Source organism: Streptomyces sp. NPDC001544 (assembly GCF_042894285.1).
Lineage (GTDB): Bacteria > Actinomycetota > Actinomycetes > Streptomycetales > Streptomycetaceae > Streptomyces.
In genome coordinates this window covers 114,852-172,522 of sequence record NZ_JBIAVN010000015.1, presented here as the reverse complement: position 1 = coordinate 172,522, position 57,671 = coordinate 114,852, and the positions used below count along the sequence as shown (strand labels likewise).

The following is a 57,671-nucleotide window of genomic DNA, read 5'->3' as shown; positions in this document are numbered from 1 at the left end:
ACCACCGTCGTCAACCTGCTGTCCAGCCCGGGCAGCGGCAAGACCGCCCTGCTCGAACAGGAACTCACCCTGGCCCGGGAGCGGTCCGTGCCGGTCGCGGCCCTGACCGCCGACCTCGCCACCGAGAACGACGCCGCACGCCTGGCGCGTTCGGGCGTCCCCGTCAAGCAGATCCTCACCGACGGTCTGTGCCACCTGGAGGCCGCGATGCTGGCCCGGCACCTCCAGGGCTGGCTGCCGGAACCCACCCGGCTGCTGTTCGTGGAGAACGTCGGCAATCTCGTCTGCCCGGCCTCCTACGACCTCGGGGAGACGCTCCGGGTCGTCCTGGCCTCGGTGACGGAGGGCGAGGACAAGCCGCTGAAGTACCCCACCGCCTTCGGTCTCGCCCACCTGGTGGTCGTCACCAAGACCGACATCGCCGAGGCCGTCGGTTTCGACGAGGCGGAGTTCCGCGCCAACGTCGAACGGGTGAACCCCGGCGTGGAGGTGCTGCTCACCTCGGTGCGCGGTGCTCAGGGACCCGGCGCCCTGCTCGACCGGGCGCTGGCGGCGGCGGACGGCGCCCTGCTGCACACCCCCGTCATGGGCCGCCCCCCGCACGAACACGCCCTCCCCACCGACGTCACCGCCGGTGCCCCGTCCCGCTCGTGAGCGTCCTGCCCCCGCCCGCCGACGCCGGCCGCCGCGCCGCCCTGCGCCGCCGGATCATCGTGCGGGGTGTGGTGCAGGGCGTCGGCTTCCGGCCCTACGTGCACAGCCTCGCCACCTCCCTGGAGCTGACCGGGCACGTGACCAACACCCCCGAGGGCGTGGTCGCGGAGGTCGAGGGGGCGCCGGACGCCGTGGCCCGGTTCTGCGAGCGGATCGCGCGGGACGCGCCGCCCCTGGCCCGCGTCGACGCGGTCGACCACCAGGAGGTGCCCGCCGCCGGCTCCGCCGCGTTCACCATCCTCGCCTCCCGCGGCGGCGGCCCGGCCCGCACCCTGGTCCCGCCGGACACCGCGACCTGCACGGCGTGTCTGAGTGAACTGGCGAACCCCGCGGACCGCCGCCACCGCCACCCGTTCGTGAACTGCACCCACTGCGGCCCTAGGTTCACCATCGTCACCGGTCTGCCCTACGACCGGGCGCACACCACCATGGCCGGCTTCCCCATGTGCCCCGACTGCGCCCGTGAGTACGCCGACCCCGCCGACCGGCGCTTCCACGCCCAGCCGGTCGCCTGCCCGAACTGCGGCCCGCGCCTGCGCCTGCTCACCGCCCCCGCGCACCCGGGCGCGGCACCGGCGGAGACCGGCACGGCGGACCCGGTCGCCGCCGCCCGCGCTCTGCTGGCCGACGGTGCGATCCTCGCCGTCAAGGGGCTCGGCGGCTACCACCTGGCCTGCGACGGCACTGCCCCCGACGCCGTCGCCCTTCTTCGCCGACGCAAAGCCCGCGGGGACAAGCCGTTCGCCCTCATGGCCAGGTCGGCCGATGACATCGAGCACCTGGTGCACCTCGGCCCCGAGGAGCGCGCCCTGCTCGACGGCCCCGCGCGGCCGATCGTGCTGCTGCGCCGCCGCGCGGACGCCTCGCATCCGCCCGGCCGGCCCCGCCCGGCCCCGGCCGTCGCCCCCGGCAGCCCCGACCTCGGCGTCATGCTGCCCTACACCCCGGTCCACCACCTCCTGCTCGGCCTGCCGGGGGACGTCGAAGGACCCGGCCTGCTGGTCATGACGAGCGGCAACGTCTCCGGCGAGCCGATCGTCACCGACGACGCCGAAGCCCTGGAGCGGCTGGCGCACCTGGCCGACGCCTGGCTCACCCACGACCGGCCGATCCACGTGCCGTGCGACGACTCCGTGGTTCGCGTGTGCGACGGTGAACCGCTCGTGGTGCGCCGGGCCCGTGGTCACGCACCCCTGCCACTGGACCTGCCGGTGCCGGTGCGCCCGGCGCTGGCCGTCGGCGGTGACCTGAAGAACACCTTCTGCCTGGGCGAGGACCGCCGCGCCTGGCTGTCGGCGCACATCGGCGACATGGACGACCTCGCCACCCAGCGGGCCTTCGCCCGTGCCGTGACCCAGCTGGAGTCCCTCACCCCGGTCCGGCCCGCGCTGCTGGCGGCCGACCGGCATCCCGGCTACCGCTCCGCCGGGTGGGCCGAGCGGAACGCGGCGGGCCGTCCCGTCGTGCGCGTCCAGCACCACCACGCCCATGTCGCCGCCGCGATGGCCGAGAACGGCCTGGACGGCACCCGGCCGGTGCTCGGGGTCGCCTTCGACGGCACCGGGTACGGAGACGACGGGGCGGTGTGGGGCGGGGAGTTCCTGCTCGCCGACTACGACGGCTTCACCCGCTTCGCCCACCTCGCCTACGTGCCCCTGCCCGGGGGCGACTCGGCGGTCCGCCGGCCCTACCGCATGGCCCTGGCCCATCTGCGCGCGGCCGGACTCGACTGGTCCGCCGACCTGCCCTGCGTGCGGGCCTGCCCGCGCGACGAGATGGCCGTACTGGCACGGCAACTGGAGCGTGACCTCAACTGCGTGCCCACCTCCAGCATGGGACGGCTGTTCGACGCCGTCTCCTCGCTCGCCGGGGTGTGCCACAGGGCCGGCTACGAGGCACAGGCGGCCATGGAGCTGGAGGCCGCCGCGCTGGACGACCGCACGGAGGACGGCGGCGCCTACACCTTCGCCCTGCCGGCGCGGCCCGGCGAAGGCCCCGTGCCGGCGGATCCGGCACCCGTCCTCGCGGCCATCGTGGCCGACCTGAGGGCGGGCGCAGCGGCGGCGACCGTCGCGGCCCGGTTCCACCGGGGCGTCGCCGACCTGGTCCACCGGCTCTGCGTACACGCCCGGGAACGGCACGGGGTGAACACCGTCGCCCTCACCGGCGGCGTGTTCCTCAACTCCCTGCTGTCCTCGGCCTGCGCCGCGGCCCTGGACGGCGACGGCTTCACGGTGCTGCGCCACCACCTGGTCCCGCCGGGCGACGGCGGCCTGGCCCTCGGCCAGCTCGTGGTGGCCGCCCGCGCCGGACTTCCCGATTGACCCACAGCGAGGAGAGGCCCATGTGCCTGGCGGTACCCGGCAGAGTGCTGCGGATCCAGGAACGCGACGGCACCCGGATGGCCGACGTCGACTTCGGCGGCGTGGTCAAGGAGGTGTGCCTGGAATACCTGCCCGACCTCCAGGTCGGCGAGTACGCCATCGTGCACGTCGGATTCGCGCTGCAGCGCCTCGACGAGGAGTCGGCGCGGCAGACACTCGAACTCTTCTCCGAACTCGGCATGCTCGAGGAGGAGTTCGGAGACCCCTGGAAGGCGGCCGCGGGCGAGGAGGCGCAGCTGTGAAGTACATCGACGAGTTCCAGGACCCGCAGCTGGCCCGTCGGCTGCTGGACGAGATCCACGCCACGGTGACCCGGCCCTGGGCCCTCATGGAGGTCTGCGGCGGGCAGACGCACTCCATCATCCGCCACGGGATCGACCAGCTCCTCCCGGAGCAGGTCGAGCTGATCCACGGCCCGGGCTGCCCGGTGTGCGTCACCCCGCTGGAGGTCATCGACAAGGCGCTGGAGATCGCCTCCCGGCCCGAGGTGATCTTCTGTTCCTTCGGCGACATGCTCCGGGTGCCGGGCACCGGACGCGACCTGTTCCAGGTCCGCAGCGAGGGCGGGGACGTCCGGGTGGTCTACTCTCCGCTGGACGCCCTGCGGATCGCCCGGCAGAACCCGGAACGCCAGGTGGTGTTCTTCGGCATCGGTTTCGAGACGACCGCGCCGCCGAACGCCATGACCGTCCACCAGGCCCGCAGGCTCGGCATCCGCAACTTCAGCCTGCTGGTCTCGCATGTGCGCGTCCCCCCGGCCATCGAGGCGATCATGCGCTCCCCGGACTGCCGGGTGCAGGGCTTCCTGGCCGCCGGGCACGTGTGCACCGTGATGGGCGTCGACGAGTATCCGGAGCTGGCCGAGCGGCACCGCGTCCCGATCGTGGTGACCGGCTTCGAACCCCTCGACATCCTCGAAGGGGTCCGCCGCACCGTGACCCAGCTGGAACGCGGCGAACACCGCGTCGACAACGCCTACGCCCGGGCCGTCCAGGCCGGCGGCAACCCGGCCGCCCGCGCCATGCTCCAGGACGTCTTCGAGGTCACCGACCGGTCCTGGCGGGGCATCGGGGTGATCCCGGACAGCGGCTGGCGGCTGTCCGCCGGATACCGGGAGTACGACGCCGAGCTCCGGTTCTCCGTCGAGGACATCCGGACCCGCGAACCCGCCGAGTGCCGCAGCGGCGAGGTCCTGCAGGGGCTGATCAAGCCGTACGAGTGCGAGGCGTTCGGCAGCCGCTGCACACCGCGCACCCCGCTCGGCGCCACCATGGTCTCCAGCGAGGGCGCCTGCGCCGCGTACTACCTCTACCGGCGTCTGGAGACCACCCCCGCCGCCCGGGAGGCGAGCCCCGTTGCCTGACACCACCGACACCCTGGACCTGGCCGGCTGGACCTGCCCGGCCCCGCTGCGCGACCAGCCCCGGATCGTCATGGGCCACGGCGGGGGCGGCACCCTCTCCGCCGAACTGGTCGAGCACGTCTTCGCCCCCGCCTTCGGTTCGCAGACCCTGGCGCAGCTGGGCGACGCCGCCACCGTGACCCTGGGCGGGGCCCGGCTGGCCTTCTCCACCGACTCCTACGTCGTACGGCCGCTGTTCTTCCCGGGCGGCAGCATCGGTGACCTCGCCGTCAACGGCACCGTCAACGACCTCGCCATGAGCGGCGCCCGGGCCGCCTATCTGTCCTGCGGTTTCATCCTCGAGGAAGGGGTGGAACTGCCGACCGTCTCACGCGTGGCCGAGGCGCTCGGGGCCGCCGCGCGGACGGCGGGGGTCGAGGTGGCCACCGGCGACACCAAGGTGGTCGAGGCCGGGCACGGCGACGGGATCTACGTCAACACCGCCGGTATCGGTCTGGTACCCGACGGGGTCGACCTGCGCCCGCAGCGGGTGGCGCCCGGCGACGTGGTGATCGTCAGCGGCCCGGTCGGGGTGCACGGCGTCGCCATCATGAGCGTGCGCGAGGGCCTGGAATTCGGCGTGGAGATCGTCAGCGACTGCGCACCGCTGGGCACCCTGGTGGAGGCCATGCTCGCCGTCACCCCGGACCTGCACGTGCTGCGCGACCCCACCCGGGGCGGTATCGCGGCCTCCCTCAACGAGATCGCGGCCGCCGCCGGCACCGGCGTCGTGATCACCGAGCGGGAGGTGCCGGTCCCCCCGGCCGTCGCGAACGCCTGCGCGATCCTGGGCCTGGACCCGTTCTACGTCGCCAACGAGGGCAAGCTGATCGCCTTCGTGCCGCGCGAGCACGCCGACGCCGTCCTGGCCGCCATGCGTGCCCATCCGCTGGGCGCGGAGGCCAGGATCATCGGGGAGGCGGTGGCCGACCACCCCGGGATGGTCGTGGCCCGCACCGGGCTGGGCGGCACCCGGGTGGTCGACATGCCGATCGGGGAGCAGCTGCCGCGGATCTGCTGACCCCCTGCGGTCAGCCCTCGCACACCGGAGCGAGGACGGCGAGGGTGCCGTTGGCCTGGCGGAGCGCCAGTTCCAGGGTGGCGGGGGAGTGCAGCGCGCCGGTGCCGTCGGGCGGGATCAGCCATTCCAGGAAGCGGGCGGCACGGTAGGGAGGGGGCACGGCGACCCACGCGCCCTTCGTGGTGTAGCGCAAACCGGCGCCGATCCACCGGCCGGCCGGGTCGGGCGGCAGGAAGAAACCGACCCGGCGGGCCGCGGTGTCGACGAGCGTGGGCCCCGGGACGGGCAGCGAGGGCTGCCACAGCAGGTCGAGGGTGAGCAGACCCAGCCGCTCGGGCACGCTGAGCACGTCCCAGAACCGGCCCGCCTCGAGCAGCACGATGCCGTCGCCGTGGTCCCACTGCCGTTTGCAGGCCCGGGGGTCCGGCGCGGCGGCGGCGAGCCACTCCACGCCCTGCGTCCACATCGTGTTCGTCATGCGCTGCTCCGGAGGGATGTCTGGCACTCGGGGCGACTGCCCACCAAGTCGGGATATGCATGCTGATAGATATTTCTATGGGACGGAAGGGGTGGCGCAGCGTGGCGTTTGTGTGACCTTCGTGGCCGGAGTGACGGGAGATGGCACAGTGATCGGCTGGGGTCACCGTGGGTGATCGCCGCTCGGTGTCAGCAGCAGCATGGTCGCGTCGTCCATGACGGTGCCGCACTGCCGTACGAGATCCGCCCACACCCGGCCGGGCAGGCCGTCGCCGTCGCCGTCGGCGAGCGCGGCGAGCCGGTCGGCCAGCGGGTAGAACGCGCCGTCCGAGTCCCTCGCCTCCCAGACGCCGTCCGAGGCGAGGAACAGCCTGTCGCCCACCCGCAGTTCCACCGTCGCCTCCTTCGGCGGGTCCAGGTCGGTCAGCCCGAGCCCGAGCGGAGCCCCCGGCACGACCTCGACCTCGCGGGCCCGCCCCACGTGCAGCAGCAGCGGCGGCGGGTGACCGCAGGCCACCAGCCGCACCGACCGGGCGTCGGGGGAGAACTCCAGCAGAACCGCGGTGGCGAACAGTTCGGCGTGCGGGACGGCCGCCGAGTCCACCCTGAGCCTGCGGTCCAGGCGCGCGGCGACGGACTCCAGGTCGGGCTCGTCCAGCACCGCCTCGCGGAACGCCCCGAGCAGGGACACCACGGTCGGAACCGACACCAGCCCGTGCCCCTGCACGTCCACCATCACCGCCCGCACCCCGTGCGGACTCTCCCGTACGTCGATGAAGTCCCCGCCGACCAGCGTGCCCCGCTGCGCCGCCCGGTACAGGCCCACGCACCCCACCGCCCCCACCCGCTCCGGCAGCGGGGGCACCACGGCCCGCTGCACGGCCTCGGCCACTGTCCGCTCGGTGACCAGCTGGGCGTCGCGGCGGCTGCGCGCGTAGGACATGAACACGCTCAGCAAGGAGACGAAGCAGATGGTGAGCAGGTCGGTGTTGCCCGGCCGGTCCAGGCCGGAAGCCGGGATGTTCAGCAGCGCGACGGCCAGTCCGCCCAGCACCGCGGTCGCCAGAGGCCCGTACGACAACACGGCCAGCGGAGGGATGGCGCCCAGCAGAAACCCGATGTCGAGCGGGTGCGGACTGGCCAGCGTCGCCGCCGACACGCCCACGAGCAGCGCGACCGGCAGTGCACGCACCCAGCCTGGCGGGGGCGCGCCCCGCAGCCAGCCGGGGCGCTCCTCGACCTGGTACGACGACCGGACGGCCAGCCTGCCCACACGCCCACGCTACGCCCGGCACGTCAGCCGGCACTTCACCTTTCCACGATTCCGAGGTTTGCCGGGAGCGTCTCGGCACATCCGTAAGGTGCACGGATTCCCGATGGATTGTGGAGGACAAGTGGGCATCATCGCCTGGATCCTGATCGGTCTGCTGGCCGGCGCCATCGCCAAGCTGCTGCTGCCGGGCAAGGACCCCGGAGGCATCATCATCACCATGCTGATCGGTATCGCCGGTGGCCTGCTGGGCGGCTGGCTGGGCAAGGTGATCTTCGGAGTCGACTCCATCGACGGATTCTTCGACCTCTCGACGTGGATCGCCGCGATCGTCGGCTCGCTGATCCTGCTGGTGCTGTACCGACTCGTCACGGGCGACCGGCACTCTCACCGGCACGCATGACACCGGCGGTGGGGCAGGGCTCTGGACGTGGGCCCTGCGCACCCGCCCCGACAAGCCGCGCTCAGCCGGTCCGGTCGGGCAGCAGGGCGTGGGCAGCGGCGAGTATCTCGGTCAGACGCAGACCGAAACCGGCGTCGCACGCATGGGGGCTTCCCGTGCGGGCGGCGCCGATCAGTGCGTCCACGGCCCGGCCGAATGCGGCGAGGGCTCCCTCGGAACTCTCCGGCAACTCGGCCACCCCGGCCGCCCCCCGCAGCTCGACGGTGACCCCGGCCGCCCCCGGCGGGGCGGTCAGGCTCAGCGTCAACGTGCTGGAGGCACCGCCGACATGCTCCAGGACCACATGAGTGGTGTCCCCGGGGCCGTGCGCCGCGGCCGTCACGCGCCGTACGTCGCCCAGGACGGGCAGCAACACGGACAGGGCGTGCGGGCCGACGTCCCACAGGCCGCCCTTCTCCCGGCGCCACGGTGAGGCCGCGAACGGACTGTCCGTCGTGAACACCGCGCCCAGCCAGTCCGCCCGAGCGGTGAACCAGTCGTCCCGGCCCGCCTGTTCGGCCAGCCAGGCCTCGGTCTCGGGCTGGAAACGCAGGGTGAGGAAGACCACCGAGGCGACCCCGGCGTCCCGTACGGCGTCGACGACCGCCCGGCCCTGCGCCACCGTAGCGGCGAGGGGCTTGTCGAGCAGCAGATGGCATCCCGCGCGGGCCGCGCGTGCGGCGAGCGGGGCCTGTACTTCCGGTGGCAGGGCGACGGCGACGGCGTCCACCTCGGCGAACAGGGTGTCCACGTCGTCGTAGGCTCTGACGCCGTGACGCTCCGCCAGCTCCACGGCAGCCTGCGCGCGCCGGCCCCACACGCCGACGAACTCCGCCTTGTCGTGCCCGCTCAGGGCGGGTGCGTGCACCATGCGGGCCCAGGGGCCGGTGCCGAGCAGTCCGATGCGCATCGCGCCAGCGTTTCACACGGCGGGCGCGGTCGGGGAGGGGCGGTGGCCCGCCCTGCCGAACTCGTGCGTCAGGCCGCCTGCCGCTCCGTCGAGGCCCCCGCGTCGTCCATCGCCACGCGCGCGTGCTCCGCGGGCCCGCTGCGGCGCTCGCCGCGGACCAGACGCAGATGCCTGCGACGGCCGGCATGCCGGGGCCGGGCCGGCTCGGAGGTGAGCAGGCGCTCCTCCACCCGGTCCATGACCACCAGCAGGGTGGCCAGCAGCGGCAGCAGCAGTACGGCGACGATGATCACGACATCCCCTTGGCCAGGTAACGCCCTTCGGGTGCTCGCATCGGGGAACCGGATGCCTGTGATGAAGGTGAAGAACTCGTGACGATCACCGGCCGGGCCGCCCGCCCGGCCCCGGGGGCTCACTCCGCGCCCGGGATCTCCGCCATCGCGCGCTCCCGCCCGGGCGCCATGGCCCAGCGGATGACCGAGGTCACGGCGCTGCCCAGCGGCCGCACGAGGATCCCCTCCGCCAACGGCAGGCGCGGCAGCCACAGGGACCGGGACGCCCAAGGGGGCAGCAGCGACACCGCGTTCGCGGCGATCACGCCGTACGGAAGCCGGGCGGCGAGCGGCACGGGCGGACGCAGCAACAGGAAGCGGGCGGTGTCGCGGGCCTCGGGTGTCGCCTGCAGCTCCGGCCGGTAGGCGGCGAGCCGGTCGGCCAGCTCGGCCCGGGTGCGCGGCGGGTCGGGGACGCCGAGCGCGGTGGCCACCCGCGCCGCGTCCGCGACGTAACCGTCGTATCCCGCGTCGTCCAGGGGCCGCGCCCCGAAGCGCTGGTGGGCCCGCAGGAAGCTGTCCACCTCCGCGACGTGCACCCAGGCCAGCAGGTGCGGGTCGGCGGCGTGGTAGGGGCGGCCGTCGGGAGCTGTGCCACGCACCCGCGCGTGGACGCCCCGCACCCGGTCACAGGCTTCCCGCGCGCTGTCGGCGGTGCCGTACGTCGTCACGGCGAGGAAGGTGCTGGTGCGCTGCAGTCGCCCCCAAGGGTCGCCCCGGAACCCCGAGTGCGCGGCCACGGCCGCCATCGCCAGCGGATGCAGCGACTGCAGCAGCAGTGCCGACAACCCGCCGATGAACATCGAGGCGTCGCCGTGCACCCGGCGGATCGGCCGGTCGGGACCGAACCAGCGCGGACCGGGAGTGCCGTGGATGCGGGCCCGGTTGCGCGGCCCGTCCGGGCCCGCGACCCGGGTGAAGATCTCACCGCCCAGACGGTCCCGCAGGACCGAGCCGTCGGCGGGGATGCCGAGTCTCATCGCCGATCCCTCCTCCCACAGGTCCCAGCACACTCCTGCCCGGGTTCGTCCGCAACGACACGATCGCGTCATCTCCCCGGCGTGGCGCGCGAGACAGGCATGATCCACGGTCTTGCGGGCATACGGTGCACAAAACTCTAGAGAGGGGCACCTAGTGCTGGTCCCGGACCCGAAGGTCGTCAGGAAGCTGCTGACCCGCTACGCATCGCTGCGGATCGCTCAGGCCGAGCAGAGCACACCGGCGCTGACACGGGAACTCGAGGACGTGAGTTACACACTCTGCGTGATGACGGCGACCATGGACATCGGCGAGGCCATCGCCCGGGCGGACGCCCTGCTGGTCGCCAAGGAGCCGCAGGCCGGGACGGACGCGGAAGGGGACAGCGGGCTGCCGCTGGCCGTGTGATGAACACGGTGTGATGAAGATCGCGCGACGAAGGCCGTATCGTGAAGTCCGCGTGACGGTGAACTCGTACGCCCGCTCTCCCGCATCCTTACACTCGTCAACCGTGCCCATGCCCATGGGCCGTTGTCCGAAAGGCATGTTGACGGGTGTTCCAGGATTCCCCCATTTACGACCGGCTTGTCGCGGAACGCGGCGACGTACCCGATGGCGTGCGCAGAGAGGCCGACCGCCTGCGCAGGGAGCTGGAGGTCGCCATGATGCCGTGGCGGCCCAACGGGCCCGCACCCGGCGTCGGCGGCCTGCCGCCCGCGGCACCGACCCCTGCGTGGGAGCGGGTGCCGCAACTGCCGGGTCCCGGATCGCCCTGAGCACCCGGACGCCGCGCGCGGCCCGGCCGCGACGCCGCGTCCGGTACGGGGCGGGATCAGCGGGCGGATCTCCTCGTTCCGTTCGCCGGTGAGCACGGCTGGTCGGTGCCGGTCGCCAGCCACTCGGCGATGCTGTGGGCGATCGGCTGGCCGGTGTCCATCTCGACGAAGCCGAACTGGCCCGACTGGTTGCACTCCAGGAACCACCAGATCCCGTCGGCGTCCTCAGCGAAGTCGAAGGCCCCGTAGGCCAGTTCCGCGTCCTTCATATACCTGTGCACGGCCTCCGCGACCCGCGGCGGCACGTCCACCGGCGCCCATGGACCGGCCGACGGGGCGAAGCGCACGTCCACGTCGTCGGGGTCCGCGTCCGGGGCGACCGGCTTGCGAGCGGCCAGCAGCCGCTCCCCGACGACGGTGAGCCGGATGTCCGCCCGCTTGGCCACCCGGCGCTGCAGCAGCGTCGGCCCGAAGGCGACGGCCGCGAAGTCGGCGTCCGGGGCGACCCGGCTGGTCGGCACCGCGCGGGGCGGTTCCTGGGGATGCGCACCCGAGACCGGCTTGACCACCAGGTCCGGGAACCGCTCGGCGAAATCCCGGGCGGCCTGCGGGAACGTGGTGATCACGGTGGCCGGCACGGCCAGCCCGCTGCGCTGGGCCAGCCGTAGCTGCCACGGCTTGTGGCGGGCCCGGTGGGCGGCGTCGGGGTGGTTCATCCAACGGGCGTCGGTGGAGCGCAGCATGCCGTACAGGGCCTGGGAGGACTCCTCCGTCAGCCAGTCGGACGGCTGCGCGGCGCGGGCGGCCGCGGCTCCCGGCCTGCGCACCCAGATGGAACGCAGGCCGTTCATGCTGACCAGCCGGCCTGCGACGGACAGGTGCCCGCGGCAGCCGCCGTGGACGAACTCGCCCGACAGGGCGACGCCGCGGGTCAGGTCGGCCGGATCGAAACGGACCACCGGGACGCCCGACTCGTTGAGCCGGAGGACCACCATGTCGGCGGTCACGTCCTCTTCGGTGGTCAGGATGAGCACGGTCATCTTGCGGTAGCCCGGCTCAGTCGTCGAAGTGCGTCTTGGAACCGGCGGTTGAGGTCGTTGTCCCCAGCGCTCTGAGCGTCGCGTGGTCGGTGGCGGCGATCCGTCCGTCGGGGAAGACGTTCAACTGCAGTCCGGAGTCATACGCGTACGGAGTGGTGACGTCCAACTGCACAGCGGGGCGCGCGTAGTTGAGCGTGAACGGTTGCATGGTCTCTCCCTGTTTCGGCTTCCACCCCCTAATACGAATCGAACGGGTGGTTGGTTTCCTTACTCTCCGTGATCATCGCCGGAAGCTGGGAAAACAACGGAACGTTGTTGCCCGAGTGCTGAAACGGCATCAGGCCCGTCGCCGACCGCACGCGCGCTCAGACGCCGGTCGCCCGTCTGGCCACCCGCAGTGCCTGTTCCGCGTATCCACGGCCGAACAGCACCGTGTGCACCAGCAGGGGGAAGAGCTGGTGCAGGCCGACACGGTCCGCCCAGCCGTCGGCCAGGGGCGCCGCCTCCTGGTAGCCGGCCAGGATCCGGTCCAGGTGGGGGCAGCCGAAGAGGTGGAGCATGGCCAGGTCGGTCTCCCGGTGCCCGCCGTGCGCGGCCGGGTCGATGAGGCGGACGTGCCCGTCGGCGCCCCACAGCACGTTGCCGTTCCACAGATCGCCGTGCAGCCGGGCGGGCGGCTCGGCGGGCCCCGTGAGCTCGGGCAGCCGCTCGCAGATGCGCTCGACGACGGCCGCCTCGGCGGAGCGCAGGATCCGGTCGTCCACGGCACGCCGCAGGTACGGCAGTACCCGGTGCTCGGCATACCAGTGCGGCCAGTCGGAGCCGCTGACGTTGCGCATGGAGGCGAGCCCGATGTACGCGTCCTCGGGCCCGCCGGGCGGCGGCGACCCGAACGCGGGCGCCCCGGCGGAATGCAGGGCGGCCAGTTCCCGGCCGAACCGGACCGCGGCCCCGGCGTCGGGCGCGCCGGTCGCGATCCGCTCGCTCACCATCCAGTGCTCGTCGTGGCCGTGGACGGCGGGTACCCGGACCGCACCCGCGGCGGCCAGCCAGCGCAGCCCGGCCAGCTCCGCGCGCACCGCACGCGGGCCGTCCCCGCGTTTGACCACCACCGCGGTCCCGCCGTCGAGGGTGACTTCGGCCAGTGCCCCGGACAGGGGGCGCCCGCCGGTCACCGGACGCCCGGTGAGCCGGGACGCCACCGCTCCCGGTTCCTCGCTGCTGTCGACCACGAGCCCAGGGTACGGGCGCGCCACCGCCCGTGAGCGCATTACTCGCGGGTGACCTCCGGGGCGCCGGTCAGGCCCACGGGGTTGCCCGACGGCAGCAGGCCGGCCCCGCGCACGGCCTCGGCCAGCGGCTCGAGCAGGCGTGCGAGGCGTTCGGTGGCGTCCCGGCCCAGGACGGTCCACGGCCGCTCCGCGGCGGCGTCGGTCCGCGCCTCGACCGCCTCGCGCTCGGCGGCTCCTGCCGCGGTGAGCGTTCCGTCGGCGGCGAGCAGGCCCCGCTCGCGCAGTTCGGCTCCGGCGGCCCGCCATGCCGCCAGGTCCCACTTGCGGCCCTCGCGCAGCACGGCTCCGTCGGACTCGCCCGCGGCCGACTTCAGCACCATCGCGGCGACCGGCCCGAGCCCCTGGCTCACCAGGGCGGCGACATGGCCGTCGCCGCGGTGCTCCCGCAGCGTGGTGACGGCCTGCCAGAGCCGCACGTGCGGCTGCTTCGGCCGCTCCAGGGCCTGGTTGGCGGCGCCGAGGACCCGGCCCCCGGTGTCGGCGGCCGCCGCCGCGGTCCAGGCCAGGTCGGCGGCCTCGGTCATCTCGGGCGAGCCGACCGCCTCGGCCCCGAACAGCCGGGTCATGGCGGCGTCCACCGCCTGCTCCCGCGCCGCGAGCACCTCGTCCGGCCGGGCGTACGTCCAGGCGTCGGGCAGGGCCCGGGCCACCCGGCTGGGATGGAAGACGTAGAAGCAGCTGGTGACGACCGCCGGGGCAGCCGCGCCCAGCGGCGCCGCACGCAGCGCGAAGTACCCCATCCAGAAGCCGCGCATCCCGAGCGCGTCGGTGGTCCGCCGGATCCCGGGCGCGTAGACCAGGTCGTGCACCGGTTCGTACCGTTCCCACATCGTCCGCGGCAGCGGCTTGTCCACGGCTTCCTCCGCTCCCTCCCGCGTGCACGGGCAGTCGGATTTGATGATGACCGCCGTCATGGTCAGTGGGGAAGCACCTGTACACGCCCGACCGCGTTGCCCAGCAGTCCGGTGAACCATACGGCGCGGTCCGGGCCGGCCGTCAGACGGAACGGCACCTTCTCGGCGCCGGAGGGAACCGTGAACTCGGTGATCCGGCCGGCCGCCGTGATCCTGCCGAGGCGTCCGGACTGCTCGGTGAACCACAGCTGCCCGTCGCGGCCCCGGGCGATCCCGCTCGGTCCGCTGCCGGGGCGGAGCAGCGGGAAGCGCGTGACCTGGCCGGTGGGGCCGACGCGGTCCACGGAGTCGGTGCCGGAAGCGGTGACCCACATCCCTCCCGGTCCGGCGACGATGTCGTCCGGGAGGTCGTGGGGCCCGAGCGGATACTCGGTGACCCGCCCGGTGAGCGAGATCCGGCCGATCCTGCCACCGAGCAACTCGGTGAACCACAGGGCGCCGTCCGGCCCTGCGGTGATGTTGTACGGGTAGCCGCCGGCAGTGGGCACGGCGTACTCGGTGATCCGGCCGCCGGTGGTGATCCGCCCGATCCGGTTCGCGCCCGACTCGGTGAACCACAGCGCGCCGTCGGGGCCGGCCGTGATGCCGAGCGGGCCGCTGTCCGCACGGGGCAGGCGGTATTCGGTGATCCGGCCACGGGTGGTGATCCGCCCGATCCGGCCCGTCCCCGTCTCCGTGAACCACAACGCGTGGTCGGGACCGGCGGTGATGCCGAAGGGGGCGCTGCCCGGACTCGGCGTCGGGTGATCGGTGACCGTCCCGTCGCCCGCCATCCGCCCGATCCGGTCCGCACCGGACTCCGCGAACCACAGTGCCCCGTCCGGCCCCGCGGTGATCCCCGCGGGGAGGCTGTCGGCGGTGCTGGTGATCGGATACTGGGTCACCTCGCCCACGTCCGCGCGGGCGGGGGAGGCGACGGCCGCCACGCCGACCAGGGCGCCGATCGCCGCGGCGACACCGCGCCGGGCACCTCGGCGGACAGGGAGCAGCACGGTGTCGGGCATGGCGGCCGGCCCCTTCTCGGCGTGATCCTCCCCGCTGAGACTAGGCGCCACCGCACGGCCCCACGAACCGAACGCCCCGGACGGGCGACGTCCGCCCCGGTGCTTCAGCCGCCGGGGCGAACGGTGCGGGCCTGCGGCTTCCTGCTTCGCTCCAGGTGTCATCGACATCAGGAGTCACATCCGGGCCGCGTACATCGGCAGGAACCAGTACCCCGACCCGTATCCGAAGGCGGCCGTCGACGGCTTCCGTGTCCACGGCAGGACGCTCAGCCCGGCGGAGGTCGAGGCGCCGGCCTCTGGTTCATGACGCCGTAACCGCCGTCCGCGGCGTCGTACGGTGTGCCCGCCGGGCGTGCTCCGCGCAGCGCGCCCGGCGTACGGCGAACGGCGCCGCGAGGCCGGTCAGCGCGAACATCGCCCCCAGGACGTACCACCCGGGGCGGCCCCAGTCGATGCACAGGGCGATCAGCAGACCAGGACCGAAGGCCTCGGCGAGCCCGGCGCCGAGACCGAAGACGCCGAGGTACTGGCCGGTGGCGTGGGCCGGGGCGAGGGCGAAGGACACCTCGAACCCGGCCGCGGAGTGCCACAGTTCGCCGGCCGTGTGGATCACCACGGCGGTCAGCAGCATCGTCGCGGCCGCCCAGGCCGATGCTCCCTGCGACAGCGGGACCAGCGCGCACGCGAGGAGGAAGGCCAGACCCGCCCGGCGGTAGGCGAATCCGCCCGCCGCGGGCGAGGTGACCGAGCGGCTCGCACGTACCTGTAACGCGACGACGAGGACGGTGCCGGTGAGCATGGTGGCCGAGACGAGCCAGTGCGGGGCGGTGGTGGCCCGCACCAGCCAGAGCGGCACGGCGACGGTGAGCACCTTGAACTGGATGGCCATCACGCCGTCGAGGCAGGTGAGCAGGAGATACGGGCGGTCCCGCAGCGCGAGCCGGCGAGGGCCGCCGTCGGCCGGGACGGGCGGGACCGGCGGGAGGAGCACCAGGAGTGCCGCGGCGGCCGCACAGGCGACCGCCGTGCCGAGGACCATGAGCCGGTAGGCGCTGAGGGTGCCGACCTGGACGGCCCAGCCCGCCAGCAGGGCTCCGAGGGAGACGCCGACGTTGGTCACGGCACGCAGATACGCCCGGAACTCCTGCGGACGGTCCCCGCCGTAGTGCCGGATGATCGGGCTGCGCGCGGCGCCCCCGGCCGCCTTCGCCCCGGTGGCCGCGCTGACCGCCAGGACGAACGGCCAGAACCCGGTCGCCGGCACGAAGGCGGCCGTGGCCAGTGCCTGGACGACGAGGGCCGTGGCGTAGACGCCGCGCGCTCCGCGCCGGTCCGCCAGGTGCCCCACGGCGATACCCAGACCCAGTGACAGCAGACCGGCGACGGCCAGTCCCAGGCCCACCTCGCCGGCCGGGAGGTGGGCCGCCTCGGTGAAGTACAGCACCCCGGCGGTCAGGTAGAGCCCGCTGCCGACCGTGCAGACGAAGTTCGAGGCGGTGAGGACGAGTTGCGGGCCGGAATCCGGCAGCAGTGAGGGCATGGCGTGACTCCGTGTTCCAGAGCGCGGTAAGGACCCCTCAGCTTGTTGCATATTACTTGCAAAAGCAAGACACCCGCATGAAGACCCGTATGGAGGAGGGGATGTCCATGGGCAGGCGCAGACACGAAGGTTTGACACGACGTCAGGCCATCACGCCGGGCGCGGCGACGCGGAGGGCGCCGAGTCGCCGTCGTACGACGACAACTCCTGGCGGGCCCTGGACCTGCCGCACGACTGACGCATCGAGGACCTGCCGTACGCGACAACCAGCGATCCCTCCCCGCTGGTCCTCAAGGATCCCGCCCCGACCGCGCCCGCCCCACCGCAGGTCATCGGCCCGTTCGTCACGCGGCGCAGCCAGAACGGCGGCTCGACCGGCTACAACGACAACAGCGGCCAGAACAGCCGCTGGTACTCCGGCTCGGGCATCTACCGGCACACCTGGCTGACTGTGACGGGCCCGGTGCGCCTCCCGTCGTGGGGCGTGCACGTGACGACACCCGAGGTGGGCACGCACCGTTCGGCCTGTGCCCGGCGACCGTCACCCTGCCGGTGACCCGCGGACGGTGATGCCCGGGCGGCGATGAGCGGGGGTGTCCGTCGGGAACGCACACCCCGATGCCGCCGCGTCGCACCACGTCCGGGCCAATGGACGACCCACGAGGGGGGTGTCGGTAACCCGGCCGGGCGGCCCGGATGGTGCGAGCCCGGAATGTGGCTGACGGTGGTTCATGTCGACGGCCGGGTCCAAGAAGCTGATGGAGTATTGGCTGCCCGGCCACCGGCGGAAGGATTCCGAGATGCGATCTGTCCGCATGATCCTGGCCACGGCGGCAGCCACGGCCGCCCTCGCCGTCGCCGCTCCCGGGGCCCACGCCTACGGGGGCGACTCGAACCACGACAACTCTTCCTACAGCAAGGAGCACGGCGACGACAGCAGCCACGACGAGGGGCGCGGCGGGAGCCACTCCGGCGGCGGCAAGAACGAGTCGAACGGAGATGACGAGGGCTCGGACCGGGACGACAGCAGGTTCGACCCCGACTCCTACAAGGGCGACGAGCGCGGCGACGACGGCGGCTGGAGCAAGGAGAAGGACCACGACAAGCCGCGCGGCGGCATGCACACCGGAGGCGGCGCGCTGGCGACCCCCGGCGTGACGGCCGCCGGCCTGTCCGTCGTGGCCGTGGCAGCCACCGGCATGTACGCGCTGCGCCGCCGCAAGGTCGCCGAACCGGTGTCCTGACGGGCGTCCGGCATCCGAGGGCCGGACCCCGCGACGCCGGCATGATCCAGACGACAGGGTCCACGGCCGCCGCCCGCGCGCTTCGCGTTCGGCGGCCGGCTGCCCGTATCCCGACCGCTGCGCTGCCGTGCCCGAGTGAGGTGGTGTTCCATGGCAGCACCTGAGCCGTCCCCTACTCCCACCGCACCGGCACCGGCCGAGCCGGGCGCCCGTTCCGGGAGGCTGGTGTGGACCGCCGCGCTCGTGCTTCTGGCCGTCGCCCTGATCGGCGGCCGGCAGGGGCCGTCCGGTTCCTCCGGCCTGCCCGACGTACCCGGTGCCACGGGCATCCCGGCCGTATCGGCGCCCACTGAGGTCCCCGGGACGGACAGACACCTCGCCCGCTCCAGGCCGACCCGCCTGTCCATTCCGAAGATCTCCGTCGACGCCCCCTTCACCACCCTGGCCCTCGGTGACTCGGGCCGGCTCGAACCACCGCCCGCCGACGACACCAACCTCGTCGGCTGGTACGCCGGCGGCGTCTCGCCCGGAGAGACCGGCACCGCGATCATCGCGGGCCACGTCGACACGGTGACCTCGGCCGCCGTCTTCGCGGAGCTGGGCGAGCTGAGGCCCGGCGACCGCTTCACCGTGGAGCGGGCCGACGGCACGAAACCGTCCTTCGTCGTCGACAGCGCGGAGACGTTCGCCAAGGACGACTTCCCCAGCGACCGGGTGTACGCCGACACCCCCAGGGCGGAGGTGCGGCTCATCACCTGTGCCGGGGACTACGACCGCACGGTCAAGGACTACACGGACAACCTGGTGGTCTTCGCCCACCTGGTATGAGCCCCACCGGGCGGCCGAGGGGGCCCGGCGGCAGGGCCGGGCCGGCCGTCAGTGGTTCTGCCCGCGGCCTTCCTCCCGCCGGGTGTCCCCGGCCGGATGGGCCGCGGCCGTGCCGCCGGACTGGCCGCCGCCGGTGGACCCGTAGCCTCCCGGCACGCCCGGCGGCATGTCGGCGTCGGCCTGCTCCTCACTGATGTGGCGGCGGGCCCGGACGCCCGCCCGGCGCTCCGGGTAGGGATAGTCGAACGGACGCGAGGCCTCGCGTTCCCGCTCCGCCTCGCTCTGCTTCCGCGCGGCGCGCTCGGCCGCTTCCCTGTCTTCGTCGCGGTGGTCGCGGTTGCTGTCGGTCATGTGCCGCCGAGTACCCGTGCCCCGGCATCGGCAACGTCCCGCGTGTCGAAGCACCGGCCCGGGGCACTGAGAGACGATGGAAGCACCGGGGAGAGCCACAGGCGGGACCGGAGAGGCGGCACTCCATGGAGCAGCGGGTCGCACCGCAGGAGACGGACGGCAGGGCACCGGCGGACCCCGACGCACGCCGGCGGATCCCGCGCACCGACACCGTCCTCGGTGACCCGCGGCTGTCCGAGGCGGCGGACCGGCTGGGCGCGGCCGTGGTGAAGGGCGCCGTACGGCAGGCGCAGCAGCGGGCACGGACCGGTGCCATCCCACCGGAACGGGTGGCGGACGCGGCGGTCGACCTGCTGCCGGCCACCGCGGGCGGACTCAGCCCGGTGATCAACGCCACCGGCGTGCTGCTGCACACCAACCTCGGCCGGGCGACGCTGTCCGCGGCGGCCCGGCAGGCGGTCGGGGCGGCCGCCGGCCCCACCGACGTCGAGCTGGACCTGGGGTCGGGAACGCGGGCCCGGCGAGGCCGGTCCGCCCTGCGCGCCCTGTGCGAGCGGGTGCCGTCGGCCGCCGCCGCGCACGTCGTCAACAACGGCGCCGCCGCGCTCGTCCTGGTCGCCACCGCGCTCGCCGCCGGGAAGGAGATCGTCATCAGCCGGGGCGAGATGGTGGAGATCGGGGACGGCTTCCGGCTGCCCGACCTGCTGGTCTCCACCGGAGCCCGGCTCCGCGAGGTCGGCACGACCAACCGGACGACAGCCGCCGACTACGCCCGCGTGATCGGCCCCGACACGGGCTGCGTGCTGAAGGTGCACCCGTCCAACTTCCGCATCACCGGCTTCACCCGCGCCGCCGGCGTCGGCGAACTGGCGAAGCTGGGCGTCCCCGTGGTCGTCGACATCGGCTCGGGACTGCTCGAGCCGCACCCGCTGCTGCCCGACGAGCCCGACGCCGACACCCAGTTGCGGGAGGGCGCCGCACTGGTCACCGCGAGCGGCGACAAACTCCTCGGCGGACCGCAGTGCGGGCTGCTGCTGGGCGACGCGGAACTGGTCCGCACCGTCGCACGGCACCCCCTGGCCCGCGCCCTGCGCGTCGACAAGCTGACCCTGGCCGCCCTGGAGGCCACGCTCACCGGCCCCCCGACGCCCACCGCCACCGCGCTGGCCACGGACCCCGCGCGACTGCGGGCCCGCGCCGACCGGCTGGCCGCCGCCCTGGACGCCGACGGCGTCGACGTACGGGCCGTGGAGAGCGCGGCGACGGTCGGCGGGGGCGGTGCGCCCGGAGTGACCCTGCCCAGCGCCGCGCTGTCCCTGCCCGAGACGTACGCCGCGCCCCTGCGCACCGGCCCGGTCCCCGTGGTCGGGCGCCTGGAGGCCGGCCGGTGCCTGCTCGACCTTCGGGCGGTGCCGCCCGAGGACGACGAGCGGCTCGCCCGGGCCGTGCGGTCGGTGGCGGGGAGGTAGCGCCATGCGGGTGCTGGCCACCGCCGGACACGTCGACCACGGCAAGTCGGCGCTGGTGAGGGCGCTGACCGGGATGGAACCCGACCGGTTCGAGGAGGAGCGGCGCCGCGGACTGACCCTGGACCTCGGCTTCGTCTGGACCCGGCTCCCGCCGGACGGTGAGCATCTCGCCTTCGTCGACGTGCCGGGCCACGAGCGGTTCGTCGCGACCATGCTGGCCGGGGTGGGGCCCGTGCCCGCGGTCCTGTTCGTGGTGGCCGCGGACCAGGGCTGGCAGCAGCAGTCCGAGGAGCACCTGGCGATCCTGGACGCGCTCGGCGTGCGGCACGCCGTGCTCGCGGTGACCCGCAGCGACCTGGCGGACCCGGAGCCGGTGCGCGCCGAAGCCGCCGAGCGCATGGCGGCGACCTCTCTCGGCAAGGTGCCGTCGGTCGCGGTGAGCGCGGTGACCGGCACCGGTCTGGACGACCTGCGTGCCGAACTGGCCCGGCTGGCCGGGGCGTTGCCCGTGCCGTCGGCCGACGCGGACGTGCGGCTGTGGCTGGACCGGTCCTTCACCGTCCGGGGCCACGGAACCGTCGTGACGGGGACCCTCGGTGCGGGCACGCTCCGGGTCGGTGACCGCCTCGTCACGGGGGACGGCCCCACCGAACTGAGGGTGCGGGGCCTGCAGTGCCTGCACGAGAGGCGGACCGAGGTCAGCGGTGTGGCGCGGGTGGCCGTCAACGTGCACGGCGGCCCCTCGGACGGCGGGCTCGGGCGCGGACAGGTGCTGCTGGCCCCCGGCCGCTGGCTGACCACCGGCCTGGTGGACGCCCGGATCGTGGGCGAGCCGGTCGAGGACCTGCCCCGGACGGTCACCCTGCACATCGGCACCGCCGGGGTCCCGGTGACGGTCCGCCCGCTCGGGCCGGACACCGCCCGGCTCACCCTGGCCCGCCCCCTGCCCCTGCGGGTGGGTGACCGGGCGGTACTGCGCGAACCGGGCGGCAGCCGCACCCCCTGCGGGGTGACCGTGCTGGACGTACGGCCGCCACGGCTGACCCGGCGTGGGGCGGGACGCGCCCGGGCGGCGCAGCTCGCGACCATGACCGGCAGCCCGGACGGCGCGGCGGAGCTGCGCAGACGCCGGCTGGTACGCCGCTCGGAGCTGCTCGCCATGGGCGTCCCGCCCCCCGTCGTTTCCGTGGCCGGGGACTGGCTGGCCGACGAGGCCCACTGGACGGCGCTGCGGGAGCGCCTGGTCGCGGAGGTGGACCGGCACGCCAGGGACCACCCCCTGGAACCGGGACTGCCCACCGAGGCCGCCCGCCACCTGCTGGGCCTGCCCGACCGGGCCCTGGTCGACGCCCTCGCCGGCGGCCCCGGCGAGCCACGGCTGACCAGCCGCCAGGGACGCCTGTACGGACCCGCCAGCACCCGTCCGGCGCTGCCACCGCCGATCGCGGCGGCCGTCGACGCCGTACGCCGGGACCTGGCCGGCGCGCCCTTCCGCGCCCCCGAGGCGGACCGGCTGACGCGGCTGGGGCTGACCCGCAAGGCGCTGGCCGCCGCCGTCTCGGCGGGCGCGCTGCTGAAGGTCGCCGACGGCGTGGTGCTGCTCCCCGGCGCGGACGACCAGGCCGTGGCCGTGCTGCGCGGGCTTCCCCAGCCGTTCACCTTGAGCGAGGCCCGCCGGGCACTCGACACCACGCGCCGGGTGGCCGTGCCGCTGCTGGAGTTCCTGGACGCCCATGGCCGCACCGAGCGCGTGGACGACCGGCACCGGCGCTGCCGGGGCGCTCCGGGGAGCGGAGGCGGACGGGAATCGAACCCGCCTGCCCGAGATCCTCGGGCACCTCGGTTTTGAAGACCGGGAGGGCCACCAGGCACCCACACGCCTCCACCGACCGCCAGGCTAGTTCCCCAGGAGACCGGTATGACACCGACCCGCCAAGCAGCCGTCCGGCTCACGCAGTTCGCCCACGGCGGCGGCTGTGCCTGCAAGATCCCGCCCGGAGAGCTGGAAGCGGTCGTCAGCGGTCTGACGGCACCGTCGCTCACCGGGGTGGACAGCCCGCTGCTGGTCGGGCTCGCCACCGGTGACGACGCGGCCGTCGTCGCGCTCCCGGGGCAGGAGAACACGGCCGTGGTGTCCACCGCCGACTTCTTCACGCCGGTCGTCGACGACCCCTACGACTGGGGGCGCATCGCCGCCGCCAACGCCCTGTCGGACGTCTACGCGATGGGGGGCCGGCCACTCCTCGCCGTCAACCTGCTGGCCTGGCCCCGCGACCGGCTGCCCTTCGAACTGGCCCGCGAGGTGCTGCGTGGCGGACTGGACGTGGCCGCGGAGGCGGGCTGTCACGTCGGCGGAGGGCACAGCGTCGACGACCCGGAGCCCAAGTACGGCATGGCCGTCACGGGTCTCGCCGACCCGGCTCGGCTGCTGCGCAACGACACCGGCCGGCCCGGTCTGCCGCTGTCCCTGACCAAACCCCTCGGCCTGGGAGTGCTGAACAACCGTCACAAGGCCACCGGGGAGCGGTTCGAGCAGGCGATCGCCACGATGACGGCCCTGAACCGGGACGCCTCCGTCGCCGCCCTGGCGGCCGGGGCGGACTGTGCCACCGACGTCACCGGTTTCGGGTTCCTCGGGCACCTGCACAAGCTGGCCCGGGCCTCCGAGGTGACCGCCGTGATCGACACGGCCGCCGTGCCGTACCTGGAGGGCGCCCGGGAGGCAGTACGCGACGGGTACGTCAGCGGCGGCACCCGGCGCAACCTGGAGTGGGTCGCGCCGTTCACCGACTTCGGGGAGACGGACGCCGACACCCGGCTGCTGCTGGCCGACGCCCAGACCTCGGGCGGGCTGCTGGTGGCCGGGGAGGTGCCCGGAGCACCGGTGGTCGGGGAGCTGGTGCCGCGCGGCACCCACTCGATCGTGCTGAGGTGATCACGGCTCCCTGCCGGTGTGCTCGTCGATGCCCGCCCGCGCCCGGTAGACCCGCACCAGCTCCACGGCCGCAGGGCCCCGGGGCCGGCGCCCCGGCCTGATGTCCACGGCGAACGCCTTCGTCTCCTGGATGTGGGTGTTCGGGTCCAGGGACAGGTGCACCAGTTCGTTGGCCGCGTCGCCGGTGCTGTAGCCGTTCGGCCCCCAGTGGTAGGGCAGCCCGACCTGGTGCAGGGTGCGCCCCTGCACGGTCAGCGGCTGGATGCGGTTGGTGACCAGCACCCGCGCCTCGATGACGGCACGGGCGCTGACGATCATCGCCCAGCCGGTGTGCTCCAGGCCGCGTTCCGCGGCGAGTTCCGGCGACACCTCGCAGAAGAACTCCGGCTGGAGTTCGGCCAGATAGGGCTGCCAGCGGGACATGCCGCCCGCCGTGTGGTGCTCGGTGAGCCGGTAGGTCGTGGCGACGTACGGGAACACCTCCGAACCCGGCTCGTCGGCACTGGGCTGGTAGCGGTTGTCCACGTGCGGCGGCAGCAAGTGCCGCACCGGGTTGCGCTGCCGGCCGTACAGCAGGTTGGGGAACGGCGAGTCCTGCGGCTCGTAGTGCGTCGGCAGCGGACCGTCGGTCAGCCCGGACGGTGCGTACAGCCAGGCCTTGCCGTCGGCCTGCATGATGAACGGATCCGTGCCGGACAGCGCCTCGGGGCCCTCCGCGTCCGGTGGCGGCCGGTGGCCGGGGGACTTGTCCTTCTTGAAGTCGGGGACGTCGTGGCCGGTCCACTGCCCCTGCTCCGCGTCCCACCACACCAGTGCCTTGCGCTCGCTCCAGGGTTTGCCGTCCGGGTCGGCCGAGGCCCGGTTGTACAGGATGCGCCGGTTGGCCGGCCAGGCCCAGGCCCACTGGGCCGCGACCCAGTCCTGCTCCTGGCCCGGCTTGCGGCGGGCGGCCTGGTTGACGCCGTCGGCGTACACCCCGCAGTAGATCCAGCAGCCGCAGGCGGTGGAGCCGTCGGGGCGCAGCTGCTCGTACGACGAGAGCGGGGCACCGTGGGCGTCGCGGCCGTTGATCTCGGCGAGGACGGCCTCCGCGTCCGGTTCGGCCTGGGAGCCCCTGGTGGGGTAGTCCCAGGCCAGGTCGAGCACCGGCCGGTCCATCGGATCGGTGGACCCGGCGAGCTTCTCCCGGATGATCCGTCCGAGGTGGTAGGTGAACCACAGGTCGCTGCGCGCCTCGCCGGACGGCTCGACCGCCTGGTGGTGCCACTGCAGCAGCCGCTGGGTGTTGGTGAAGCTGCCGTCCTTCTCGGTGTGCGCGGCGGCCGGCAGGAAGAACACCTCGGTGCGGATGTCCTCGGTGCGCATCTCACCCGTCTCGATCTCCGGGCCGTCCTTCCACCAGGTGGCCGACTCGATGAGGGAGAAGTCCCGTACGACGAGCCAGTCCAGGTTGGCCATGCCCAGCCGCTGCAGCTTGGAGTTGGCCGAGCCGACGGCCGGGTTCTCACCCATGAGGAAGTAGCCCTTGCAGATGCCCTCCAGCTGGGCCATGACGGTCTCGTAGGTCGAGTGGGAGCCCGTCAGGCGCGGCAGGTAGTCGAAGCAGAAGTCGTTGTCCGCGGTCGCGGCGTCACCCCAGTACGCCTTGAGCAGGCTCACCAGGTAGGAGCGCATGTTGCCCCAGTAACCCTTGGGCGCCGCGTCCGCCCGTACGAAGGACTCCAGGTCCTGGTTCTGCTGGGCGTGCGGCATCGGGATGTAGCCGGGGAGCAGGTTGAACAGGGTGGGGATGTCCGTGGACCCCTGGATGGAGGCGTGCCCGCGCAGCGCGAGGATGCCGCCGCCCGGCCGGCCGATGTTGCCGAGCAGGCTCTGCAGGACGGAGGCCGCGCGGATGTACTGGACGCCCACCGTGTGCTGGGTCCAGCCGACCGCGTAGACGAAGGCCGTCGTCCGGTCCCGGCCGGAGTTCTCCGTGACGAGCTCGCACACCTGGCGGAAGAGGTCCTGTGGCACCCCGCACACCTGCTCGACCATCTCCGGTGTGTAGCGGGAGTAGTGCCGCTTGAGCACCTGGAAGACGCAGCGGGGGTGGGTCAGTGTCTCGTCGCGCTCGGGTTCGCCCCCACCGAGGGTGGCACCGCCGGAGCCGTGCGCCTCGCCGTGCGCGGCCTCGCTCACCGAGCTGCCGCCGCGGGTGCGTTCCTCGTAGTGCCGGTCGCGCTGGCCCGCGGCGGCCGCCACCTCCAGGCCCTCGTACTGCCAGCTGCTGTTGTCGTAGCTGCGGGTGTCGGTGTCGAGGCCGGAGAAGACCCCGTCGAGGTCCTCGGTGTCGCGGAAGTCCTCCCGCAGGATCACCGGCGCGTTGGTGTAGGCCACGACGTAGTCACGGAAGTACTTGCCGTGGTCCAGGACGTACTTGATGATCCCGCCGAGGAAGGCGATGTCCGAGCCGGCGCGCAGCGGCACGTGCAGGTCGGACAGCGCGCTGGTCCGGGTGAACCGCGGGTCGACGTGGAGCACCTTCGCACCGCGGGCCTTGGCCTCCACCACCCACTGGAACCCGACCGGGTGGCACTCGGCCGCGTTCGAGCCCTGGATGATGATGCAGTCGGAGTTCTGCAGGTCCTGTTGGAATGTGGTCGCGCCGCCGCGTCCGAACGAGGTTCCCAGACTGGGAACGGTGGCGGAGTGTCAAATACGGGCCTGGTTCTCGATCTGGATCGCCCCGAGCGCCGTGAACAACTTCTTGAGCAGGTAGTTCTCCTCGTTGTCCAGCGTCGCCCCGCCCAGGCTGGCGATGCCGAGGGTGCGCCGCGTGCGGGTCTCGTCGACCTCCCACTGCCAGCCGTCCCGGCGTGCCGCGATCACCCGGTCGGCGATCATGTCCATCGCCGTGCCGAGGTCGAGATGCTCCCACTCGGTGCCGTGCGGGCGCCGGTGGAGCACCTGGTACTCGCGGGCGTCACCGGTGGTGAGCTGGAGGCTCGCCGAGCCCTTCGGGCACAGCCGCCCGCGCGAGATGGGGGAGTCGGGGTCGCCCTCGATCTGGGTGACCCGCCCGTCCTGGACGTAGACGTTCTGGGCGCAGCCCACCGCACAGTACGGGCACACCGACTTCACCACGCGGTCGGCGGAAGCCACCCGGGGGGTGAGGCGCGCACTGGTCCCGCTCTTGGCGGCGGCCCCCCGGCCCAGCGGGTCGGTGCCCGTGAGCTGGCGGTAGACCGGCCAGGAGTCGATCCATGTGCGTACGCCCATGCCTCCCGCCCTTCCGGTGCCGGTGCCGGTGCCGCGGCCGACGGCACCGCTTCCCCTGAAGGCATTGTCCCGCGGCGGGGCCGACCCGGCATCCGCTGCCAGGTACCCCGCGGACGACCACCGAAACGGCACTCGTCAGCCGAGGTACGGCCGGGTGCCCGCCGGTGCCCGCGCGGGGCTGCGGTCGACGTGTCGGTTCCCGCGCGGGGCATCGTCCCGGGGCGGGGCCGGTCTGCGGCTTCCGCTCGGGTGCTGCGGGGATCGTCGGTCGGCGTGGGTGCGCCGTCCGGGCGTGCCGCGGTTCGGTTGTGTTCCGGGTGCTGCGTGGTGGTGGCCCCGGCGTGGTGACGCCGGTGGGTGAAGCCGGGGTGCGGCTTCCGCTGCCGGGTGCTCCGGCGGCCGTCAGTCGGCGGGGGCCGCCAGCCGCTCCCGCTGGGGCACGACCGTGTACTTGGGGTCCTGCGCGGAGACGACCCCGGCGTGGAAGACGCCGAACCGCAGCGCGGCGGAACCCGTGAGCAGGGCCGCTCCGGCCGCCGCCGCCAGTCGCCGGTCCCGGTACCGTCCCGCGCAGGCCGCCAGCGCGGCGCCGCTCACCGTCAGCAGCTCCGCCGTGCGCAGCAGCGCGTGCGCCCGGCCCTTCTCGTAGGGCTCGGCGACCAGACCCATGCGCCGCTTCATCGCCCGGAAGGCGCCCAGTTCCAGCGCGGCCCCGAGGAGCGCCATGCGGCGCGCGGGCCCCGTCTGGGCCGTCGGGACGCCCAGCAGGGCCAGCCCGGCCGCCGCGCTCGCACCGGACCCCGCGAAGACGAACGGCAGCTCCCGGAAGCCCTCGTGCCAGGACGGCACGGCGGTGTCCGCGATCAGCACGGCGGTGTACGTGACGACCGCCGGACCGAGGACGGCGGACGCCGCCGTGGCCGCGGAGCCGACGAGCCGGTAGCGGCCCGCGACATCGGTGGCCGCCGCCACCGCAGTGAGCGGCGCGTACCCGCTCAGCAGCCACGACCCCACGCTCATCGGCGACGTGGGCTTGAAGACGCGCAGCATGTTCAGGAACCGGGTGGGCCGCCCCAGGTCGTGGACGAGCGCGCCCAGCGAGAGCGTGATCGAGCCGGCCGCACCCAGCTTCGCCGCCCGGGCCAGCGCCGGCCGTCCGGTGGCCTGCGCCCCGGCGGCGAGCAGCGAGGAGGATCCCGCGAGCCCGCCGAGATAGAGGTACCCGGCGATGTCGAGGGGCTTCCACGTCGGCTTGTTCAGGATCGGCTGCCCGTAGTACGACGAGAACACCGCGTCCGGCACCATGGGCTGCTCGCCGCGCCTCCGGCGGCGCCGACGGCCCGCCGGCTGAGCACCCGTCACGGCCTCCCGCCCCGGCCGCGCCTCCTCCACACCGTCGCGGGTGACGTCGGAGCCGGTCATCGCGGCCTCCTGGCGAAGCTGACGGCGGCCAGCGCCGCGAGCGAGACGGCGGCTGCCGCGGCGTGCCGCCACATGGCGGGCAGATCCCGCGTGGTGACGACCGGGTCGGGCGGCAGACCGTAGACCTCCGGCTCGTCCAGCAGCAGGAAGAACGCCCCGTCGCCGCCGACCCCGTCCTCGGGACTCTCGCCGTACAGCCGGGCGTCCGTCACCCCGGCCGCGTGCAACTGCGCCACCCGGGCCGCCGCCCTCTCCCGCAGTTCCTCCAGCGGCCCGAACTGGATGGAGTCGGTCGGGCACGCCTTGGCACAGGCCGGTTCCATGCCGACACCGAGCCGGTCGTAGCACAGGGTGCACTTCCACGCGCGTCCGTCGCCCTTGCGCTGGTCGATGACACCGTACGGGCAGGCCGGTACGCAGTACCCGCAGCCGTTGCAGATGTCCTCCTGGACGACCACCGTGCCGAACTCGGTCCGGAACAGCGAACCGGTGGGACACACGTCGAGGCAGGCCGCGTGCGTGCAGTGCTTGCAGACGTCGGACGACATCAGCCAGCGCAGCTCGGTACGCCCGTCGGGAGCCACCGGGGCGATCGTCCCGGCCGGTGCGCCCGGATCACGCGCCGCCTCGAAGACGTCGACGTCCTCGTGGCCCGCCCCGGGCGGCGGACCGGCCGGCGGCCTGCGCTGCTCGATGAACGCCACATGCCGCCACGTGTCAGCGCCGAGGCCCTGGGTGTTGTCGTACGACATGCCCGTCAGCTCCAGGCCGTCCTCGGGCACGGCGTTCCACTCCTTGCAGGCCACCTCGCACGCCTTGCAGCCGATGCAGACGGAGGTGTCCGTGAAGAACCCCATGCGCGGCGGGGCGTCGGGGTATCCGGCGGCGCGGGCCACGTCCGGCTGCGGACCGTACCACTGGTTGTCCTGGTCCATGCGCAGCCTCCTCGCTCGCGGCCCGTGCACGGCGAAGTGCCGCCCCGCACCCGGAGCGCTCTCTTCCGAGCCTGCCACGGGTGCCCGCGCGCCGCTCGCCCGAAACGGCACCGGGAGCCGGACCGGGCCGGCTCACCGCCCCGGCGCGTGCGTGGGCTCCGCGCGGCAGTGGATCCCGTACCGGTCGAGGGCCAGCTTCACCTCGGTGCGGATCGGTTCGGGCAGGGTGCCCCCCTGCCCGAACTCCAGGATGTGATCGGCGACGGTGCGCAGTTTCGTGTTCGTGCGCTGCGACACGTCCCTGAGGACGCGCCAGCCCTCCTCCGGCGCGATCCGGCCCACGGCCACCACCACGCCGATCGCCTGGTCGATGACGGCGTGCGAGGTGACGGCCCGCTTGAGCTGCGCGCTCTCTCGCTCCAGCCGCTCGTGCTCCATGGCGAGGTCGGACGACGACATCAATTCAAGGGGACGATTCCTGGAAATGGAGAAGAACGCCATGATGTCCCCCTTCTGCAGTGCGGCCGATCGCCATTCCTGCTGCCCCTGAACTGCGCTTTGACGCGAGCGCACGCATGTGCGCTATGTCTCGCCCGGCACGCCCGTCTGGTGTACTGGGTGGGCGGCCGGGGGAGCGGCACGTGCCGGGCGGTGCGGGAAGAGGGCGGGTACGGGGGGCCATGAGCGGTGCGGGCATGCCCGGGGGACCGGACGCGGGACCGCGGCCGATCGGACGCGACGCGCAGATCGCGGTGATCGAGTCGGTCCTCGCGGACATCGCCGTCACCGGCACCTGGGTCGCGCTGCGAGGCGACCCCGGCATGGGCAGGACGGCTCTGCTGAACGTGGCCGGGACCCTCGCCCGCGGCGCCGGACTGCGCGTGCTGCGGATGACCGGCGCCCAGGCGGAGTCGGGCCTGCCGTTCGCCGCCCTGCACCAGGTGCTCTGGCCGCTGCTGGACGACACCGCGGCCCTGCCGGAGGACCGGCGGCACGCGCTGGAGAGCGCGTTGGGCGTACGGGACGGAACGCCGCCCGCGGCCGTCACGGTCGGGGAGGCCGCACACACGCTGCTCGTCCGCGCCGCCGCGCGCCTGCCCGTCGTCGTACTCCTGGACGACCTGCAGTGGGCCGACCCGTCCAGCGTCGCCGTGTTCGAGCACCTTCGGCGGCACCTGGCCCCGCTGCCCGTCGTCGTCATCGCCGCGACGCGGCCCGCCGGGGTCGCGCCCCGGCAGGGCGGTGGCGGCACCGGTGACCTGCCGGGCCGGGTGATCGACCTTGGGCCCCTGGACGACCGGCAGGCCGAGCGGCTGCTGCGGACCCTGCACCCGGGCCTGCCCGAGGAGACGCGCCGCCGGGTCCTGGCCGCGGCCGCCGGGAACCCGCTCGCGCTGCACGAACTGCCCGCGCAGTTGCGCCGGGCGGCCGGGGCCCGCCCCACCGGTCCCGGAACCTGGACGGCCGGGATCGCCGAGCTGTTCGACGAACTGCCCCTGGGCGAACGTCTGGGCCGCCTCTACGAGGACCGGCTGCGCGCCCTGCCGGACGGGGCCCGGCAGCTGCTGCTGGTGGCGGCCCTGGGAGGATCGCTCGCGGACCCTGCCGGGCAGCCGTCATGGCCGCAGCTCCAGGAGACGATCGAGGCCTCCGGGCTGGCGCACGCCGACCCGGAGACGGGCCGTCCGGTGTTCCGCCATCCACTGGTGCGCGCCTGCCTGCTGCACAGCGCCGCACCGGCGGAGCGGCGCGCGGCGCACCGCCTGCTCGCCGACTCCCTGCCCGCCGGCAGCCCGCGGCGGCTCACCCACCTGGCGGCCGCCACCGTCGGCACCGACGGCGCACTGGCCGCGCTGCTGCACGCGGAGGCCGACGGCATGGCCGCGCTGGGCACACACGCCGAGGCGGCGGCCATGATGGCGCGGGCGGCCGGCGTGAGCCCGGACCCGGCGGGCCGGGCCGCGCGCCTGGTCGCCGCGGCCGCCATGGCCGCGCGCGGCGGACGGCCGCGCGCGGCGGCGGGCCTGCTCACCGCAGCCGAGTCCGAGGCCCACCCGGGACGTCCCGAGCCCGCCGCCCTGCACGCGTTCGCCGTCGCCTGCACCCGCCTCCAGCTGGACGGCGACCCGGCACCCGCCATCGAGGTGCTGCCCGGTGCCCTGGACCTGCCGGCCGCGCCCGCAGCGGGTGAACCGCACAGCGCGCTGCGCGCATCGATGCTGCTCCTGCTCGTCCTCGTCGCCGTCCACACCGGCGACGAGCGGGCATGGGCCGCCGCCGAGCACCACGCGGCGGACACCTCCGGGCCGGCGGCGCTGTGCCTGCGGGCCTGGTCCGGGCCGTGCCGCACCTCGGACGACGTACCCGACCGGCTGCGCGCGGCGGTCGCCGCCCTGCCCGGCGACCGGCAGACCCCCGAGGCCCGGCTCCTGCTGTGGACGGTCGCCGCCCTGGACGCCGTCGGCGAGCACCGCGCGCTGTGGAACCGCCTCGCACGCCGGCCCGCGTACGCCTGCGAGGCCTTCGCCGACGTCCTCCGCGCGCACGACGACTTCCTGCACGGCCGCTGGGAGGCCTCCCTCACCGTCTCCCGCCGGGGCGCCGAGACCTCCGCCGCCCACGGCCGCACCTTCGACGAGATGCTGTTCCTGCAGAACGTCGCCCAGGTGCTCGCCGCCCGCGGGGACCGCGCCGGGCTCGCCGCGCTGGAACCCACCCTGGGCACCTGGGCGCGGGAGCGGGGCATCCGTTCCGTCACCGAACGACTGCGTGCCCTGCAGGTGCTGTGCGCGCTCGGCCACGGCCGGGCCGAGGACGCCTGGCGGTACGCGCGACGTCTCGCCCCGCCCGGGACCGTCCCCTCCCGCACCCCCTGGTTCCACCTGTCGCTCGTCGACTGGGTACAGGCCGCCGTCGACAGCGGACGACCGGCGCAGGCCCGGCGCCACCTGCGGGCGGTCCGGGAGTCGGCACTCGCCCGTGTCTCGGAGCACCACGGCTTCCTGGTGGCCGTGGCGGAGGCCCTCGCCGCCACCGACGACGAGGCGGACAGGATGTTCGCGGCCGTGTACGCCCACCCGGGCGCCGGAAGCCGGCCCTTTCCGCTCGCCCGGGCCCGCCTCGCCCACGGCCGCCTGCTGCACCGGCGGGGCCGGGGCGAACCCGCCGCTGACCACCTCCGCGCCGCACTGGCCGCCTTCACCCGGCTCGGAGCCGCGCCCTGGGCCGAGCAGGCCGCCCGCGCGCTCGGCGCGGCGGAGACGGACCGCCCGGCACCCGGTGAGGCGGGCGAACCCCATCCGTTGCTGTCCGCGCAGGAACTGCGGATCGCGGAACTGGCGGCCGAGGGACTGACCAACCGTCAGATCGGTGAACGGCTCGGGCTGTCGCCGCGGACCATCGGCGCCCACCTCTACAAGATCTTCCCCAAGCTGGGCATCACGACCCGCGGCGGAGTGGCCCGGGCCCTGGCCGGACCCCGGAACCGGCCCAGCCCCCCGGCAGGGCCCGCGCCAGGGCGGCCCGTGAGGTGATCCCCAGTTTCGGGAAGATGCGGTAGAGGTGCGCCCCGACCGTCCGCGGGGACAGCCGCAGCTCGGCGGCGACCTCCTTGTTCGTCAGCCCCGTGGCGACGAGACGGGCGATGCGCAGCTCCTGCGCCGTGAGCGGGCCGGAGCCGGCCGCGCCGGCCTCCTCGATGGGGCCGAGGGATCCGAGTTCGGCCCGGCACTGGTTCTCCCAGGGAACGGCGTCCAGTTCGCGGAAGGTGCGGCAGGCGGCCCGCAACCGGTCCTCCGCCTCGGCGCGCCGCCCCCGGCGGCGCAGCCAGGAGCCGTGCGCGAGCCGCAGCCGGGCCAGGTCGAACGCCCACCGGCCGGCGCCCGGCACGGCGTAGGCGGCCGCGTACGCCGCGTCCGCCGCGGCGTCCTGAGCCGTCAGCGCGGTCGCCGCGGCCAGCAGGAACGCGTGGTGCGCCGAGACGGCGTCCATCCGGGCCGCCCGCCCCGCCGCGACGTGCGCCACCGCCTCCGCCCGCCGTCCGCACCGCAGACTCGCCGTCACGAAGTCGAAGAACGGCAGATGGAACCAGGACAGGCCGCGCGGCAGCTCGCCCGGGGCCATCAGACGGCGCAGCCGGTCGTACGCCTCCTCGTGCCGGCCGTGGGCCAGGGCGACGAGGGCGGCGAGGTGGTCCAGGTGGTCCAGGACGAACCGCATCCCCGCCCGGGACGCCGCCGGTTCGATCCGCGCCCGCACCTCCGCCAGACCGTGCTCGTCACCGCGGCCCGCCAGGAAGTACGCGTAGTAGTGCCGGAAGAGCAGGGCGTTGGTGCGGTAGCCCAGTTCCTCCGCGGTCTCGGCCTCACGCAGACAGTCCTGCGCCGTCTCCCACCGGCCCCGCAGGAACGCCTGATGACACCTCGCCTTCGCCAGGGACCCCTGGGTGGCGTAGGCGTGCTCCCCGGCGAAGAGCCGCCACAGGTCCGCGTCGGCGCCGTCGACCGCGGTGGCCGTCCACAGCAGCAGCCAGGCACGGCCCGTCTCCCGACGGGCCGTCATCCGCGCCACCAGCGCGTGCAGCTCCGCCTCCGCCCCGTGCGCCGTGCGCGGCGGATCCGCCCAGGCGCGCAGGCACAGCCGGGCCGCGGGGGAGACGTGCTCGCGGTACCGTTCCAGCGTCTCCCAGCCCTTCGGATCGCCCGTGTAGACGGACGCCAGCAGCAACTTGAAGACCATCTGCTCCACGAGGTCACCGAAGCCGGGGTCCCCGAGGCCGGGGCCACCGGGGGCGGTCAGGGCGGCCAGGGCCCGGGGCAGCAGCGAGAACGAGGAGGCGAAGTCGACGTGGTGGCTCTGGTCGACGTACACCACCGCGTAGGCGAACAGCGGGGCGACGTCCTCCGGTACCGGTCCGCGGCGCAGCTCCCGCACCAGTCGCGCGGCGTACGCCAGCCGCCCGCCCCGCGCGGACATCACCGCCGCCCGGGTCAGCCGCCGCGCCCGGTTCGCCGGGTCGGCGCTCAGGGCCGCGGCGCGGTCCAGCAGCAGCGCGCCCTCCGCGTCACCGCCGCGCAGCGCGATGCGCGACCCGGCCTCCTGCAGCCGGGCGGCGAGCCGTTCGTCCGGTTCGTTCGCGGCCGACGCCTCGTGCAGCAGCCGGCGCGGATCGTCGTCGGCGAGCCGCTCGGCCAGGGCCCGGTGGGCGCTCCGGCGTTCCGCCTCCGAGGCGGCGTCGATCACCGCGCTGCGCACCAGCGGATGCCGGAATACCAGCCGCCCCGTCCGGTCCAGCCGGGCCAGCCCGCTGCCCTCCACGTGGCCGAGCGTCCGCTCCGCACCGCCTCGGCCGCCGGACATGGGCGCCCGGACGCCTCCGCTGCCGTCCAGCGCCGTGAGCAGCAGCAGCCGCGCCGCGTCGGCGGGCAGCGAACGCAGCCGTCGCACGTAGAGCGCCTCCAGCCGCTGCCCGAGCGACAGGCGCTCCGGGAGTGGGACGACGCCCCTGCGGTGCTCGCCGGCCAGCTGGCCGGGCAGTTCCACCAGGGCCAGGGGGTTGCCGGCCGCCTCGTCCATCACCCGCTCCGCCGCGGCCGCCGTCAGCCCCGGATGCCGGCGCCGCAGCAGGACGCCCGACTCCACGCGTGACAGCGCCTCGACGTCCACCGGGTGGGCGGGCCAGCCCTCCAGGGCGGAGCGGTCCGGGCGGCCGGCGCAGACCATGACCGCGCGCAGGCCGGTGATCCGCTGGTGCAGGAAGAGCAGGACGGCGGCGCTCGACGAGTCCGCCCAGTGCAGGTCGTCCACGAGGACGAGCACCGGGCGGCGGTCCGCCTCCTGAGCGAGCAGGGCCAGCGCCGACGCCCCGACCATGAAACCGCCGGAGGGCAGCCCCTCCCGCAGGCCCAGGGCCTGCTCCAGCGCGTGCCGTTGCGGCCGCGGCAGTACCCTCGGTCCCTCCAGCAGCGGCCGCAGCACCTGGTGGAGGACGCCGAAGGCGATGCCGGCCTCCGCCTCGCAGGCCCCCGCCCGCAGCACCGTGAAGCCCTGCTCCGCGGCCCGCGCGGCCGTCCAGTCCAGCAGCGTGGTCTTCCCGATCCCGGCGTCCCCCCGCAGCACGGTCGCCGAGCCGCCCGTCCCGGCCCGCGCGCCGTCCAGGGCCCGGGCCAGGACCGCCCGTTCACGCCGCCGGCCGACGAGGGACGTGTCGCCGCCGCCCTGTCCCACGATCGGTCCCACGGTCGCCCCTCCTCCCTTCCCCCGCGCCATCGTGGCACCGCCGCGTTGCCCGAGCGTGCACGGCTCTTGCCTGTGCCCGCAGGGATGACGGGACACCTCCTCGCGGACACCGGGACCGCCGCAGGCTCGGCCTCGTACGAACGCGCCGACCAGGGGATCCGTATGAGCCTGCCACCCGTTTCCGCCCACAGCCTCGGCTTCCTGCAGGTGTCCACGGTGCGGGGCGCCGCGCGGACATACGTCCACGATCCGGGCGCCGTCGCCGATCCGTCGCTCCTGCTGGGCCTGCAGGCCTCCGGCGCGGCGGACCTCGTCCGCCGGGGGACCACCGCGCCCTGCCGGCCCGGCGACCTGTTCCTCGGCGCCGCGGCGGAGCCCTTCGCACTGCGTGCGCCCGGCGACTTCACGCTGCACCTGGTGCGGATACCGCGGTACGCCCTCACGCTCAGCGACGCACAGGCCGGTGACCTGAGCGGCCGGGAGCCGTTCGCCGGGGGTTCGGTGGCACCGCTGCTGGCGTCCCTGGTGCGGTCGGTCGCCGGGGCGGCGCAGTCGTACTCCGCGCGGACGGCCCTCCATCTGGCCGGTTCCGTCGCCGAGCTGGTCGCGCTGCTGGCCGTCGAGGACGCCGAGACCGCGGCGCGGGAGCGCGGGGAGGACCGCGAGAACCTGATCCGGGAGGTGCGCGCCCATGTGGACGCGCGCCTGTGGGACCGGGAACTGACACCGGGGACCCTCGCCGCGGCCCAGCATGTCTCGATCCGCTACCTGCACAAGCTCTTCGAGGACCACGGCAGCACGGTGGGCCGCTGGATCCAGCACCGCCGTCTGGAGGAGGCACGGCGCGAACTGGCCCGGCCCGGGCGGAGCGACACCACGGTCTCCGCGGTCGCCCGCCGCTGGGGTTTCGCCAGCGCCACCCACTTCAGCCGCAGCTTCCGCGCCGCGTACGGCGTCTCACCCAGCGACTGGCGCGAGGCCCGGATCCGCCCGGTCCGGGGCGCCGGGGAGGCGGACGGTGGGTGACCCCGGGGGGTGTGTCAGGCCGTACCTGCGGACGTTCGCCCGGCCTCGGCGCGGCGGCCCTGCGCAGCGGCCGGGGTGTCCGCCAGGCGGAGCCACTGCTGGGGCGCGTGGCCGTGGACGGCCTTGAAGGCCCGGCTGAAGTGCGCCGCGCTGCCGAAGCCCCAGCGGGCGGCCACCACGGAGACGGACGGGCTCACCCGGCCCCGCCGGGCCAGCTCCCGGGCGCACTCCTCGACCCGGCGCCGCTGGATCAGCCGCCCCACGGTGATGCCCTCGCCCTGGAAGAGGCGGTGCAGATAGCGGACGGAGATGAGGTGCGCCGCGGCGATGCGGTCCGCGGACAGCTCGGGGTCCCCCAGATTCCGGTCGATGTACTGGCGGACCGCGGTGACCAGCCGGTCGCGTCCCGTCTCCGCCGGCTCGTCCGCGTCGGCCGTGAGCTCGTCGACCAAGGCGGCCACCCACTCCGTGACGATCCCCCCGAGCCGCTCGCCCACCGCGGGAGGGATCCGGGAGGCCGACTTCTCCAGATGCGGCAGGACGACCGCGAGCAGCGCGGCCACGTCCGACGCCGTGAGGACGCGGGCGGTCACGGAACGCAGACGCGCCACCGGCAGGTGCAGGGCGTGCACCGGCAGGCGGAAGAAGACCACCCGCGCCCCGTCCCGCTGCTCGACCGAGAAGGCCCGGCGCAGATCCAGCAGGGCCGGCTGCCCGCCCTCCAGGCAGGCCCCCCGCCCGTCCTGCGCCAGCCGGACCGTCCCGTGCACGGGAACCACCAGGGCGATCGCGTCCCCGGCGTCCCGTGCGATCGAACCCGCACCACGGCTCAGGCGCAGCGGCCCGGCCTCCCAGGCGAGCATCCGTACGTACCCGAGGTGATGCGCCGTCACACGGCCGCGCGCGGGCCCGTCCCGCAGGGTGTGCTCGACGACCGGCGCGAGCCAGCGCGAGACGGTGGCCGCCACCTCGCGGGACGCCTCGGCACCCGGCGCCGTGGCCGTCTCGGATCGAGCGCTCACAGGGGCTCCCTTCAGCCGTCCAGGATCGCGGTGCGCGGGGCGCGAGGGGGGACGGTCACCCTGTCCACGGCCCGTGGAAGCGATTCTTCGACGGCGGGAAGGGGATGCGGTAGGTCATATGACTGCACATTCCTGTCCGGCCACCCGAACTGTGCACGCAGCGACACGGGTGAGTACGGTGGCCCCGCCCGTTTCCCGCGAAGCGCCCCCTAGGTTGGTCAACCGTGCCGGCGCAAGCCGCTTCGAACGGCCCATGGTTCGCCCCCCCAGGCAGGAGTTCCCGTGGAAGAAGACGTTCCGGCCGTCCGGGCGACGCCGGTCCTCGAGAGACGGGCGCGGGCCTTCGTCGCGGAGTACGCCTGTCCGACGCCGGTGACCACGGACATGGCGGTCTCGCGGGCCCGCATGGCGGCGCTGTGGAACGGCGGCGGTCGGGACGAGTCCGACACGGAGGAGGAGTGGCTGGCCCTGCCGGGCGGCGACGGCACCCGCATCCGGGTGCGGATCCTGCGCCCGGCCGGCGCCGACGAGCCGCTTCCCGTGGTCCTGTACCTGCACGGCCTGGGATGGATGCTCACCGACGCCTACGCGCACCGGAAACTGGTCGCGGACCTCGTGCTGGGCGCGGACGCCGCGGTGGTCGTCCCCGAGTACGACGTGCCGGAGGACGCCCGCCACCCGGGCGCCGTCGAGCGGGCGTACACCGTCGCCAGGTGGATAGCCCGGCACGGCGGAGAATGCCGGCTGGACGGGTCCCGGATGGCCGTCGTGGGCGTGAGCGCCGGCGCCCAGCACGCGGCCGCCCTCACCCTCCTGGCACGGGAGCGCGGCGCCCCCGGCCTGCGCCACCAGGTACTGGTCTGCCCGGTGACCGACGCGGCCATGGACACCCCGTCCTACCGGCAGTTCGCCGAAGGGTACTTCCTGGGCCGTGCCGCCATGTCCGGCTACTGGCAGCAGTACGCGCCGGACCCGCTGACCCGCACGCACGACACGGTCTCCCCGCTGCGCGCGGCCGTCCACCGGCTGCGGGGGGTGCCGCCGGCGCTCGTCCTCACCGCCGAGGCCGATGTGCTGCGCGACGAGGGCGAGGCGTATGCTGCGCGGCTGAGGGAGGCGGACGTCCCCGTCGTGTCCGTCCGCTACCACGGCACGATCCACGGGTTCGTCCTGTTCGACCTGCTGCGCGGCACCCTCGAGTCCAGGGCGGCCCGCATCCAGGTGACGGACACGCTGCACGCCGCCCTGCACGCGGGCTGAACCCGCCGCGACGGCGCCTTTTCCAGCCGTTCCCCGACGAGCGGCCCGCGCGTGCCGCCCCCCGCCTTCACATTCCGGCCCGGTTCCGACTCGGTTCCGACTCGGTTCCGCCCTGGTTCCGTTCCGGGTCAGTCCCGGGAAAATCTTTCCCAGTACCCCGCTTCCCCCTGTCCATGCCTGCCCATCGGCCAGGAACTTTCCGCAAGCGGGAACATGGCCGGAAGCTTTGTCGCAGGTCGTACCCGTGGGTTAGCCTGCGGCGTATTTTCACTCCGCGGACACATCCGTGAACTGCGGAAACGCGCGCACGATCGGCCGGGCCGCACAGGCTTCCCGGCACGGTTCCGAGTCTCTTACCTGGGGCTCTTGGGGACGGAACGAGGGGACGCATGGCCGGCAAGGCGACCGAGGTGACCGAGGCGGTCCCGGGTGACCAGGAACTGAGACGACTTCTCGCGGGTCTGACGGCTGTCCGGGACGGCGACTTCGGGACGCGACTGCCCGACGACTCCGACGGGCTCATGGGCGACATCGCCACCGTGTTCAACGGCATGGTCGACCAGTTGTCCGTGTTCACCTCCGAAGTGACCCGGGTGGCCCGGGAGGTGGGCACCGAGGGCACGCTCGGCGGCCAGGCGGAGGTGCCCGGCGTGTCCGGCACCTGGGCCGACCTGACGGACTCCGTGAACGCCATGGCGGGCAACCTCACCACCCAGGTGCGGGACATCGCACAGGTGGCGACGGCCGTCGCCAAGGGAGACCTGTCCCAGAAGATCGACGTACCGGCGCGCGGCGAGATCCTCCAGCTGAAGGAGACCGTCAACACGATGGTCGACCAGCTGTCGGCGTTCGCGGACGAGGTCACCCGCGTCGCCCGCGAGGTCGGCACCGAGGGCCGCCTCGGCGGCCAGGCCCAGGTGCCCGGGGTCGCCGGTGTCTGGCGCGACCTGACCGACTCGGTGAACTTCATGGCGGGCAACCTGACCAACCAGGTCCGCAACATCGCCCAGGTGACCACCGCGGTCGCCAAGGGCGACCTCTCGCAGAAGATCACCGTCGACGCGCGGGGCGAGATCCTGGAGCTGAAGAACACCATCAACACGATGGTCGACCAGCTGTCCGCGTTCGGCGACGAGGTCACCCGGGTGGCCCGCGAGGTGGGCACCGAGGGGCGCCTGGGCGGCCAGGCCGATGTCAAGGGCGTCAAGGGAACCTGGCGCGACCTGACCGACTCGGTGAACTTCATGGCCTCCAACCTGACCGGCCAGGTGCGCTCCATCGCCCAGGTCGCGACCGCCGTGGCCAAGGGCGACCTCTCGCAGAAGATCACCGTCGACGCGCGGGGCGAGATCCTGGAGCTGAAGAACACCATCAACACGATGGTCGACCAGCTGTCCGCGTTCGCCGACGAGGTGACACGCGTCGCCCGCGAGGTCGGCACGGCCGGCAACCTCGGCGGTCAGGCGATCGTGCGAGGGGTGTCCGGCACCTGGAAGGACCTCACCGACAACGTCAACGTGATGGCCTCCAACCTGACCGGCCAGGTGCGCTCCATCGCCCAGGTCGCGACCGCCGTGGCCAAGGGCGACCTTTCGCAGAAGATCACCGTCGAGGCGAAGGGCGAGGTCGCGGCGCTCGCCGACGTCATCAACACGATGGTCGACACGCTCTCCGCGTTCGCCGACGAGGTCACCCGTGTCGCCCGTGAGGTGGGCACCGAGGGCCGCCTGGGCGGCCAGGCCCATGTGCCGAACGTGGCCGGCACCTGGAAGGACCTCACCGACAACGTCAACTCCATGGCCAACAACCTCACCGGCCAGGTCCGCAACATCGCTCTGGTGACGACCGCCGTGGCCAAGGGCGACCTGTCGAAGAAGATCGACGTCGACGCGCGCGGCGAGATCCTGGAGTTGAAGACCACCATCAACACGATGGTCGACCAGCTCTCGGCCTTCGCCGACGAGGTCACCCGTGTGGCCCGCGAGGTCGGCACCGAGGGCCGCCTCGGCGGCCAGGCCGAGGTGGAGGGCGTCTCCGGCACCTGGAAGCGCCTCACCGAGAACGTCAACGAGCTGGCCGGCAACCTGACCCGGCAGGTCCGCGCCATCGCCGAGGTGGCGAGCGCCGTGGCCGAGGGCGACCTCACCCGGTCCATCACGGTGGACGCCTCCGGCGAGGTGGCCGAGCTCAAGGACAACATCAACTCGATGGTGGAGTCCCTGCGCGAGACCACCCGCGCCAACCAGGAACAGGACTGGCTCAAGACCAACCTCGCGCGGATCTCCGGCCTGATGCAGGGCCACCGCGACCTGCCCGTGGTCGCCGAGCTCATCATGGACGAGCTGGTGCCCCTGGTGTCCGCCCAGTACGGCGCGTTCTACCTCGCCGACGACGGGGACCGCGGACCCGAGCTGCGGCTCGTCGGTTCCTACGGCCGCCCCGAGGAGGACCCGCGTCCCACCCGGATCCCCTTCGGCCGCTCCCTGGTCGGCCAGGCGGCCCGCAGCCGCCGCACCATCGCCGTCGACGACCTGCCGGCCGGTTACGTCACCATCTCCTCCGGTCTCGGACAGGTCGAGCCGAGCGCGCTGATGCTGCTCCCCATCGTCTTCGAGGACCAGGTGCTCGGCGTCATCGAGCTGGCCTCCGTCACCCCCTTCGCCAAGATCCAGCGCGACTTCCTGGAAATGCTGATGGAGACCATCGGCGTCAACGTCAACACGATCGTCGCCAACGCCCGAACCGACGAGCTGCTGGGCGAGTCGCAGCGTCTGACGTCCGAACTCCAGGCACGCTCGGCCGAGCTGCAGGCCCGGCAGGAGGAGCTCCAGAGCTCCAACGCCGAACTCGAGGAGAAGGCCTCGCTGCTGGCCGAGCAGAACCGGGACATCGAGGCGAAGAACCTGCAGATCGAACAGGCACGGCAGGAACTGGAAGCCCGCGCGCAGCAGTTGTCGCTGGCCTCCAAGTACAAGTCCGAGTTCCTCGCGAACATGAGCCACGAGCTGCGCACTCCGCTCAACAGCCTGCTCATCCTCGCCCAGCTGCTCGCCCAGAACCCGTCCCGCAACCTCACCCCCAAGCAGGTCGAGTACGCGGGGATCATCCACTCCGCGGGCTCCGACCTGCTCCAGCTCATCAACGACATCCTCGACCTGTCCAAGGTCGAGGCGGGCAAGATGGACGTGACGCCGGAGCGCGTCCCGCTGCGCCAGCTCATCGAGTACGTCGAGGCCACCTTCCGGCCGATGACGTCGCAGAAGAGCCTCGACTTCACCATCACCACGGCGACCGGCGCACCCGCCGACCTGCTCACCGACGACTCCCGGCTGCGCCAGATCCTGCGCAACCTGCTCTCCAACGCGGTGAAGTTCACCGAACACGGCGGTGTGGAACTGCGGATCGAACCGGCCCTGGACGACGAGGTGCCCAACGGGGTACTGCGCAGCGGCAGTGTCGTCGCCTTCCGGGTGAAGGACACCGGCATCGGCATCCCGGAACAGCACCTGGAGACCATCTTCGGCGCCTTCCAGCAGGCCGACGGCACCACGAGCCGCAAGTACGGCGGCACCGGCCTCGGCCTGTCCATCACCCGGGAGATCGCGCACCTGCTCGGCGGCGCCGTCACCGTGGACAGCACCCCCGGCAAGGGCAGCACGTTCACCCTGTACCTGCCCGTGGCCCGGCCGGACTTCGAGGAGCTGGCGCGTGGCGGCCGCCCGCCGCAGAAGGCGCTGGAAACACTCCCGGCCGAGGCGCTGGCCGACCCGGAGCCCAGGGAGGCCGCCATCCGGACCGGCACCGGACGGCGCCCGCGCCGGCTGCTGGTCGTCGAGGACCGCCCGCGCGGACTGCTGACCCTGGTCGCCGAGAGCGTGGTCAGGGACCTGGCACACGTCCGGGACGGTGACCCCTCGCACGCCCCCGTCGACATCATCACCGCCGTCGGCGCCCAGGAGGCGGCCGGCGCGCTGGCCGCCGAGCCGTGCCACTGCGTCGTCGTCGAACTCGGCGCCCCGGACGGCGAGTCGGCGCGCTTCCTGGACGCCGTGCAGGGCGACTCCGCGCTGGCGAGCGTCCCGGTCCTGGTGCACAGCGGCCACCGGGCCGGACCGGTCGGGGAGGCGGCCGGGCGCTCCGGGCCCGACGGCCGGTCGTTGGAGTACCTCTACAGCCTGGACGAGCTGCGCGAGCGCATCGCCCTGCACCTGTCGACCGAGGAGCCGGGGGAGGTGCTGACCCTGGTACGCCCCGAGGAGGCACAGGTGCCGCTGCTGGACACCAGCGACACCGCCGCGGGCCGTACCGTCCTCGTCGTCGACGACGACGCGCGCAACCTCTTCGCGCTCAGCGGGATCCTCGAACTCCAGGGGTTCCGGGTGCTGCACGCGGAGAACGGCCGCAAGGGCATCGAGACCCTGGTCAACAACCCGGACATCGCTCTGGTACTGATGGATGTGATGATGCCGGAGATGGATGGGTACACGGCCACGGCCGAGATCCGGAAGATGCCGCAGTACGCCGATCTGCCGATCATCGCCGTGACCGCCAAGGCGATGCCCGGCGACCGGGAGAAGAGCCTGGCCTCCGGCGCCAGTGACTACGTCACCAAGCCGGTGGACACCCAGGACCTCGTCGCGTGCGTCCGCCGCTGGCTCCCCGCATGAGCATGAGGAGGCCCGAGCCAGTCCCAGCCCCACCCCCGCGCCGCCACACCCCGGGGCCGTCCGCCAGCCGAGGAGCCCGCACACCGTGACCACGTACGACTCGACCCCCGAGCCGGCGAACGACAGGCCGCCCCCCGGGGCCGCCGCACCCGGGCCGTCCCATGACGCCGGGCAGGACGGCGACGCGCCGGAGAGCGCGGGGAACGAGGCCCCGCCGGGGGGAGCGGCCCCGGAGCCCGCCGACCCGTCCGCGGTCATCCCCACCCAGCCCGGACCGGAGACGGACCTGGCCGAGGCGCCGCAGACGTCGCCCGTGGGCAGGCTCGCCGCCACGGTGGAACGGCTGCGCCGCGAGGTGCAGGCGGCGCAGGCCGAGGCCGAGGGACGGGCGCTGATCGAGCTCGCCAAGGGCATCCTCGTCGAGCGACTCGGCTGCGGCCCGGCACAGGCCGCACGCCAGCTCGCCGAACTGACCGAGCAGGCCCGGGTGACGCCGCTGGAATTCGCCGTGGAGGTCATCAACCAGGCGGCCCGGGACCGCGTGTCCGAGGTGGCCGACGCCTTCCTCGCCGCGACCGCGCAGTCGCCGGAGCGGGCCGACGAGTCGGCCGCCGTGCGGCTGCGGGCCGCCGAGAGCGGCGCCCTGGCCGCCGGTGACACCCAGGCCGTGGCCGACTCCCTGCTGCAGCACGCGCTGCAGCCGCTCGGCGCGGTCGGCGTCGCCATCTGGGCGGCGGCCTCGGACGGTTCGCTGACCCTCGCGGGAAGCGCCGGTTTCCCGTCGGCCGAGGCGGCTCGCTGGCGCTACGTCCCGCCGGACGTGGCCACGGTGGCCCGGCGCGGCCTCACCGAGCGGTCGGTGCAGTGGCTGCCGTCGCTCTCCGAGTCCGGCCTGCCCACGATCGGCCGGCTCCTGTACCCGGACGGCGCGCGGGTCGCCGTACCGGCCGGGGTCGGCGGCCGCATCCACGGCGTGCTGGAGATCGCCTGGCCCAAGCCCGAGGAACCCCAGCCCCCGCAGGTCGTACGGCAGATGGAGGCGCTGGCGGAGCTGTGCGCGCACACCCTGGAGACGTACACGCTGCTGCACGGGACGGCGTACGAACCGCGGGTGGTGCCCGACGCGCTGGAGCTGAGCGACCTGGCGGACGGACTGCACGATCCGGCGCTGGTCCTGGTACCGCACCTCGACGACAGCGGACAGCTCGTCGACTTCCGCATCCAGCACGTCAACAACCGCTTCCTCGACCCCGCGGGCCGGCCCAGGGCGGTCATCAGCGGTGCCCTGCTGCTGGAGGCCTACCCGATGGCCGCCGGGGAGAGCGAGCTGTTCCAGAGCGTCGAGCGGGTCTACGCCACGGGCGAGCCGTTCCGAGCGCACCGGATGAACCTCACCGCGCTCGTCGACCAGGTACCGCTCGCGGCCGTCGCCGACATCAGCGTCAGCCGCCACGGCTCCAGCGTGCTGCTGATCTGGCGGATCGAGGACGAGACCGCCCGCCTCGCCAGCCTGCTCCAGCACGCCCAGCGCCTCGGCAGGATCGGCGGTTTCGAGGAGAACCTGCTGACCGGCGAGATCACCTGGAACGGCCAGCTGTTCAGCCTGTACGGCCGCCCGCCCACCAGCACCCCGGTCCCGTTGGAGGAGCTGCCCCTCCACGCCCACCCCGACGACGCCACCGGCATCAGGCGCTTCCTGCGCACCCTGATGCACCACCGGCGTCCGGCCTCCGCCGCCTTCCGCCTGCAACGGCCCGACGGGGTCACCCGGCACATCCGGGTCGTCGCGGAGCCGGTCCTGGACACCGACGGCCGGCTCTTCGTGGTGCGCGGCGCCTACCAGGACATCTCCGCCCAGCACTGGACCGAGGTCGCCCTCGCCGCCACCCGCGACCAGCTGGCCCACACCGAGCAGCAGGCCGACGAACGCAACCGGCTCGCCCTGCAGCTGCAGCACGCGATCATGCCCCCGACGCAGGCGCCGCTCGAGGTGCCCGACCTCCAGGTGGCCGTGCGCTACCGCCCCGCCGAGACGGAGCAACTGGTCGGCGGCGACTGGTACGACGCGGTCGTGCTGCCCTCCGGCCTGGTGCTGCTGTGCGTCGGGGACGTGGCCGGGCACGGCATCGAGGCGGCCACCAGCATGGTGGTGCTGCGCAACGCGCTGCGCGGCCTCGCGGTGACCGGCGCGGGGCCCGCACAGCTGCTGTCCTGGCTCAACATCGTGGCGCACCATCTCACGGGCGCCGTCACCGCGACCGCCGTCTGCGCGCTGTACGACGGGGAGAGCCGCACCCTGCGCTGGGCACGGGCCGGGCACCTGCCCCCGGTGCTCGTCCGGGACAGGGAGGCGAGCGCGCTGCCGGTCGTCCGGGGGCTGCTGCTCGGTGCCGTGCCCGAGGCGGTGTACGAGGAGACCGAGATGCAACTGGCGCCCGGCGACACCCTGCTGATGTACACCGACGGTCTGATCGAGCGCCGCGACCGGTCCGTGGAGGAGTCCCTGTCGCACCTGCTGGCCACCGCCCGGTCCGCGCCCCGCACTCTGGACCAGCAACTGGACCGGCTGCTCACCTACAGCAGGTCGGACACCGACGACGACACCTGCATCGTCGGTATCCGGGTGGCATGACACCGCCGGCCGGGGCCCCGGAGAAGGGGATCCCGGCCGGCGGGGTGTCGCGGTACGGGGCTCAGACCGCCGGAGCCGGGTACGTCGGGTACTCCACCCCGGAGACGTGCTGGACGACGCGGACGACCTGGCAGGAGTAGCCGAACTCGTTGTCGTACCAGAGGTAGAGGATCGCGTTGTCGCCCTCGACCTTGGTGGCGCCGCCGTCGACGATCGAGGCGTGCCGCGAGCCGATGAAGTCGCTGGAGACCGCGTCGGGGGCGGTGGTGAAGTCGATCTGCCGCTTGAGCGGCGAGGTCAGTGACACGTTGCGGAGGTAGTCGAGGACCTCCTGGCGGTCGGCCTCGCGACCGAGCTGCAGGTTGAGGATGGCGATGGAGACGTCGGGCACGGGCACACGGATCGAGCTGCCGGTGATCCGGGCCTTGAGGTCGGGCAGCGCCTTGGCGACGGCGGAGGCGGCGCCGGTCTCGGTGATGACCATGTTGAGCGGCGCGGAGCGGCCGCGGCGGTCCGACTTGTGGTAGTTGTCCAGCAGGTTCTGGTCGTTGGTGAACGAGTGGACGGTCTCCACGTGGCCGCGCAGCACACCGAACTCGTCGTCCATCGCCTTCAGCGGCGGCACGATCGCGTTGGTGGTGCAGGACGCGCAGGACAGGATCTGCTCGTCCGGCTTGATCGTGTCGTGGTTGACGCCGTGCACGATGTTGGGGACGTCGCCCTTGCCCGGCGCGGTGAGCACCACCTTGTCGATGCCGGGGCGCAGGTGCTTCGACAGACCCTCGCGGTCGCGCCACTTGCCCGTGTTGTCGATGAGGATGGCGTTCTTGATGCCGTACGCCGTGTAGTCCACCGACGCCGGGTCGTCGGCGTAGATGACCTTGATCTCGTTGCCGTTGGCGGAGATCGTGCTGTTCGTCTCGTCCACGGTGATGGTGCCCTGGAACTGGCCGTGCACGGAGTCACGGCGCAGCAGCGAGGCGCGCTTGACGAGATCCTGTTCACCGCCGCCGCGCACGACGATGGCCCGCAGCCTGAGGCCGTTGCCGGACCCGGACTTCTCGATCAGCAGACGGGCGACGAGGCGGCCGATGCGGCCGAAGCCGTAGAGGACGACGTCCCGGGGGTCGCGGCGCTCGATCTTCTCGGCGCCGGTGGCGCCCGCGACGGCCTCGGCGGTGAACTCCGCCACCGTCAGGCCCCGGTCGTCCGCCTTGTAGGTCGCGGCGAGCATGCCGAGGTCGATCTGGGAGGGACCGAGGTCGAGCGTGGTGAGCGCCTGCAGGAAGGGCAGCGTCTGAGTGACCGAGAGCTCCTCGCCGGCGATCTGCCGGGCGAACCGGTGGGTCTTCAGGATGCTGACCACCGACTTGTTCACCAAGGAGCGGCTGTGCAGCAGGACCGTGACGTCCCGCTCGCGGTGCAGCTTCCCGATGATCGGGATCATCGACTCCGCGATCTCCTCGCGGTTCTTCCAGTTGGTGAACGAGTCGTCGTTGACAGTCACAGATCTATCTTTCGAGCTAGGCGGCGCTCATATGGTAGCCACACGATACTGGTGGGTGACGAGTGGTCGAACGCCGGGGTGCTCCCGTGCTGTCAGACGCCCGGTGGCGGCAGGCGAAGGTCCGCGGTGACGCGTTTGCCGTCGCGCAGCGGCGCGACCCGCACGTCGGCGGAGAGCTCGGCGACCAGTCGCAGTCCGTGACCACCGATCCGGCGGCCGTCCCGTGGCTGGATCTCCGGCAGGGCGGCGGAGGTGTCCCACACGGTGATGTGCAACACGTCGGCGCCGGGCGACAGCTCCAGCAGCAGACCGCACGGGCCCGGAGCGTGCCGCAGCGCGTTGGTGATCAGTTCGCTGACCACGAGCTGGGCGTCCTGGCCCACCCGCTCGTCCGGGACGTACCCGAGGCGGGACAGGAGCGCCGACACCGCCCGCCGCGCGTCGACACCGCGCAGGGTGTCGGCGTCCCAGGTGGCGCTGTAGCGAAGCGGATCGGGTGCGCGGAGGTGCTGTGCATCCGTCGCCTGATTCCTAAGCGGGATGACCATGTTCAATGGGGCCTTCGTGTGGGGGATCCTTAGTCGTCGAGTGACCGGCGGGTGGGCTGGCATCGAATTCCCGGCTACCCGCAGTCGCCGCGGTCATGAGTGCGACGCGGGATCAATCAGCCGGGCCGGAACCAATGCCACACATCGTTTGCCGGTGCACACCGACGGTGACGGGTAGGGGCCGCTCGTGAGCGAGGGTCACGGCCGGACCGCCGTGCGGCGCCAGAACCCGCTCAGCGCGTCGGCGAGTTCCTCGGGCGCCTCCTCGGCCATGTGATGACCGGACTCGACGGGGCCGCCGACCAGTTCCCCGCCCGCCCAGTCCCGCCAGACGTCCAGCACGTCGCCGTAGAGGTCGACCATGTCGTCCTGCGTCGCCCACAGCACCTGCAGCGGGCAGCCGATGCGCCGGCCGGCCCGTCGGTCCGCCTCGTCGTGCTCCCGGTCGACGCCCAGGCCGGCCCGGTAGTCCTCGCACATGGCGTGCACGGTGGCCGGGTCGTGGATGGCGCGGCGGTAGTCCTCGTACGCCTGCGCCCCCATCCGCTCAGGACCCGCCCGGTACCAGGCGTCCGGGTCGGCGTTGATGATCCGCTCGGCGGGTTTGTCCGTCTGCCCGAGGAAGAACCAGTGCCACCAGCTCGCGGCGAACCTCGCGTCGCAGCGCCCGAGCGCCTCCCCGATGGGGACGGCGTCCAGCACGCTGACGGCGGACACCGCCTCCGGGTGGTCCAGGGCGAGGCGCGTGGCCACGTAGGCGCCCCGGTCGTGGCCCACGACCGCGAACCGGTCGTGGCCGAGGCCGCGCATCACCGCGAGACAGTCCGCCGCCATGGCCCGTTTGGAGTACGGAGTGTGTTCCGGGTCGGTGGGGGGTTTGGCCGACTGTCCATAGCCCCGCAGATCGGGGCAGACCACGGTGTGACCGGCGGCGACGAGCAGCGGGGCGACGCGGTGCCACGTCGCGTGCGTGCGCGGATGACCGTGCAGGAGCAGCACGGCCGGTCCCCGGCCGCCGAACCGCACCCGCAGCTCGGCTCCGTCCCCCTCGCACCGCGTCAGTGTGAAGCCGTCGAACACCCCAGCCCCCTGCCCCTCGGCCTTCGCGCCCCGGACGTCGCGGGTCCCGTACCCCGGATCACCGGGAGCACACGGCTCCCCGCGAGCACCTGCTCGGCGACGACGTCCCCCGGGAGCTGCCGGCCGGGAGACGGACCGCCGGCCGGCCGACCACGCCGAGGCCCTCGGGGCGCTGGACACGGACGGTCAGCCGGCCGCCCACCTCTTCCGCTGCCGGGTCCGCGCGACCCACCTCGCCTGCGCGGATTTCACCTGGGGATCCTGGGGATCCTAGGAATTGTCCACGGCTCGCATGCCGGCCTCGTCGTAGCGCTCCCCGGCGGCCTCGGGCAGTTCGGCGTCGATGCGGGCCAGGTCCTCCTTGGTCAGCTCGACGTCGAGCGCGGCGGCGTTCTGCTCGAGGTAGGCGCGGCGTTTGGTGCCCGGGATGGGGACCAGGTCCTCGCCCTGCGCCAGCACCCAGGCGATCGCCAGCTGGGCCGGCGTCACGTCCTTCTCGGCGGCGATCTCCTTGACCTTCTCGGCGAGCCTGAGGTTCGCCTCCAGGTTCTCGCCGGTGAAGCGGGGACCGCTGCGGCGCCAGTCCTCCTTGTCCAGTTCGTCGGGCGAGGAGAACCGGCCCGCCAGGAAACCGCGGCCCAGCGGTGAGTAGGGGACGAAGCCGATGCCGAGCTCCCGGCAGGTCGGCAGGACCTCGGCCTCCGGGTCGCGCGTCCACAGCGAGTACTCGGTCTGCACGGCCGTGATCGGGTGGACGGCGTTCGCGCGGCGCAGCGTCCGCGGGCCCGCCTCGCTGAGGCCGATGTGCCGCACCTTGCCCTCGGCGACCAGTTCCGCGAGGGCGCCGACGGTCTCCTCGATGGGGACGTTCGGGTCGACGCGGTGCTGGTAGTAGAGGTCGATGTAGTCCGTGCCGAGCCGCTTGAGCGAGCCGTGCACCGAGCTGCGGACGTGCTCGGCCGAGCCGTCTTGCCGCCCCACCGTGCTCATGTCGCCGGGGACGGCGTCGTCCATGCGGTAGTTGAACTTGGTGGCGATCACGTACTCGTCGCGATGGCCCTTGACGGCCTGGCCCACGAGCGTCTCGTTCGTGAGCGGGCCGTACATCTGCGCGGTGTCGAGGAAGTCGATGCCCAGCTCGAGGGCGCGCCGGATGGTCCGGACGCCCTCGTCCTGATCGGTGGAGCCGTAGAAGGCGGACATGCCCATGCAGCCGAGGCCGATGGCTGACACCTCGAGGTCCCGCAGCCTGCGCCGCTTCATATGAGTACCGGCCTTTCCCGGAGAGTGGATCGTCCTTCTCCCATGGACGCTAGAACCTGGAGAGCACTCCAAGTCAAGCGCCGTCCCGGCTGAGGGGGGGCGGACGGCGGCACGCTGACGGACCGGCGGTGCGGATGCGATGATCGCGGCGATGTCACCCGCATCCCCGCTCACCCACCGCGACAGGAGCCCGCAGTGAGCAGTGTCCACCACGACGTCACCACGCTTCCCCCGGCCAGGGTCGAGGAGGTCGGCGACGGCGTCTTCGCGTACATCCAGCCCGACGGCACCTGGTGGATCAACAACACCGGTTTCCTCGTCGGCCGACGAGGGGTGATCAGCGTCGACGCCTGCTCCACGGTCCGTCGCACCCGTGCCTACCTGGACGCCATCGCCAAGATCACACCGCAGCCGGTACGGACGCTGGTCAACACCCACCACCACGGTGACCACACCTTCGGCAACCACCTCTTCGAGGGCGCCACGATCGTCGGGCACGAGGCCACCCGGGCGGGCGTCCTGGAATGGGGCGAGCCGAAGGACAAGCCGTTCTGGAACGAGGTCGACTGGGGCGAGTTCGTCCTCGAGCCGCCGTTCCTCACCTACACCGACTCGGTCACCGTATGGGCCGACGACCTGCGGGCCGAGGTGCGGCATGTGGGGCTGCCGGCCCACACGACGAACGACTCCATCGTCTGGCTGCCCGAGCGTGGGCTGCTGTTCAGTGGTGACCTGCTGTTCAACGGCGGCACTCCGTTCCTGCTCCAGGGATCGGTCGCCGGTGCGATCCAGGTCCTCGAGGAGGTCGTTCGGCCGCTCGGAGCGACGACCATCGTCCCCGGGCACGGCGCCGTGGCCGGGCCCGAGATCATCGACGACGTCCTCGGCTATCTGCGGTTCGTGCAGAAGGCCGCCCGCGACGGACACGACGCCGGGCTCACCCCGCTGCAGACCGCCCGGGAACTGGACCTGGGGGAGTACGGCGAACTGCTCGACCGTGAGCGGATCGTCGGCAATCTGCACCGCGCCTACGCGGAGTTGGAGGACGGACCGCTCGGCCGGCCCATCGACGCCGTCGCGGCGCTCGGCGACATGGTCACCTACAACGGCGGCCGCCCCCTGACCTGCCTGGCCTGACGCCCGCTCAACTCCACGCCAGAACCCGCTGCAGGGCCGCCCGGCCGGCCGGCCCCCAGGTCGGCCGGCCGCCGGGCAGGCCCTGTTCGCCCGCCCGGCCGATGTCGACGAGGGAAAGCCCGCGCAGGACGGCCCAGCCGCGTGCGCGCCCGACCGTCGCCGGGTCCGCCTCCGCGTACGTGGCGAAGAACCGCCAGGCCGCGCCCGCGGGCAGGAGCAGCCACGCGGCCGCGAGGTCGGTCGCCGGATCCCCCGCGCAGACGTCGCCGAAGTCGATCACGCCCGCGAGTGTGCCCGCCGCGACGACCACATTGGCCGGATGGAGATCACCGTGCAGCCAGACCGGTGGCGCCGTCCACTCCGGTGCAGCCACCGCCTCCTCCCACACCGCCCGGACGCCGTCGACGTCGACCCTGTCGGCGACGGCGTCCAGGTGCCGCTCGAACTCGTCCGCGCGGGAGGCGAGGGCACCCCGGTGCGGATTGGCCGGAGCGTCGGCAGGAGCCTTGACGTGAAGTGCGCCGAGGAAGTCGGCCAGCCGGTCGGCCGCGTGGCCGCCGCGGCCGGCCGGGACCCGGTCACCAGGTTCCCCGGGCACCCAGGTCACGATGTTCCACGGCCGCGGAAAGGCCGCGGAGGGTTCACCGGCCCGCACGGGCGTCGGCACCGGCAGCGGTAACTGCGGGGCGAGTACGGGAAGCCACCGCCGCTCGTTGCGGACGACGGACCCGGCCCGCCGATTGCGCGGCAGTCGCACCGCCAACTCCTCCCCGAGGCGCCACAGCCGGTGGTCCCAGCCCCCGGCGACCGGCCGCAGGGGCAGTCCCGCGAGGTCCGGGTGCTGCTCGCGCAGCAGACGGCGTACCAGAGGCTCGTCGATGTCGGTGTCGGTGTCGGTGTCGGTGTCGGTGTCACTGTCACCCATGGGGCCACCCTTCCACGGCGCCCCCGGTCAGCAGGCACGATCGCCCCTCGTTGCGTACCGGACGGCCCGTCACCATGAGCCCGGTGTGCCGGAAGCAAAGCCGGGCAGTAGCGGTGACGTGCGACAGCGTGCGGCCGGGAGGGCGCATCGGTCGCGTGTGCGAATTGCGGCAAGACGAAAGAAGCGTGGCGGCATGGTCGACACCAACACTGACGGCGAACACGAATCCCCCGGAGCCCCGAAGGGCGCGAAACGCGTGGCGGGCCTGCCGAGGCAGGTACGCGAGGACCTCACCCGCAGGCTGCGCCGGAACCGGCGGGCCTTCCGCAAAGAGGACGTCCAGGTCGTCGAGCCGCCCCTGCTCCGGCGTGCGGTCGGCGCGTCCGCGCTCGGCAACTGCATGGAATGGTTCGACTTCGGCGTCTACAGCTATCTCGCCGCGACGATAGGCAAGGTGTTCTTCCCCGGCGCATCCCCCGGGGCCCAGGTGATCTCCTCCTTCGCGACCTTCGCCGCGGCGTTCGTCGTACGCCCGCTCGGCGGCCTCGTCTTCGGCCCGCTCGGCGACCGCCTCGGCCGGCAGAAGGTACTCGCCACCACCATGATCATGATGGCGATCGGCACCTTCGCCATCGGGCTGATCCCCAGCTACGCCACGATCGGCATCGCCGCCCCCGTGCTGCTGCTCCTCGCCCGTATGGTGCAGGGTTTCTCCACGGGCGGCGAGTACGGCGGCGCCACCACGTTCGTCGCCGAGTACTCACCGGACCGCCGGCGCGGATTCCTCACGAGCTGGCTCGACTTCGGCACCTTCGTCGGCTACGCCCTCGGCTCCGCGCTGGTCACCGTGCTGAACCTGATGCTGACCGACGCCGAGATGCTCTCCTGGGGCTGGCGGATCCCGTTCCTGATCGCCGGGCCGCTCGGCGCCATCGGCCTCTACATGCGGCTCAAGCTCGAGGAGTCGCCGGCCTTCCAGCAGCAGCTGGACGAGCACGAGAAGAGCCTCGCCCAGGAGTCGGCGGGCGGCGAGCTCAAGGCGATCGTGAAGAACCACTGGCGGCCGCTGCTCATCTGCATGGGCCTGGTCCTGCTCTACAACGTCACCAACTACATGGTCACCGGGTTCCTGCCGACGTACCAGACGGAGACGCTGCACCGCTCCAGCGGCTCCGCCGATGTCCTGGTGCTGGTCGGTATGGTGTGGATCGTCCTGCTGATCACTTTCCTCGGCCGGCTGAGCGACCGCGTCGGCAGGCGTCCGCTGTACGGGTTCGCCGCGGCCGCGATGGTCGTCCTGGCGGTGCCGTCCTTCATGCTGATCAAGATGCAGGGCACCTGGGGCCCGATCCTCGGGGTGCTCGTGCTGTCCACCCTGCTGGGCTGCTTCGCCGCGCCGAGCGCGGCCACCCTGCCCGCGCTCTTCCCGACGGCCGTGCGCTACGCGGCCATGGGTATCGGCTTCAACTTCGCCGTCGCGGCCTTCGGCGGCACCACTCCGCTGGTCACCGAGGCCCTGATCAATCTCACCGGCAACGACATGATGCCCGCGTTCTACCTCATGCTGGCCGGTGCCATCGGTCTGGTGACGGTGTGGTTCCTGCCGGAGAGCGCCCAGGTCCCGCTGCGCGGCTCCCAGCCGATGGTCGGCTCGAAGGAGGAGCGGCGGGAGCTGATCACCACCTCCGAGGAACTGTACGACTCGCGGGCGCACGCCGGGCGGAGCTGACCCGGACCCGCACCGGCGGCCGGCGCGGCACGGTCAGTTTCCCAGGGGGTAGGTCACGACCTGCGGGAACCCGTCCGGCCGGCTGCCGCCGGTGTACGTCAGTACGATCCGGGTGAAGTGCTTCAGTCCCGGGTGCTTCTTCCACGGCTCCGGGCGGTCGAGCCGGACGGCCACCGCGTAGGAGTGGAACCTGCCCGCCGCGCAGTACGGCTTGCAGTCGTTCACCGCGTTCACGCCCACGGCCGTCGCCGCATTCGTACCCCACTGCGACCAACGCAGCCCGCCGAGGCGGCTGTTGCCGTCACCGCAGGCCAGGATGAAGTCCCTGGGCTGCACGTTCGGATGCGACGTGCAGTCGACGAGTACGGGCCTGGACCGCACCGTCGTGGCCGTGGCAGAAGCCGCCGCCGACGCGCCGGCGGCCGAGGGCATCGCCGCCGCAAGCAGCGCGCCCGTCCAGAGGGTGATCGCTGTCCACACAACCGGTCCGCGCATCTCGACCCCGCTCACTCACGTTGACCCCGCTCGCCCGCGGTCGACTCCCTATCGACGCTACGACCCTCGCGGTCGATGCACCACTCGCACGGGCGAGCCGCTCCCATTGTGGGTTCCTACGAATTTCTGTGCGACGGGTTACCGCTTCCAAGGGTGATTGATAGGAAACTTTCCTATCAAGGCTGCATGCAGCACCCGCCACCCCCCACGACCACTTGGAGCCCCCGTGTCGCATCCCGACCGAGAGACAGCCCCCGTCCCCTTCTCCCGCCGCACCGTCGTCACCCTGATCGGCGCGGTCGCGTCAGGAGCCCTGCTCGGCGCCCCGCGTGCCGCGGCGACATCCGCGGCCGCCCCCGGGCTCGACGACCCGGCGAAGAAGGAGATCGCCATGAAGCTGGTGTCCAGCGCGGAGAACTCCTCCCTCGACTGGAAGGCCCAGTACAAGTACATCGAGGACATCGGCGACGGCCGCGGCTACACCGCCGGCATCATCGGCTTCTGCTCGGGCACCGGCGACATGCTCGACCTCGTACAGCTCTACACCGACCGCAAGCCCGGCAACGTGCTCGCCACGTACCTCCCGGCGCTGCGCAGGGTCAACGGCAGCGACTCGCACGCCGGGCTCGACCCGGACTTCCCCAAGGACTGGCGCAAGGCCGCCCAGGACACGGCGTTCCAGCAGGCGCAGAACGACGAACGCGACCGGGTCTACTTCAACCCCGCGGTCAAGCAGGGCAAGGCGGACGGACTGCGCGCGCTGGGCCAGTTCGCCTACTACGACGCGATCGTCATGCACGGCGACGGCGACGACCCCACCAGCTTCCGCAACATCCGCAAGCGGGCCCTGCGCAGCGCCAAGCCGCCGGCCCAGGGCGGCGACGAGACGACGTACCTGAACGCCTTCCTCGACGCCCGGGTGTGGGCCATGAAGCAGGAGGAGGCCCACAGCGACACCACACGGGTCGACACCGAGCAACGCGTCTTCCTGCGCAAGGGGAACCTGGACCTGAACCCGCCCCTCGACTGGAAGGTGTACGGCGACAGCTATCACATCGGCTGACGCCCGGCCACCTCCAGTTCGCCCCGGTCATGTCAATGTGACGTATCCCGCCCCTCAGCAGGCCCGGAACCCCCTAACGGTCATCGCGTGGCACGGCAGCAGAGTGGCCGAGACCATGGTGTTCGTCACCGGCAGGCTGAAGGGATCGAAAATGTTCCGCAAGGTGCTGGTCGCCAACCGTGGGGAGATCGCGATTCGCGCGTTCCGCGCCGGCTACGAGCTGGGCGCGCGCACGGTCGCGGTCTTCCCCCACGAGGACCGCAATTCGCTGCACCGGCTGAAGGCCGACGAGGCCTACGAGATCGGTGAGCCCGGGCATCCGGTGCGGGCGTACCTGTCGGTCGAGGAGATCGTCGCCGCCGCGACCCGCGCGGGCGCGGACGCGGTCTACCCCGGCTACGGCTTCCTGTCCGAGAACCCCGAGCTGGCCCGCTCCTGCGAGGAGGCGGGCATCACGTTCGTCGGGCCGAGCGCCCACGTCCTGGAGCTGACCGGGAACAAGGCGCGCGCGGTGGCCGCGGCCCGCGAGGCCGGCGTGCCCGTGCTCGGCTCGTCCGCCCCCTCCACCGACGTGGACGAACTGGTGCGCGCCGCCGAGGAGATCGGCTTCCCCGTGTTCGTCAAGGCGGTCGCGGGCGGCGGCGGGCGCGGCATGCGGCGCGTCGAGGACCCCGCCCAGCTGCGCGAGTCCATCGAGGCCGCGGCCCGCGAGGCGGCGTCCGCGTTCGGCGACCCCACCGTCTTCCTGGAGAAGGCCGTCGTCGAACCCCGCCACATCGAGGTGCAGATCCTCGCCGACGGGCAGGGCAACGTCATCCACCTCTTCGAGCGTGACTGCTCGCTGCAGCGCCGCCACCAGAAGGTGATCGAGCTGGCGCCCGCCCCGAACCTCGACCCGGAGCTCAGGGACCGGATCTGCGCCGACGCCGTGCGCTTCGCCCGGCAGATCGGCTACCGCAACGCGGGCACGGTCGAGTTCCTGCTCGACCGGGACGGCAACCATGTCTTCATCGAGATGAACCCGCGCATCCAGGTCGAGCACACGGTCACCGAGGAGGTCACCGACGTCGACCTGGTCCAGTCCCAGCTGCGCATCGCCGCCGGCGAGACGCTCGCCGACCTCGGGCTGTCCCAGGAGTCCGTCACCCTGCGCGGCGCCGCCCTGCAGTGCCGGATCACCACCGAGGACCCGGCCAACGGCTTCCGCCCCGACACCGGCCGCATCAGCGCCTACCGCTCACCGGGCGGCTCCGGCATCCGCCTGGACGGCGGCACCACCCACGCCGGTACGGAGATCAGCGCGCACTTCGACTCCATGCTGGTCAAGCTCACCTGCCGCGGCCGGGACTTCAGGGCCGCGATCGGCCGCGCCCGGCGCGCCGTGGCCGAGTTCCGTATCCGCGGCGTCGCCACGAACATCCCGTTCCTGCAGGCCGTCCTGGACGACCCGGACTTCCAGGCCGGGCGGATCACCACGTCGTTCATCGAACAGCGCCCGCACCTGCTCACCGCGCGCTCCTCCGCCGACCGCGGCACCAAGCTGCTCACCTATCTCGCCGACGTCACCGTGAACAAGCCCCACGGCGAGCGGCCCCAGCTGATCGAACCGACCACCAAGCTGCCCCCGCTGCCCGCCGGCGAGCCACCCGCCGGCTCCCGGCAGCGGCTGGTCCACCTCGGCCCGGAGGGCTTCGCCCGCTGGCTGCGCGAGTCACCGACGATCGGCGTCACCGACACCACCTTCCGCGACGCCCACCAGTCCCTGCTGGCCACCCGGGTGCGCACCAAGGACCTGCTCGCCGTGGCTCCGGTGGTGGCCCGCACCCTGCCGGAGCTGCTGTCCCTGGAGTGCTGGGGCGGCGCCACCTACGACGTGGCCCTGCGCTTCCTCGCCGAGGACCCCTGGGAACGGCTGGCCGCCCTGCGCGAGGCCGTCCCCAACCTCTGCCTGCAGATGCTGCTGCGCGGCCGCAACACCGTGGGCTACACGCCGTACCCGACGGAGGTGACCGACGCCTTCGTGCAGGAGGCCGCCGCCACCGGCATCGACATCTTCCGGATCTTCGACGCGCTCAACGACGTCGGCCAGATGCGGCCCGCCATCGACGCCGTACGGGAGACCGGCACGGCGATCGCCGA

Annotated in this window: 45 protein-coding genes, 1 tRNA gene and 1 pseudogene (2 of these 47 cut by a window edge); 22 read left to right on the top strand and 25 right to left on the bottom strand. The window is 73.3% G+C overall.

Annotated elements, in window-relative coordinates:
- The 5 genes in view from hypB to hypE are tightly spaced (at most 20 nt apart) and all read left to right on the top strand, a layout consistent with a single transcriptional unit that may run on beyond the window.
- Window positions 1–654, top strand: partial view of a hydrogenase nickel incorporation protein HypB gene (hypB, locus tag ACFY0F_RS30510; RefSeq protein WP_388801278.1) — the 3' portion only. Its footprint begins 90 nt before the window's first position; 654 of the gene's 744 nt are visible here — the last part of the coding sequence; the start codon falls outside the window, past its left edge; it ends in the stop codon at window positions 652–654.
- Entirely contained in the window at window positions 651–3,038 is a 2,388-nt protein-coding gene (gene hypF / locus ACFY0F_RS30505; protein ID WP_388801275.1) for a carbamoyltransferase HypF, read from the top strand. Before hypB ends, hypF begins: the two co-directional genes overlap by 4 nt.
- A 20-nt stretch (window positions 3,039–3,058) precedes the next feature.
- On the top strand, window positions 3,059–3,340 hold the full coding sequence (locus ACFY0F_RS30500; RefSeq protein WP_388801272.1) for a HypC/HybG/HupF family hydrogenase formation chaperone: 282 nt from the start codon (window positions 3,059–3,061) through the stop codon (window positions 3,338–3,340).
- On the top strand, window positions 3,337–4,461 hold the full coding sequence (hypD, locus tag ACFY0F_RS30495; RefSeq protein ID WP_388801269.1) for a hydrogenase formation protein HypD: 1,125 nt from the start codon (window positions 3,337–3,339) through the stop codon (window positions 4,459–4,461). Before ACFY0F_RS30500 ends, hypD begins: the two co-directional genes overlap by 4 nt.
- A complete protein-coding gene (hypE, locus tag ACFY0F_RS30490) occupies window positions 4,454–5,521 on the top strand; it encodes a hydrogenase expression/formation protein HypE (RefSeq protein WP_388801266.1) in 1,068 nt (355 codons plus the stop codon). The genes hypD and hypE overlap by 8 nt, the downstream gene beginning before the upstream one ends.
- 10 nt (window positions 5,522–5,531) lie before the next feature.
- Here the strand turns inward: hypE and ACFY0F_RS30485 are convergent, their stop codons facing one another.
- Together ACFY0F_RS30485 and ACFY0F_RS30480 are read right to left on the bottom strand one after the other, a co-directional pair.
- Window positions 5,532–5,999 (bottom strand): hypothetical protein, encoded by a 468-nt coding sequence (locus ACFY0F_RS30485; protein ID WP_388801263.1) that lies wholly within the window; start codon window positions 5,997–5,999, stop codon window positions 5,532–5,534.
- A gap of 162 nt (window positions 6,000–6,161) precedes the next feature.
- Window positions 6,162–7,271, bottom strand: a complete 1,110-nt coding sequence (locus ACFY0F_RS30480) for a PP2C family protein-serine/threonine phosphatase (protein ID WP_388801261.1) — start codon at window positions 7,269–7,271, stop codon at window positions 6,162–6,164.
- Between the two features lie 121 nt (window positions 7,272–7,392).
- Here ACFY0F_RS30480 and ACFY0F_RS30475 point away from each other — a divergent pair, with 121 nt between their 5' ends.
- A complete protein-coding gene (locus ACFY0F_RS30475) occupies window positions 7,393–7,671 on the top strand; it encodes a GlsB/YeaQ/YmgE family stress response membrane protein (protein ID WP_388801259.1) in 279 nt (92 codons plus the stop codon).
- Between the two features lie 61 nt (window positions 7,672–7,732).
- Here the strand turns inward: ACFY0F_RS30475 and ACFY0F_RS30470 are convergent, their stop codons facing one another.
- From ACFY0F_RS30470 to ACFY0F_RS30460, 3 genes are all read right to left on the bottom strand, one after another.
- Window positions 7,733–8,620, bottom strand: a complete 888-nt coding sequence (locus ACFY0F_RS30470; protein ID WP_388801257.1) for a Gfo/Idh/MocA family protein — start codon at window positions 8,618–8,620, stop codon at window positions 7,733–7,735.
- 68 nt (window positions 8,621–8,688) lie between these two features.
- Window positions 8,689–8,913 carry a hypothetical protein gene (locus tag ACFY0F_RS30465; protein WP_388801254.1) on the bottom strand — a complete coding sequence of 75 codons (225 nt, stop codon included), beginning with the start codon at window positions 8,911–8,913 and terminating at the stop codon, window positions 8,689–8,691.
- 119 nt (window positions 8,914–9,032) lie between these two features.
- Window positions 9,033–9,932, bottom strand: coding sequence for an oxygenase MpaB family protein (locus ACFY0F_RS30460; protein ID WP_388801252.1), 900 nt, complete (start codon window positions 9,930–9,932; stop codon window positions 9,033–9,035).
- A gap of 154 nt (window positions 9,933–10,086) precedes the next feature.
- On the opposite strand from ACFY0F_RS30460, the gene ACFY0F_RS30455 reads away from it, so the two are divergent.
- Together ACFY0F_RS30455 and ACFY0F_RS30450 are read left to right on the top strand one after the other, a co-directional pair.
- Window positions 10,087–10,338 carry a DUF5133 domain-containing protein gene (locus ACFY0F_RS30455; protein WP_388801250.1) on the top strand — a complete coding sequence of 84 codons (252 nt, stop codon included), beginning with the start codon at window positions 10,087–10,089 and terminating at the stop codon, window positions 10,336–10,338.
- A 146-nt stretch (window positions 10,339–10,484) separates the two neighbouring features.
- A complete protein-coding gene (locus ACFY0F_RS30450; protein ID WP_388801247.1) occupies window positions 10,485–10,706 on the top strand; it encodes a hypothetical protein in 222 nt (73 codons plus the stop codon).
- A gap of 56 nt (window positions 10,707–10,762) precedes the next feature.
- On the opposite strand, the gene tgmB is transcribed toward ACFY0F_RS30450, so the two are convergent.
- From tgmB to ACFY0F_RS30420, 6 genes are all read right to left on the bottom strand, one after another.
- Window positions 10,763–11,746 carry an ATP-grasp ribosomal peptide maturase gene (gene tgmB, locus ACFY0F_RS30445; protein ID WP_388801244.1) on the bottom strand — a complete coding sequence of 328 codons (984 nt, stop codon included), beginning with the start codon at window positions 11,744–11,746 and terminating at the stop codon, window positions 10,763–10,765.
- 16 nt (window positions 11,747–11,762) lie between these two features.
- The gene (gene tgmA / locus ACFY0F_RS30440) at window positions 11,763–11,954 is read right to left on the bottom strand and encodes a putative ATP-grasp-modified RiPP (protein ID WP_132853957.1); all 192 of its coding nucleotides are present in this window, start codon (window positions 11,952–11,954) and stop codon (window positions 11,763–11,765) included.
- A 157-nt stretch (window positions 11,955–12,111) separates the two neighbouring features.
- Window positions 12,112–13,017, bottom strand: coding sequence for a fructosamine kinase family protein (locus ACFY0F_RS30435; RefSeq protein ID WP_388801240.1), 906 nt, complete (start codon window positions 13,015–13,017; stop codon window positions 12,112–12,114).
- Complete coding sequence (locus tag ACFY0F_RS30430) at window positions 13,017–13,892, bottom strand: hypothetical protein (RefSeq protein ID WP_388801237.1); 876 nt, start codon at window positions 13,890–13,892, stop codon at window positions 13,017–13,019. Before ACFY0F_RS30430 ends, ACFY0F_RS30435 begins: the two co-directional genes overlap by 1 nt.
- A 62-nt stretch (window positions 13,893–13,954) precedes the next feature.
- Window positions 13,955–14,956, bottom strand: coding sequence for a hypothetical protein (locus tag ACFY0F_RS30425; protein ID WP_388801234.1), 1,002 nt, complete (start codon window positions 14,954–14,956; stop codon window positions 13,955–13,957).
- A 301-nt stretch (window positions 14,957–15,257) separates the two neighbouring features.
- A complete protein-coding gene (locus ACFY0F_RS30420; protein WP_388801232.1) occupies window positions 15,258–16,496 on the bottom strand; it encodes an MFS transporter in 1,239 nt (412 codons plus the stop codon).
- An 800-nt stretch (window positions 16,497–17,296) separates the two neighbouring features.
- Here ACFY0F_RS30420 and ACFY0F_RS30415 point away from each other — a divergent pair.
- On the top strand, window positions 17,297–17,740 hold the full coding sequence (locus ACFY0F_RS30415) for a hypothetical protein (protein WP_388801229.1): 444 nt from the start codon (window positions 17,297–17,299) through the stop codon (window positions 17,738–17,740).
- A 150-nt stretch (window positions 17,741–17,890) separates the two neighbouring features.
- Complete coding sequence (locus ACFY0F_RS30410; RefSeq protein ID WP_388801226.1) at window positions 17,891–18,568, top strand: class F sortase; 678 nt, start codon at window positions 17,891–17,893, stop codon at window positions 18,566–18,568.
- Window positions 18,569–18,616: 48 nt separating this feature from the next.
- On the opposite strand, the gene ACFY0F_RS30405 is transcribed toward ACFY0F_RS30410, so the two are convergent.
- A complete protein-coding gene (locus tag ACFY0F_RS30405; RefSeq protein ID WP_388801223.1) occupies window positions 18,617–18,919 on the bottom strand; it encodes a hypothetical protein in 303 nt (100 codons plus the stop codon).
- 125 nt (window positions 18,920–19,044) lie between these two features.
- Here ACFY0F_RS30405 and selA point away from each other — a divergent pair, with 125 nt between their 5' ends.
- On the top strand, window positions 19,045–20,388 hold the full coding sequence (selA, locus tag ACFY0F_RS30400) for an L-seryl-tRNA(Sec) selenium transferase (protein WP_388801220.1): 1,344 nt from the start codon (window positions 19,045–19,047) through the stop codon (window positions 20,386–20,388).
- Window positions 20,389–20,392: 4 nt separating this feature from the next.
- A pseudogene (locus tag ACFY0F_RS30395) lies at window positions 20,393–22,144 on the top strand (SelB C-terminal domain-containing protein); the annotation flags it as partial.
- A 35-nt stretch (window positions 22,145–22,179) separates the two neighbouring features.
- Here the strand turns inward: ACFY0F_RS30395 and ACFY0F_RS30390 are convergent.
- Window positions 22,180–22,272: transfer RNA gene (locus tag ACFY0F_RS30390), tRNA-Sec, on the bottom strand.
- A gap of 34 nt (window positions 22,273–22,306) precedes the next feature.
- Between ACFY0F_RS30390 and selD the strand changes: the two genes are divergently transcribed.
- The gene (gene selD / locus ACFY0F_RS30385; protein ID WP_388801217.1) at window positions 22,307–23,323 is read left to right on the top strand and encodes a selenide, water dikinase SelD; all 1,017 of its coding nucleotides are present in this window, start codon (window positions 22,307–22,309) and stop codon (window positions 23,321–23,323) included.
- Here selD and fdh read toward each other — a convergent pair whose 3' ends face one another.
- The 4 genes from fdh to ACFY0F_RS30365 form a co-directional block, all read right to left on the bottom strand.
- Complete coding sequence (gene fdh, locus ACFY0F_RS30380) at window positions 23,324–26,584, bottom strand: formate dehydrogenase (RefSeq protein ID WP_388801214.1); 3,261 nt, start codon at window positions 26,582–26,584, stop codon at window positions 23,324–23,326.
- A 402-nt stretch (window positions 26,585–26,986) separates the two neighbouring features.
- Window positions 26,987–28,006 (bottom strand): NrfD/PsrC family molybdoenzyme membrane anchor subunit, encoded by a 1,020-nt coding sequence (nrfD, locus tag ACFY0F_RS30375; protein WP_388801211.1) that lies wholly within the window; start codon window positions 28,004–28,006, stop codon window positions 26,987–26,989.
- Window positions 28,003–28,941: a 4Fe-4S dicluster domain-containing protein gene (locus tag ACFY0F_RS30370; RefSeq protein ID WP_388801208.1), complete on the bottom strand. Its 939-nt coding sequence runs from the start codon at window positions 28,939–28,941 to the stop codon at window positions 28,003–28,005. Before ACFY0F_RS30370 ends, nrfD begins: the two co-directional genes overlap by 4 nt.
- 132 nt (window positions 28,942–29,073) lie before the next feature.
- A complete protein-coding gene (locus tag ACFY0F_RS30365) occupies window positions 29,074–29,400 on the bottom strand; it encodes an ANTAR domain-containing protein (RefSeq protein WP_388801205.1) in 327 nt (108 codons plus the stop codon).
- Window positions 29,401–29,636: 236 nt separating this feature from the next.
- Between ACFY0F_RS30365 and ACFY0F_RS30360 the strand changes: the two genes are divergently transcribed.
- Complete coding sequence (locus ACFY0F_RS30360; protein WP_388801201.1) at window positions 29,637–32,474, top strand: AAA family ATPase; 2,838 nt, start codon at window positions 29,637–29,639, stop codon at window positions 32,472–32,474.
- On the opposite strand, the gene ACFY0F_RS30355 is transcribed toward ACFY0F_RS30360, so the two are convergent.
- Window positions 32,380–35,178 carry a BREX system ATP-binding domain-containing protein gene (locus ACFY0F_RS30355; protein WP_388801198.1) on the bottom strand — a complete coding sequence of 933 codons (2,799 nt, stop codon included), beginning with the start codon at window positions 35,176–35,178 and terminating at the stop codon, window positions 32,380–32,382. The two genes, ACFY0F_RS30360 and ACFY0F_RS30355, sit on opposite strands and share 95 nt — an antisense overlap.
- Before the next feature lie 84 nt (window positions 35,179–35,262).
- Between ACFY0F_RS30355 and ACFY0F_RS30350 the strand changes: the two genes are divergently transcribed.
- A complete protein-coding gene (locus ACFY0F_RS30350) occupies window positions 35,263–36,204 on the top strand; it encodes a helix-turn-helix domain-containing protein (protein WP_388801196.1) in 942 nt (313 codons plus the stop codon).
- Window positions 36,205–36,218: 14 nt separating this feature from the next.
- Here the strand turns inward: ACFY0F_RS30350 and ACFY0F_RS30345 are convergent, their stop codons facing one another.
- Window positions 36,219–37,226 (bottom strand): helix-turn-helix domain-containing protein, encoded by a 1,008-nt coding sequence (locus ACFY0F_RS30345; protein ID WP_388801193.1) that lies wholly within the window; start codon window positions 37,224–37,226, stop codon window positions 36,219–36,221.
- A 282-nt stretch (window positions 37,227–37,508) separates the two neighbouring features.
- On the opposite strand from ACFY0F_RS30345, the gene ACFY0F_RS30340 reads away from it, so the two are divergent.
- From ACFY0F_RS30340 to ACFY0F_RS30330, 3 genes are all read left to right on the top strand, one after another.
- A complete protein-coding gene (locus ACFY0F_RS30340) occupies window positions 37,509–38,486 on the top strand; it encodes an alpha/beta hydrolase (RefSeq protein ID WP_388801190.1) in 978 nt (325 codons plus the stop codon).
- Window positions 38,487–38,875: 389 nt separating this feature from the next.
- Window positions 38,876–43,153 carry a HAMP domain-containing protein gene (locus tag ACFY0F_RS30335; RefSeq protein WP_388801187.1) on the top strand — a complete coding sequence of 1,426 codons (4,278 nt, stop codon included), beginning with the start codon at window positions 38,876–38,878 and terminating at the stop codon, window positions 43,151–43,153.
- Window positions 43,154–43,409: 256 nt separating this feature from the next.
- Window positions 43,410–45,785 carry a SpoIIE family protein phosphatase gene (locus ACFY0F_RS30330; protein ID WP_388801373.1) on the top strand — a complete coding sequence of 792 codons (2,376 nt, stop codon included), beginning with the start codon at window positions 43,410–43,412 and terminating at the stop codon, window positions 45,783–45,785.
- A gap of 61 nt (window positions 45,786–45,846) precedes the next feature.
- Here the strand turns inward: ACFY0F_RS30330 and ACFY0F_RS30325 are convergent, their stop codons facing one another.
- The 4 genes from ACFY0F_RS30325 to ACFY0F_RS30310 all read right to left on the bottom strand — a co-directional run bounded on the left by ACFY0F_RS30325 (window position 45,847) and on the right by ACFY0F_RS30310 (window position 50,183).
- Window positions 45,847–47,292 carry a glyceraldehyde-3-phosphate dehydrogenase gene (locus tag ACFY0F_RS30325; RefSeq protein ID WP_388801184.1) on the bottom strand — a complete coding sequence of 482 codons (1,446 nt, stop codon included), beginning with the start codon at window positions 47,290–47,292 and terminating at the stop codon, window positions 45,847–45,849.
- A gap of 92 nt (window positions 47,293–47,384) precedes the next feature.
- A complete protein-coding gene (locus ACFY0F_RS30320; RefSeq protein WP_388801181.1) occupies window positions 47,385–47,840 on the bottom strand; it encodes an ATP-binding protein in 456 nt (151 codons plus the stop codon).
- Window positions 47,841–48,038: 198 nt separating this feature from the next.
- The gene (locus tag ACFY0F_RS30315) at window positions 48,039–48,920 is read right to left on the bottom strand and encodes an alpha/beta fold hydrolase (RefSeq protein WP_388801178.1); all 882 of its coding nucleotides are present in this window, start codon (window positions 48,918–48,920) and stop codon (window positions 48,039–48,041) included.
- Between the two features lie 270 nt (window positions 48,921–49,190).
- Window positions 49,191–50,183, bottom strand: coding sequence for an aldo/keto reductase (locus ACFY0F_RS30310; RefSeq protein ID WP_388801175.1), 993 nt, complete (start codon window positions 50,181–50,183; stop codon window positions 49,191–49,193).
- A gap of 195 nt (window positions 50,184–50,378) precedes the next feature.
- On the opposite strand from ACFY0F_RS30310, the gene ACFY0F_RS30305 reads away from it, so the two are divergent.
- Window positions 50,379–51,320 (top strand): MBL fold metallo-hydrolase, encoded by a 942-nt coding sequence (locus ACFY0F_RS30305; protein ID WP_388801173.1) that lies wholly within the window; start codon window positions 50,379–50,381, stop codon window positions 51,318–51,320.
- Between the two features lie 7 nt (window positions 51,321–51,327).
- Here the strand turns inward: ACFY0F_RS30305 and ACFY0F_RS30300 are convergent, their stop codons facing one another.
- Complete coding sequence (locus tag ACFY0F_RS30300) at window positions 51,328–52,245, bottom strand: aminoglycoside phosphotransferase family protein (RefSeq protein WP_388801170.1); 918 nt, start codon at window positions 52,243–52,245, stop codon at window positions 51,328–51,330.
- Window positions 52,246–52,438: 193 nt separating this feature from the next.
- On the opposite strand from ACFY0F_RS30300, the gene ACFY0F_RS30295 reads away from it, so the two are divergent.
- Complete coding sequence (locus ACFY0F_RS30295) at window positions 52,439–53,974, top strand: MFS transporter (RefSeq protein WP_388801168.1); 1,536 nt, start codon at window positions 52,439–52,441, stop codon at window positions 53,972–53,974.
- A gap of 33 nt (window positions 53,975–54,007) precedes the next feature.
- On the opposite strand, the gene ACFY0F_RS30290 is transcribed toward ACFY0F_RS30295, so the two are convergent.
- Complete coding sequence (locus ACFY0F_RS30290; protein ID WP_388801165.1) at window positions 54,008–54,469, bottom strand: hypothetical protein; 462 nt, start codon at window positions 54,467–54,469, stop codon at window positions 54,008–54,010.
- A 226-nt stretch (window positions 54,470–54,695) separates the two neighbouring features.
- Here ACFY0F_RS30290 and ACFY0F_RS30285 point away from each other — a divergent pair, with 226 nt between their 5' ends.
- On the top strand, window positions 54,696–55,532 hold the full coding sequence (locus ACFY0F_RS30285; RefSeq protein ID WP_388801162.1) for a chitosanase: 837 nt from the start codon (window positions 54,696–54,698) through the stop codon (window positions 55,530–55,532).
- A 151-nt stretch (window positions 55,533–55,683) separates the two neighbouring features.
- On the top strand, window positions 55,684–57,671 hold the 5' portion of the coding sequence (locus ACFY0F_RS30280; protein WP_388801370.1) for a pyruvate carboxylase. 1,387 nt of this gene lie beyond the right edge of the window; the window shows 1,988 of its 3,375 coding nt (coding positions 1–1,988); it begins with the start codon at window positions 55,684–55,686; its stop codon lies off the right edge, out of view.

Bases quoted from the DNA above. Each gene is read 5' to 3' on its own strand.
- ACFY0F_RS30460 (WP_388801252.1), bottom strand. From the start codon at position 9,932: ATGAGACTCGGCATCCCCGCCGACGGCTCGGTCCTGCGGGACCGTCTG.
- tgmB (WP_388801244.1), bottom strand. From the start codon at position 11,746: ATGACCGTGCTCATCCTGACCACCGAAGAGGACGTGACCGCCGACATG.
- ACFY0F_RS30310 (WP_388801175.1), bottom strand. From the start codon at position 50,183: ATGAAGCGGCGCAGGCTGCGGGACCTCGAGGTGTCAGCCATCGGCCTC.
- ACFY0F_RS30425 (WP_388801234.1), bottom strand. From the start codon at position 14,956: ATGCCCGACACCGTGCTGCTCCCTGTCCGCCGAGGTGCCCGGCGCGGT.
- ACFY0F_RS30415 (WP_388801229.1), top strand. From the start codon at position 17,297: ATGCGATCTGTCCGCATGATCCTGGCCACGGCGGCAGCCACGGCCGCC.
- ACFY0F_RS30435 (WP_388801240.1), bottom strand. From the start codon at position 13,017: ATGCGCTCACGGGCGGTGGCGCGCCCGTACCCTGGGCTCGTGGTCGAC.
- ACFY0F_RS30335 (WP_388801187.1), top strand. From the start codon at position 38,876: ATGGCCGGCAAGGCGACCGAGGTGACCGAGGCGGTCCCGGGTGACCAG.
- ACFY0F_RS30485 (WP_388801263.1), bottom strand. From the start codon at position 5,999: ATGACGAACACGATGTGGACGCAGGGCGTGGAGTGGCTCGCCGCCGCC.
- ACFY0F_RS30300 (WP_388801170.1), bottom strand. From the start codon at position 52,245: ATGGGTGACAGTGACACCGACACCGACACCGACACCGACACCGACATC.
- ACFY0F_RS30350 (WP_388801196.1), top strand. From the start codon at position 35,263: ATGACGGGACACCTCCTCGCGGACACCGGGACCGCCGCAGGCTCGGCC.
- ACFY0F_RS30370 (WP_388801208.1), bottom strand. From the start codon at position 28,941: ATGGACCAGGACAACCAGTGGTACGGTCCGCAGCCGGACGTGGCCCGC.
- ACFY0F_RS30360 (WP_388801201.1), top strand. From the start codon at position 29,637: ATGCCCGGGGGACCGGACGCGGGACCGCGGCCGATCGGACGCGACGCG.
- tgmA (WP_132853957.1), bottom strand. From the start codon at position 11,954: ATGCAACCGTTCACGCTCAACTACGCGCGCCCCGCTGTGCAGTTGGAC.
- ACFY0F_RS30470 (WP_388801257.1), bottom strand. From the start codon at position 8,620: ATGCGCATCGGACTGCTCGGCACCGGCCCCTGGGCCCGCATGGTGCAC.
- ACFY0F_RS30295 (WP_388801168.1), top strand. From the start codon at position 52,439: ATGGTCGACACCAACACTGACGGCGAACACGAATCCCCCGGAGCCCCG.
- ACFY0F_RS30410 (WP_388801226.1), top strand. From the start codon at position 17,891: ATGGCAGCACCTGAGCCGTCCCCTACTCCCACCGCACCGGCACCGGCC.
- ACFY0F_RS30420 (WP_388801232.1), bottom strand. From the start codon at position 16,496: ATGCCCTCACTGCTGCCGGATTCCGGCCCGCAACTCGTCCTCACCGCC.
- ACFY0F_RS30365 (WP_388801205.1), bottom strand. From the start codon at position 29,400: ATGTCGTCGTCCGACCTCGCCATGGAGCACGAGCGGCTGGAGCGAGAG.
- ACFY0F_RS30500 (WP_388801272.1), top strand. From the start codon at position 3,059: ATGTGCCTGGCGGTACCCGGCAGAGTGCTGCGGATCCAGGAACGCGAC.
- selD (WP_388801217.1), top strand. From the start codon at position 22,307: ATGACACCGACCCGCCAAGCAGCCGTCCGGCTCACGCAGTTCGCCCAC.
- nrfD (WP_388801211.1), bottom strand. From the start codon at position 28,006: ATGACCGGCTCCGACGTCACCCGCGACGGTGTGGAGGAGGCGCGGCCG.
- ACFY0F_RS30290 (WP_388801165.1), bottom strand. From the start codon at position 54,469: ATGCGCGGACCGGTTGTGTGGACAGCGATCACCCTCTGGACGGGCGCG.
- ACFY0F_RS30405 (WP_388801223.1), bottom strand. From the start codon at position 18,919: ATGACCGACAGCAACCGCGACCACCGCGACGAAGACAGGGAAGCGGCC.
- selA (WP_388801220.1), top strand. From the start codon at position 19,045: ATGGAGCAGCGGGTCGCACCGCAGGAGACGGACGGCAGGGCACCGGCG.
- ACFY0F_RS30320 (WP_388801181.1), bottom strand. From the start codon at position 47,840: ATGGTCATCCCGCTTAGGAATCAGGCGACGGATGCACAGCACCTCCGC.